Here is a 56,298-nt window from a genome sequence, read left to right as displayed (position 1 = left end):
CCTTGCACGCGCTCAAATCAAAGCGCCCCGCTCGAAAAAGAGAAAAGGGAACCGGCGTTGCCGCACAACGCACTGCTAGCATGAGATCATAATTTTCCCAGCGCGGTGCCGGCACCAAAACCGTCTGTCCTGCACCCACAAATAAGTCCATAGCACAGGACAACGCTGCCGTAAGTCCCGGCAACACGATAGGAAGCGACATCTTTGGAAAAACTGCCGCACAAGAATGCTCTCCCTGCTCTGCTGCACTCTGCATTGCTGCAACGTCCGGTTCATCCGGACACAACACAGGATCACGCGCACACAAACGCCGCGCCCAGCGCTCGCGGAGCGCAGGAATACCTGCAGTCGGCGCGTAGGAAACTATTTCAGAAGAAGAAAGATCAGGAACAAGCGCATGCAACGTATCACGAAGCACCGGCACCCCATGACGCAGAACCATGCCAACCGCCCCATTCATATCAGGCGCACGCATCCGCGCCTCTGCATTCTGTGCAACAATCCCGTGGGGAAAATACGCGCGCAAACCAAGAGGAGATAACAGCGCGTGCACCACCGTTCCTTCAAGAGCAGCGTTTAACGCACGCGCGCCTTCAGAGAGGTCCATGTCTCACAGTGTAGACACGCCCCCTGACCCTGTCAATTTATGCACCCCAGTGAATCGACAGCCCGACTTCAGAGCACACAAGCCCGCGCAGCCACACGGATGAGCTCGCCTGCGGCAAATGGTTACACAAACACCGTCACTTCACCGCAGCATATATCCCTGCACCAATAGCGGCTACACCGCACACAACTGCAACCCCGATAAGAACATTATTCGTGATCTCTAAACGCCTCAACCGCATGTTCAATGCGTTCACACGCTGCCTCAATATCTCCAATTCGCTTCTCAATGTCTCTATCAACTCTTTCGATTCGCTCAATGCGTGCTCCGATTCCTCCAAGGCCTTGGCGGCCTTCTCCAATTTCACGTCGAGCGTCTGTAAGGCCTTTTTGAGCGCGGCCGATTCGGCGTGCCGTTCCCTCAACTGCTGCTTGAGCATGTTTGATTCGAGCCGGATCGATGCCACCTCCCCCATAATTTCCTTTAAAAGCCCACCAGTAGCCGCCTGCGAATCCGCATATGCCACAAAAGAGCGCAACAACACCATACCCCACAATAGTGCGCCCACACCCCGCTTCCACATTCGGTCTCCTCACGACGATGCGTTCACCTTCCATTCATGAATAAATCCAAGCATGTATTGCTGGATATCCTCAAACCACTTCTTTTGGAGTGCGCACGCACGCACCCCTACATAACGGAAATGCCACGGCTCCCATACATACCCCGTCACCTGCTCGTAACCAGGGGGAAAAGACAGCGACCATCCAAAACGATGGGCGTTGCGCTGCGTCCACCTCCCTGCATCACTCCGTGCAAACGCCGGCGTGATAGAACCGAAATCCACTACCGTCCCCAACTGGTGCTGACTTGTTCCTTCTCGCGCGGAAAAACGCATAGCCTCCTGCATGCCATGCTCCTGCGCATACCAGGAGAACAACTTTTTCTGATACGCAAAAGAGCGATAGGCAGAACCAACGGACAGTGCCACCCCGTCACGCGCAGCCGCCTGAATCAGCTGATGTAACGCTTCGTACGCAATCTTAGTTAAAAGGAGCGACCTCCCCTTTGAAAAAAAGAGCCACTGCTCACGCACCGGCACCAGATGCTTCGGCACGAACGTTTCTGGCAGGGGATGTTTCTTGTCAACCAAACGCAACAGATACCCCTCCGTGGTAAGTACCGCGTCGAGCTCTTGCAAAAACTCCCTCCCCTGTGCACACAAACGCGTAGCAAGGCGCGCAGGAAGCGCCGCGCGCTTCGCAGCAGCACGCACACGATGCAGATCCACCCGATCCACGCCCTGCGGCGAGACCGCATTTCCCAGAGCAACTAACACGTACCCTGCATACGCACACGCAGTTCCAACGCGCCACTTAGTCCAACTCATCTAATGATTTAATTACCGTGAACATTTCAGAGAAGCCGGTCAGCTCTATCGCTCTGCGTACGCTCTCAGAAGGATTAAGAATGCACAGACGACGCTGGTACTTCAGTCCCTCATCGTATGCAGAGATAAGCACCCCCAATCCCGAAGAAGACATAGCCGTCACGCCGGAGAGATCCAAAACAACGTGATTCTCTTTGAGCGCCCCATGCACACGCGACTCAAACTCCCCGTAAGTATAGGAGCTGACCGCTCCAGTCACCGTTAATAAAACGCACCCAGGCCGAACGTCTTTGGCGATATTTATATTATCCATACGGCGCTCCCGAACTTTTCCTCATTTCCTACCGAGGCCCAAGGCACTTTATTGCCAGAACAGTTACATCATCCTGCATATCTCGCGCCATAAACTCACACAGCCGAGCATAAATAGTACGGGTAATTTGAGAAACCGGAAGACCATGACTTTCCTGTAGAATCCTATCCACACGCTCGTTACCAAAGCGCTCCCGCTGCAAATTTTGTACTTCTACCATTCCATCAGTGGAAAATACCACCACGTCCCCCTGACCGAGTTGAACTTTCCTCACCCGCAAAAAGGGCATAACATCTTTAACAAAACCCAGCACGCGCCCCTCGCCTTGTATCTCCACCACGTTCTTGTATGAAGCGACGTACATCGACATGAGCGGTATGCCACAGTTCGCATAGTAGAGCGTATGGGTTGCCAGGTCAAGAATACAGAATACACCCGCAAAAAAAGTCCCACACGGCAAATTGTCTTTGATAAACCGGTTTATCTTCTCAATAAAGGTTGTAAATACTGCCGTTTCTTCCAGGCACAGTCCCCGCAGAAAGGTACTCAGTACAGACTTCAAAATCACCATTGACATACTCGCTGCCAGACCTTTCCCCGATACATCCCCGATAACTAGCAGGTATCTTTTCTCGGACAGTTTAATGAAATCAACAAAATCGCCCCCAAGTTGGTGCGCAGAATACGCAATTGAATCCACCTCAACGGAGGCATCCTGAATAAAATCCCTTTTCCGTTGTATTGACTCAATAATCTGATGGGACATTTTAAGTTCTTTGTCCACCGTGATAACCACGTCTTGCTTTGCAATATTCTGTAAGTAATAGGAAACCAATACAAAGTGTGAATACAACTTTTCTAAAACATGCTGATCATGATTGCTATATTCTACGCCGTTGTTTTTCATACCAAAACATAGACATCCAATAAGTTTTTGAGCTTCCCGAATCAAGACAATCATCTGGGCGTGCGTTATATCAAAAAAATGCAGGATATCTGTCCGAATTGCCTGACGTGCATGGTCAATAACTGGATCCGATTTTCTGATCATAAGAACATCTTGATTGAAAAAATACTGTAACGACTGATGTTCCATCTCATGCGTTGCCATCTCTTCAAAATCAGAATACACCGTCTTGAATACGCCTGCCTCGTCAGCAAGTAAAAATGTCAATCCTCTACACGCGATGCGCATACGCAATGTGTCCATAAACGTACGGAGTACCTGCGCAGGTTTTGCCGTGTAATCTAATGCTTGAAGCTCTGCGGCTAACTTCTGTCCAGAATCAGCAATTTCCCCAAAAAACACGCTACATGCATCAAAGGCATAATCACGTAGAGCAAACAGCGCATATACGATAAAAAAACCAAATACAAACTGCATATCAAGCGTAGAAAAACGGTGCACCCAAAATACCGATATGTAACCTGCTGTACATGAAAACCCCACCGTGCATAACACAAAACGCGATAGCGCAAACACCACTTCTTTAAAGGAAACAATTCCAGTAGACGCAAATGCCCACTGAGAAAATAAAACTATAAATACACCTCCTAAGGGAAAAAACACAAACACCCAGGGAAAAACCGCAAACAAGAACAAGATAATAACCCACGTGATAAAACCCAAAGCCACTGCCCCCGCGAGAAACAGGAGTTGTTGCCGATATGCAATACTTTTCATCATGAATGCTTTTTTCACCAAAGTTGCGAACGTAACACAGGGAATGATTAGAAAAAAAAGCGCCGCGTATAACACAATACCCGAAACAGAAGAAAACAAATAATTTTGGTAAAATTTAAAACTCACCAGAACGTTCCATTTAAACGGACCCATGCCAAATATGATTATGAGAATTCCAAACAAATGAATCGTCGTATTACATAAGAAAAATCTCTTATTTTTTTTAAAATAGGGTAGTTGATACGCCATGTCAGAAAACAGATATGAAGCGTGGGTAAAAAATATCAGTGCAATTTTAAATAAAAATGCCTGGATATTCATTTTACCGTACAGGACAGCGGTGAGCGACAAAGACAAGAAAAAAGAGGCTACACCTGATACCAAGGCTATATTTGCCAGCAGTGCATACGCGCGCCTTGTGTAAAACTTTAAACAGAATACGTCGAAAACAAAAACCGCGACAAAGAGGTAAGAAAAAAATAGCAACCCCATTACCTACCTCTTCACCTGCACAGTCACAATGGTCATGTCGTCATGGGTAGTGCGATCCGCACTGAAATTCAATGCTAGAGCTGCAATACTTTGAGCCATCTGCGCAGGGTGTTCACCCACATGGCGCTCTAATATGTGAAGATACTCATCGGCGTCGCGCAGCTCTACTCCTTGGGCATTGACTACTTCAACTACCCCGTCTGATACCATGACCATTACATCCCCAGGACACAACGTACGCTCATGAATCTGTATAGGGGGCAGATCCACAATGCCAATAACTGGACAATTCGAATGAAGATGATACACTTCGTGCGCCTCTCCCGCCTGGGTAAAGACAAGGGGACTTTCCATCGATGCGTTAATGTAGCGAATATTCATACCCGCTGTGTCAATTAATCCCAAGAATAAGGTCGTGTACTTATCGTGGAGATGCATACGCTTTACTGCCCGGTCCACCGCATACAAAATCTCAGGAAGATTCTTTTTGTCTTCCACGATGCGAATCGTACTGAGCACAACACCCATAACTAACGACGCGGCCAAACCTTTGCCAGAAACATCTCCAATTACAAATAAAAACAGGTGTTCATCAATTGAAATAACGTCGTAATAATCCCCAGATACATTAACCAGTGGCTGATAGAATGCCCCGACGCATATTTCCTTGGTATGTGGGAGCGCCTTAGGCAAAAGTGCGCGCTGTACACGCGCCATCATTGCCCATTCCTGGGATACATGGGAGTACAACAACAAAGTGCTCATGTTCCTCTTTCGATTTAAATACTCTTCAAACTCTTTGAACAAGAGCGATATAACTTCGCGCTCAACAGCACGGATAAAACGACATACTATAAAAAGACGCAGCTCTCCACTGGAAAGACATACCCCACGAGCCCGACGTCGGTCAGACATAAGACACAGATCATCATCAAAAAAATATATACCGTCTGACCAGTGCCACGTGTAGTCCATAGAAAACTTATGAAGCACAAGATCATACGTGCGTGTGTCTGAAACAAATCGTGCAGCACTGTTGTAAATAACACGATTACTTATCGTATCCATTAAGAGCACTGCGCAATCGGCGCGATATTCAAGCACCTCCTGGAAGGCAGCAACAAGTTGTTCATTACGGTAGCAAAAGCGCAGCAGTGTAATAAAATGTTCAAAAAGACGCGTTTCAGTTTGTCGATAGACAACAAGACGGATGCGCCCGTGCGCATAGCGTTGGATTTCTGTAAGCGCAAGCGCAAAAATCATGAAAACGAAACCTACCAGCAAGGCTCGATCACGCGAAGAAAGCTCAGGCAAATGCTCATACCGAGAAATCAACAGCGCCATATCGCGCGCAGAAACGAAACGACCGAGAAACGAATACCGCGGACTGAGAAAGCGCAAAAATATTGAAAAAAAAAGCGCCAGGAGTGCGAATGAACCTGCCTTTACAATTGCGAGCCTTCTGCGAATCACCTACCGTTCCCTTTGTATGGCTGCTTCAAAAACACGTTGTCTTTTAAACTGTGGGAAGAAAACTCAGATAGCACACGCACCCATCACGATGAAGCCAACTCATCCTGCGACACACGAGAAAGAAACACCACGCACGCGAGAATAATCCTTTTACCCCACGCGCCCCTTTCTGTAGCCTACTTGAGACTTGAAAGTTCAAGCAACGGCGGATGGGCGTTTTCCCCTTCCTCTTGAGAAATCTCCGCTAAGAGCGCACGCGACCGTGCAGAAAGCGTAGTTGGAATACGCACCAATACCTTTACGTACAAATCCCCCGCCCCGCGCGCCAGTGGGACCCCCATACCCTTAACACGCAAAAGCGCACCTCCCTGCGTGCCGGCCGGAACCCGCACCTGCTGCGCAGATCCATCTAATGCCCGCACCGTCACCTGCGCGCCCAAAATCGCTTGGGTTACCGATATCGAAGTTGCACAGTACAGGTCAGCACCTTCACGTTCGAAATACTCATGCGCACGAACAAACACAAACACGTACAGGTCCCCGTAGGCACCGCCTGCGCGACCGGCGTTTCCCTGACGGGGAATAGTAATGCGCCGCCCTTCTTCTACACCTGCCGGAATACTGACGATAATTTTTTGCTTTTTACGCTCAATGCCACTACCCGCACACCGTGCACAGGGACTTTCGATAATCGTCCCCTCACCACCACAGCGCGCACAACTTTGCGCAATAGAGAAAAAACCTGTACTACGCCGAATCTGCCCCGTACCCTTGCAATCTGGACACATCTTACGCCCACCGCTGGCCGAGCCGGCACCCTTGCAGGTAATACACGTTTCGTCGCGCACATAGTGCAGCTCACTCTTTTTCCCGTACACTGCTTCTTCAAAAGAGATTTGCAAATCATAACGCAAGTTTGCCCCACGCCCGGAGCCACCCGAGCCGTCGTTCCCTGAACCGCCGCGGCGAGACGAAGTCCCAAAAATATTTTCAAAGATATCAGAAAAGCCACCCCCAAAAATATCTTCGAACCCCTGAAAGGCCGAAGAGTTAAAGCCATGCGCACCGTGCATATCCTTCAGGCCATCAAAGCCATACCGATCGTACGCGGCACGCTTCTGTGCATCAATGAGCACCTCATAGGCTTCGGTAGCCTCCTTGAAGCGTTCCTCCGCCTCTTTATTTCCCTGATTACGGTCAGGATGAAACTGAATAGCCAGCCGCCGGTACGCCTTTTTGATTTCTTCTCCACTCGCGGTCTTTGAGATACCGAGAACCTCGTAATAATCCTTCTTTGCCACGATCACCCCGTCTAGAGAATCTTTGTCTACATTTGCGCGCACACACAGAAAAACAGGGTGTGCACGCGAAACCGGCACAAAAGCAGGACGCCTGAAGCACCGCCTACGCAGGCTACATCCAAACACCCACTAGACAGCCGAAAGACCCGGGCGATCAGGCGAACACCCGGATCACAAAAGGCCTGGGGGAAGTCAGATCACACAGCTCCTACACGCAGGCTATTCCCTCCCCGCAACACCAGATGCCTACTTTGAATCTTCGTCCTTCACTACCTCGTAATCAACGTCACCACCTTCTGCCTCATTGCCAGAGGGTGCATCACTCTTCTTACCTGCAGCGGCACCCGCTGCTGCTTGACGTTTATACATTTCCTCCGCAATTTTGTAGGAAGCTTGCTGCAAGATCTCAGTCTTCGCTTTGATCGATGCGACGTCGTCGCCTGAGAGCACCGTCTTCAACTCTGCGATCGCCTCGTCTATGCGCGCGCGGTCCGCAGCGTTCACCCCGTCTCCCGCCTCCTTGAGCGTCTTTTCCGTCTGATAGATTAGGGAGTCAGCCACGTTACGTGCTTCGATTTTCTCCCGCTCACGCTTATCACTTTCTGCATTCGCTTCGGCTTCCTTTACCATGCGGTCGATTTCACTTTCGCTCAGACCACTCGAACTTTCAATGCGGATGTGCTGCTCTTTTCCCGTCCCTAGGTCTTTGGCAGAAACGTGCACGATACCATTCGCATCAATGTCAAACGTCACTTCAATTTGCGGCACTCCCCGCGGAGCAGGGGGAATTCCTACTAGATCAAAATTACCGAGCGTCCGGTTTTGGTTCGCCATGCCACGCTCCCCCTGCAGCACGTGAATGGAAACTGCCGTCTGCCCATCAGCTGCGGTGGAAAACACCTGACTCTTGCGCGTGGGGATGGTGGTATTACGACTGATAAGCGGAGTGAACACCCCGCCCATTGTTTCAATTCCTAGAGAAAGAGGCGTAACGTCTAAGAGAAGTACATCCTTCACGTCCCCCCCGAGGATACCTCCTTGAATTGCAGCGCCAATTGCGACAGCCTCGTCAGGATTGACTCCCTTCGATCCTTCTTTCCCAAAGACATCTTTGATCACGTGCGCTACTTTGGGCATGCGCGTGGAACCACCAACTAAGAGAATCTCATCGATCCTGTCCGCACTAATTCCGGCGTCTTTGAGCGCCTTGCGGCAAGGCTCTTTGGTCCGCTCAAAAAGATCATCAGTCATCTTCTCAAACTCAGATCGAGAGAGAGTCCTCTGGAGATGCTTTGGCCCATTGGCATCTGCAGTAATGAAGGGCAAATTAATCTCGGTACTCGCAGAGGAAGAAAGCGCTATCTTTGCTTTCTCCGCCGCTTCTCTCAGCCGCTGCAACGCCATGCGGTCGTTGCCCAAGTCGATACCCGTGTCACTCTTGAAGCCCTGCTCCAGCCATTGCACGATACGTGCATCAAAGTCATCGCCCCCCAGGTGAGTGTCCCCATTCGTTGACTTGACTTCAAAAACACCGTCACCGAGTTCCAAGATGGATATGTCAAAGGTACCCCCCCCAAGATCATACACAGCAATAATCTTCTCTCTCTTAGAGTCTTTGTTAAAACCAAAGGCAAGCGACGCAGCAGTCGGCTCATTAATAATACGCTTCACATCGAGCCCTGCTATCTTCCCCGCATCCTTGGTTGCCTGACGCTGTGCATCGTTAAAGTAAGCCGGAACGGTAATGACTGCCTCTGTGACTGCCTCGCCCAAATAATCCTCAGCTGTCTTCTTCATTTTTTGCAAAATGAACGCGGAGATCTCCTGCGTAGAGTAAAGCTTACCCTCCACCTCAACGCGCACGTCGTCTCCCTGTGGAACAATTTTGTAGGGCACCTTTTTTGCTTCACCGGTCAGTTCATTGAAACGACTGCCGATAAAGCGCTTTATCGAATAGATAGTATGTTCCGGATTAGTAACCATTTGGTTTTTTGCTGGCTGACCGACGACGCGTCCACCATCAGAGGTGAAACCGATAATGGAGGGCGTAGTCCTTCCCCCTTCGGCATTTTGAATGACAACGGGCTCCCCCCCCTCCATGATCGCAACACATGAATTTGTCGTTCCCAAGTCAATGCCAATAATCTTCCCCATAACCCTCAACTCCTCTGTATAGGATACCCGCCCTGCCTGCAGGGCGCGCAGTATAGCCGTTACCTAGCACCGGTGCTCCAGAACTCCATCCTGACCTCTCAGCATACCCTGCCTGTCACTCCGAAGGGCCATCCCCACGATCGGGCTCTGTCTGCTCTTCAGGAGTGAGCACCATAACCTTGGCATGCCGGAGGATACGGTTCCTAACCCTATATCCTTTTTGTAGCTCTGCCCCTACTATCTTCTCATGCACAGAAGCGGAAGGACTCATACTCAAAGCCTCATGGAGATTTGGATCGAAGCGCTCCCCGAGCACCGGGTAATACTCAAGACCATACTTTGTCTCAAGCACTGAGGAGAGCTGCTTGCGGATCATAAGAACACCCTCTCGGAAGGCAGATGAAGCCTCCACCTCTGTACTCGACGCGTGATCCGCCGCTTCAATAGCACGGTCAAAGTCATCCAAGACAGCGACGATGTCGGCAAGCAGCGCCGCGTACGCGTGTTCCACCGCCTCCTGCCTTTCCCGCAACGCACGCTTCCGGTAGTTTTCGAGGTCGGCAGCCTTGCGCAGGTACTGCTCCTGCAAAACATTCACGCGCTCGCGCAGGGTCTCTTCAGAGGCACCTGTCTCCAACTCCTGACTATGCTCCCCAGGAACAGAACCCTCCCCCGATTCAACCGGTACAGGATCAGACGCGCGAAGGCTATCTGCCCGCTCCAAGGCCTCGTCACAACCTGAGGCAACTCCCTGCCCCTGAACGTCGCCGCCGCACACTTTCTTCTCCTTTTTTGCCATAACACCCTCGCGGTAATGCCGTAAAAGTAACGAGAGACGCCGCCCTCGGTCAAGAAAACACCTATTTACCGTCTGACTACACCGACCACGATGCGACCTGCATCCCAATGGTAACTGCCAAGCACAGAAACGGACAACCACCTAACGTCCTTGGGACGGAACCTCATATCACGAGGATGCGCGATCAAGCTCCAGGCTGCGCATCCAAACGTCTCTTCCTATTCTGGAGAGTCGCGCGCCCAACCTTGGAAACCTTGACCTTCTTACCATCAATCTCGCACTCATACAGGAGCTTTACCCCCGTCTGCCCAGTCACCGGACACACGCCACGGCCACGACCGACCATACCCCGGATCCCCTTTCCACGATGAGCCTTCGACATACCACCCCTCCATTGCCCAACTGCTATTCTTTCTTCTTTCCTATTTTTTGAGACTGACCGTCTGGAACCGTCCCACTGACGCGCGAAGCATCCTTCTTCCCAGCTCCTTTTCTTGCAGGCACACTATCAGTACGCGCGCGTTTTTTGAGGCTTTTTTCAAAGGTATAGTCAACCAATTCCAACACAACCACATGTGCCGCATCCCCCTGCCTGAGGCCCAACTTCAATATGCGCGTATACCCCCCCTCACGTTCCCGCATGCGAGGTCCGATATCCGCAAATAACTTGTGCAACACAGCCTTATCCCAAATAAAACGGGCCACCTGGCGCCGGTTATGCACAGAGTCAGACTTAGAACGCGTAATTAACCTCTCTGCCGCGCGCCGCACCTCGGCAGCTTTCGGCTTCGTCGTGGTGATCCGCTCAAACTTAAAAAGAGAAGTAACCATATTGCGACGGAGCGCACGCCTATGCGCAGCCATACACGAAAGCGGGTTGAAACCGGTCCTATGCCTCATCTATTTCTTCCTTCTGTCGCATCAGTCTACTAACAACCCCCACATGGTTGTAGTCAGCCATACCCAGACGCAAGTTATATTCCTGCAACTTGCCCTGTATCTCACTTAAACTTTTCTTACCCACATTACGCGTATTCGCAAGTGTCTGCTCAGAAATCCTTGTCAACTCCCCCAGCGTCTTGATTCCCATAGTTAAAAGGCAGTTACGCGCGCGCACTGAAAAATCTACATCAGCGATTTTCGTGTTCAACAGCTCCAGAACGGCAGGGTCATCCTCTTCTGGCTCGTCCTCCAGGTCGAGCGCGGTCTCGTCAAAATTAACAAAAACTGTAAAGTGCTCCTTGATAATTTTCGCTGCCTCGGCTATCGCGTCTTCGGGACGCACCGTACCATCTGTCCACACTTCAAGGGATAACTGATCGTAATCCCCCCGCTGACCTACACGGCAAGACTGAATATCATAGCGGACTCTCAACACGGGACTAAAAATTGCGTCAACAGGGATAACCCCAACTAAATCGGCATACCGATCGTGCGATTCAGCAGGTACATACCCACGCCCGAATTCGACGTGTAGCTCTACTTCAACATGCGCACCGTCCATCATTTCCATGATGAGCAGGTCTTGAGACAGAACCTCGAGTTGAAACTTCTTAGCAAAGTCCTTCCCCGTCAAAGACACCGCGCCGCGAAACTCATACGTGAACGTACTAGACTCTGCCCCCTGCGGCAGGAGAAAACGCAGACGCTTAAAATTATTTAGAATCTCGAGGGTATCTTCCCGTACGTGGGGAATCTGTTCAAACTCGCTTGAAATGAAGTGCGCAACCCCGTCCGCATCAAAGGACGTGATGCGAACCCCGGTGACCGCATACCCCTGGATAGAAGAGAGTAAGACGCGCCGCAAACAGTTACCAACAGTGGTGCCAAAACCAGTCTCAAAAGGAGAGGCGGTGAACTTCCCATAACACTCGCTTGAGTTCTCCGAAAGAAACTCCAGCACCTTAGGTCTTTTAAAACCCTTCAAAAGATTTCTACGAGGCATGCTCACTCCTTTTATCAGATGCGGCGAGTTTTACGCGGACGACAGCCGTTATGTGGAATGGGTGTGATGTCGCGAATCGAACGCACCCTCAGTCCCATGGTACCAAGCATTCTAATTGCTGACTCACGCCCAATACCCGGCCCTTTGACAAACACATGTACTTCACGCAGTCCGCACTGCTGCGCTTTCTGTACCGCAGCTTCCGCGACCGTCTGTGCTGCAAAAGGAGTAGATTTCTTTGCCCCATTAAACCCAAGGCCCCCGGACGAAGCCCAGGAGAGCGCATTTCCTTGCAGGTCAGTAACCGTTATGATGGTGTTATTGAAAGTCGCCTGGATATACACGTTCCCCTCGTACACATTCTTTTTTTCTTTACGCTTCTTTGTGACCGCCACAATGCCCTCCTGATCCCTTACTTTTTCTTTCCAGCGACGGTTTTTCTCTTACCCTTGCGTGTGCGCGCATTTGTTCGCGTGCGCTGCCCACGAACAGGCAGCCCCTTTCTATGTCTTAGCCCTCGGTAACACCCAATATCCATCAACCTCTTGATATTTAAGGCAACCTCAGTTCTCAGACGACCTTCCACTTTGTATTCTCTATCGATAATTGCACGGACAACTGCAAGCTCATCTTGACTCAAATCGTTTATCAGACAAGCAGAACTGATGCGGGCCTTCTCACAAATAGTCCTGGCGGATGAACGCGAAATACCATATATGTAAGTTAACGCAACGCTGACATGCTTATTAGGAAGATCAACCCCCGCAATACGCGCCATACCTCGTCTACCCCCTTAGCCCTGACGTTGCTTGTGCTTTGGATTCACACAAATCACCCGGATAATACCGAAACGCTTAATAAGCTTACACTTATCACAAATAACCTTTACGCTCGTCCTTATCTTCATGAACTCACTCCTCGTATACATCCTTTCGCAAGTACCCGCTACAAACTGCGCGGTAGCACTTTGCCACGCCCTCCCAACCCCTCACGCTGCCGCATTTTCAACTGCGCCTCAATCTGACTCATAGTGTCTAGATCCACCCCTACCAGAATCAACAGAGAAGTACCGCCCATCAGTAAGGAAATAGAGGACGGAAACCCAAACGCAGCTTGAATCAAGGTGGGCAGCACTGCGATCATCCCAAGATACAACGAACCGGGAAGTACCAGGCGGTTCAAGATCCCTTGTAGATATTCTTCCGTCTTATCCGCACGAATACCCGGAATCGTACCTCCGTTCTCGCGAATCTGCTTTGCTATCTCAGTCGGGTTAAGGGTGACTTGCGTGTAGAAGTACGCAAAAAACACAATCAAAACTACATAGAACGCGTTGTACCACCAACTGTTCGGTCGTAAGAACTGCGCAAGCTGATGCAGAAAGCGCACGTTCGGTCCAATACTGCTGGCTATCTGCAGGGGAAATGTCAAAAAAGATGAGGCAAAAATAATCGGAATTACGCCCGAAGGGTTTATTTTAAAAGGGATATACGTGCTCTGACCACCGTACATTTTCCGCCCGACCACACGCCGCGCATAATGAATTGGTATTTTTCGTTGCCCCTGCTGCTCATACACCACCAGCACAATAATTCCTACAAACATCACAAACGCAACGATCACAAACACCATATTCAATTCGCCAAGACGCTGCAGCCTCCACATCTCTGCAAGCGCATGAGGCAAACGCGCGACAATACCCGAAAAAATAATCATTGACACACCGTTACCAATGCCTCGCGCTGTGATCTGTTCCCCAAGCCAAAGCGTGATCATACTCCCTGAGGTCACCGTCAGCATGGTGACAAACAGATGCACGGCGTAGCTCTGAATAACAATGGCACCGGGAATCTGATTTGCGTAAACGGTTACCGCAGAAGACTGTATAAGACACACAAAAACCGTTGCAACACGTGTCCAAAACTGAACGCGACGTCTCCCCCCTACATCTTCTACAACCTTCTTAAGACTTGGAAAAACAATCATCGAAAGCTGCATGAGAATCTGCGTCGAAATGTACGGCATCACTCCCAGCATAAACACTGAAAAATTCGAGAACGCCCCGCCTACAAAAAAATCCATGTAGTCTGCAAAAGCATTTCCCCGAACCTGAGATCGGAAATAAGCAGAAAGCGCACGCGGGTCCACACTCGGAACTGTCAGCACCGAGCCAAAGCGAAACACCGTCAACACGCTAAGCGTGAAAAAGATACGCGCACGCAGCTCCCTTATCCGGAACACCGCTGCAAAAACACCCTGTTTCATATACCGCTCATCGTTCCTGCGCTTCAATACACTCCACTGAACCGCCCGCCTGCTGAATCTTCTCCTGTGCACGAGCAGAAACCCGGTCCACCCGCACCACAATAGACTTTGTCAGCTCTCCGTCTGCCAAGATTTTGATGAAGGGGACCCGCCCCTTTACCAAGCCCTTCTCAATGAGAGTCTGTCTGTTGACCGTCTCCCCTGGAGCATAGACAAACTCAAGCGCGCCCACATTAACTACCGCGTATTCCTTTTTGAAAGCACAGTTAGAAAAACCCCGCCGCGGCACACGCCGATATAGCGGCATCTGCCCACCCTCAAAACCTACATAAGCCTTATGCCCCGCACGGGCCTGCTGTCCCTTAGTACCCCGCCCAGACGTGGTACCCCGCCCAGAGGAGGACCCACGACCCACGATACGACGCGCCCTATTAGCCCCCTTCGGAGCAATCAAATGGAAATCCGCCACTAACCTAACTCCTCCACCCGCACCAGGTGCGAAACAGCTCGCACCATCCCCAAGACGGCAGGACTCCCGTCTTTCTCCACCATTGAATGCAACTTCCTCAAACCCAAAGACCGAACCGTCCGACGCACCGGCTCCCTCTGACCGATCGTACTCCTCACCAGCGTTATACGCACCCTCTTTGTCATGCCTACCCCCACATATCCACGAGTGCCTTCCCACGCTCACGTGCCAACTTTCTTGCATCCATCAACTGCGCAACCGCCCCAAACGTTGCACGAACCACGTTGATAGCAGAATTCGAACCCAAAGACTTAGACAGCACATCGGTTGCACCTGCAACCTCCATGATAGCACGCACGGTTCCACCAGCAATAATACCCGTACCTGAACAGGCAGGGCGCAGTAACACCAGAGAGCCCTTAAACTTAGCTTGTACTTCATGCGGGATGGTACCATCCTTGAGCGGAAAGAGCACCATACTCCGCTTCGCCCTTTCAACACTCTTCCTAATTGCCTCGCTCACATCCCCGGCTTTACCAAAACCAAACCCCACGCGGCCCTTTTGATCACCAACTACCGTGAGTGCCGAAAAGGAAAACCGACGTCCGCCCTTTACTACCTTTGCCGTGCGGTTCAGCTTGATTAATTTCTCGGTAAACTCTTTGTCTCGAAGTCTGTCTTTGCCAAAATCCCTGTGACGATCCATACGCTCTCCTAGAACTTAACTCCTGCCTTACGTGCACCATCTGCGACGGCCGCCACTACCCCGTGGTACAAGTACCCATTTCGGTCAAAGATAACCGTGTCAATGTGTTTCTCTAAAAGGCGCCTGCCGATCTCTTCTCCTATCTGCAAACCAGAAGAAACATTTGCCCTAAGCAGAACAAAATCCTTCTCAAGAGTAGAAACTGACGCAAGCGTGCTACGCGCGTCGTCGTCAATGACCTGCACCGAAATGTTCCGATTACTTCGGAACACCGTCATCCGAGGGCGAACCGCCGTGCCATACACCCTCTTCCTAATATGAACCTTACGCTTCATCCTCTTTCGCTGTTTATCACTGCACTTCCTTAGCATGCGTACCTCTACTTTACCCCTGACTTTCCTACCTTACGCACAATGGTCTCGTAATCATAGCGAATACCCTTACCCTTATACGCCTCAGGCAACCGCAGCCTACGAAGTTGCGCTGCGAACTCCCCCACTCTTTCCTTACTTACACCGGAAACAATAACCCTCGTGGAAGACTCAACCCGCACCTCAATACCAGAGGGAATGAGCACTGTAAAGTCATTGGAGTAACCCAATGCCATCACCAGCACCCGCCCTTGAACCTCAGCGCGGTACCCGATACCCGTAATTACCAATGTCTTAGAAAACCCTTCGCTTACCCCAACTACCATATTGCTCAAAAGCTTGCGATACAGCCCATGACATGCACGCGCGCGCTTGGAATCATCACACCGGGCAACAATTACGTATTCCTGCTCAACACGAACCGTAACCACTGGGAGAAACGCACACGAAAGCACCCCCTTTGGACCCTCGACCTCAACCACCCCAGAAGAGACTCGCACGTGCACACCGCCAGGAACAGACACAGGAACTTTACCAATTCTTGACACTACAGCCCCCTACCAAACTTTGCAAATCAGCTCACCACCCACACGCTGCTCCCTTGCATGCCTGCCAGTGGTCACCCCTAGAGAGGTAGAAACAATCAAAGTGCCGTACCCGTTATACACACGACGAAGCGTCTTGTACCCCGAGTACACACGGCGGCCCGGAGTAGAAATCCGCTCGATACCGTGAATAACCGACGTTTCGTTATCGTCATACTTAAGAAACACACGAATACAACCGGAACCATCCTCCTCTACTTTCCTGAAGTTCCTGATATATCCTTCCGTTTTCAGTATTTTCACAACCTCAACTTTCAACTTCGAAGAAGGTACATCCACTTTTTCATGTCCCGCACGCGCCGCGTTACGTATCTTCGTGAGCATGTCTGCAACAGGATCCGAAACACCCATACTCTCCCTCCTTTCCTACCAACTCGACTTCGTTACCCCAGGGATTTGACCCTCGCTCGCCAGCTTTCTAAAACACAGGCGGCACAATTGAAATCTCCTCATGTACCCGCGGGGTCGCCCACACACCCCACAGCGGTTGTACCTGCGCGTAGCGTATTTCGGAGTTGCTTTTGCCTTATTGATCATTGCTACTGTCGCCATGAAATCCTCTCTTATTTTCTAAAAGGCATACCGAGCTTCGTAAGAAGAGTACGAGCCTCCTGATCTGTCTGCGCAGATGTCACTACATTGACGTTCAAACCGCTAATTCGCTCGATTTTGTCAAAGTCAATTTCAGGAAAAATAATCTGTTCCGTAATACCCATCGAGTAATTACCATGTCCATCAAACCCACGAGGACTTACCCCACGAAAATCCTTTACACGAGGCAGAGCAACATTGATGAGCCGGTGGAGAAACTCATACATCCTACTACGGCGCAGAGTCACCATCACCCCAATCTCATTGCCTTCACGCAGCTTAAAATTCGCAATACTCTTGCGCGCCCTAGTCTTTACTGCATGCTGGCCACTAATAACACCCAAATCTGCTACTGACGCGTCCAAAAGCTTCCGATTAGCGAGCGCTTCCCCGAGACCCATACTCAACACTATCTTCAACAGCTTAGGAACCTGCATCACCGTCGAGTAACCAAAATCCCGCATCATATCCGGAACAATCTGCTGCACATACCGGACTTTCAGTTCAGGTATGCAAGAATGATCGGTCATAGCACCTCTCCTGTTTTACGACATACCCTCACTTTCTTACCGTTTTCCATCCGATACCCCACGCGCGTAGGCCCCTTCTTGCCCATAATCATAACGTTGGAAATATGAATAGGAGCTTCAACCTCCATGATACCCCCCTCATCCTGAGCACTCTTTCTACGAATCGTCTTTTTGCGCATGTTCAAACCCTGCACCAAAACGCGATCTACGTCGCGGAGCACACGCAGCACTGCACCCCGCTTACCCCGATCTTTGCCGGCAATCACCAATACCATGTCATCCTTGCGAATCTTTACCGTCTTCCCCATCACTTTCCCCTTCACAAAACCTCAGGAGCTAAAGACACGATTTTCGTAAAATCCATATCCCGCAGCTCCCGCGCAACAGGACCAAAAATACGCTTCCCCTTAGGATTTCCATTAGCATCGATAACAACACAGGCATTGTCGTCAAATCGAATATAAGTACCGTCTACGCGACGATATTCCTTAGAAACTCGTACAATGACGGCCTTCTCTACTGATCCTTTCTTAATCACAGAAGTGGGAAGTGCATCCTTCACTGCCACCACGATGATATCCCCAACACTCGCGTACCGGCGACGGGATCCACCCACCACCTTAATACACTGCACCAACCTGGCTCCAGAATTATCCGCGACGTTCAACCGCGACTGCACCTGAATCATGACACAAATCCCTTACTTCGCTCGTTCAACAATCTCTACCAACCGCCAGCGCTTACGCCTACTCAAAGGACGACTCTCGGCAATACGCACCACATCCCCTGCCCGCGCGGTATTTTCCTCATCATGAGCCTGATACTTTTTGCTCCGCGACACGTACTTCTTATACAACGCGTGCAACTTCTTTGTCGTAATCCGAACCGTAACGGTTTTGTGCATCTTGTCACTGGTCACCAGCCCGACAAGGGTGCGCCGCTCAGGCCTTTTCACCGTACACTGCTCCATCACTCCCGAACCCCTCTCTTTTCTAGTTCAGTCAACTCTTTATGTCGCAAAAAAGTATTAACCGCCGCAATTTGACGACGGAGAATCCTTTTCATAAGCTTGTTGTCAACATGCTCAACAACAAGCTGAAAGCGCAGATCCAAGTATTTTCTCTCAAGCTCACGACGCCTCGAAAGAAGCTCAGAATATGATAATTGCGCACACCCACCCCGACCCATCTTACAGCTCCCCTCTAAATTTCCTGTACGCGTTCGGCAAACCGCGTCTTGATTGGAAGTTTACTTCCTGCCAGAAGCATCGCCTGCTCTGCCAACGCTCGTTCTACACCCATTAGTTCAAACAGAACAGTACCTGGCTTTACTACCGCAACCCAATACTCAGGCGACCCCTTTCCTTTTCCCATACGCGTCTCTGCAGGCTTCTTGCTGTATGGCTTATCGGGAAAAACACGAATCCACAACTTACCCCCGCGCTTAATCCTTCGGTTTAACGCTACACGAGCCGCTTCGATTTGTCGGCTCGTCAACCAAAACGGCTCAAGACACACCAGCGCGTACGCACCAAAATCAACCGCATTGCACCGAGTGGCATCCCCCTTCACCCTCCCCCGCTGTACCTTTCGGTACTTTACCCGCTTGGGACTAAGCGCCATACCTCAACCTCTCTCCGCATGCGTACGCTCGTCGCGCACCAACTCGTCAGACTTTTGGCCACTCTCCCTGCGCGATCGCCGCAACAGAGAGCCTACATCTTTGCGACACTCATTCCCGTACATCATCCCTGAGTATAGCCACACCTTTACCCCGATACTCCCATAAGTCGTATGTGCCTCGGCAAAACCATAATCAATATCTGCGCGCAGCGTGTGCAGAGGCGTACGCCCCTCTTTTATCTCCTCAGTGCGAGACATCTCAGCACCACCCAAACGCCCCGAAACTCGAATTTTTACCCCTTGAGCACCAGACTTCATCGTCCCCGCACAGGCCTGCCGCAAACACTTACGAAAAGAAACACGCGCCGTGAGTTGGCGAGCAACATTCTGCGCAACCAAGTAAGCATTTAACTCCATGCGCTTGATCTCTTTTACCTTGATTTGAACCTTCTTATTCAAACGCTTTTGAACCTCAGCGCCAATCTTTTCTATATTTACACCCTTTGCTCCAATAACTACTCCAGGGCGCGCGGTGTGCATCACTACCGTCACTCGCTGGGGATGACGGACAATCTCCACCTCGGCAATATCCGCATTTTTGCACTCAGGAAAGGAGCGAATCATGCTACGAATCCTTAAATCCTCATGCAGCAACGCCGCGTACTCCCGAGGACCTGCATACCACCTAGAAGACCATACTTTATTGATCCCCAGTCTCAGACCGATTGGACTAACCTTTTGACCCATCTTTCGTCCTCACACTTTCCTCTACCACAACAGTGATGTGACACATCCGCTTCAACTGAACATCTCCCCGCCCCCGTCCCCGGCACCACAGACGCTTCAAACGAGGCCCCTCATCTATCTGAATGTCACGCACGAACAAGCGCTCTTCATCAAGACGCTTGTCCCGATCAATTGCATTCGAAGCCGCTGACTTCATGACCTTGGAGATTAAACGTGCACCCTTGTGCGGTAAGTGTCCCAAAAGCGCCATCGCGCGCACATACGGCTTGCACTTCACCACATTCGCAACCGGACGCACCTTTGTCGGAGACGCAACCAAAAATTTTGTCTTCGCTCGATACGTGACACGCTCAGTCATCAGTTCACCTACCTTCCCACTTTCTTGTCAGAACCGCTATGCCCACGGAACACACGAGTCGGAGAAAATTCACCCAGCTTATGCCCCACAAACTCCTCCGTAATGTACACTGGGATCCACGACTTGCCATTGTGCACCGAGATAGTGAAGCCCACCATTTCAGGGATAATGGTGGAACAACGCGAATACGACTTGATCACCTTTTTATTTCTCTGATTAGCCGCTTTGTTCATCTCGACAACTCGCTTATACAGCTTTTTATCAACGAAGGGACCTTTCTTCACCGACCTAGACATACCCCCCCCTTACTTTCTCTTTGACACGATAAAGCGATCGGATACCCTGCGCTTCTTGCGCGTCTTGTATCCTCGACACGGCTGCCCCCAGGGAGTTACTGGGTTACGTCCCTTACCACGCCCTTCACCACCACCTAACGGGTGATCCACAGGATTCATAGCCATACCACGAACTGTCGGCCGCACCCCACGCCAACGCGCACGACCTGCCTTCCCCAAAGCCGTGTTCATATGATCCTCATTACCTAATTCACCAATAGTGGCATAGCACCTGCGATGCACCAGACGCGCCTCCCCAGAGGGCAAACGAAGCATCACATAGCCACCGTCCTTTGCCGCAATCACCGCCCTGGTGCCTGCAGAACGCGCGATCTGACCACCCTTACCGATCGTAAGCTCAACGTTATGCACCGTAAAACCAACTGGAATTACCCCGAGTGGCAGCGCGTTCGCGGGCTCTAAAGGGACCTTCTCTCCGCTAACGACCTGCTGTCCCACCTTCAAACCCTTGGGTGCGAGTATATAGCGCTTCTGACCATTCGCGTAAAACACAAGCGCGATGTTCACACTTCGATTCGGGTCATACTCGATAGTCTTTACCGTGCCAGGTATGTCGTGCAAATCACGTTTAAAATCGATATCACGGTACCTCCGCTTATGCCCACCCCCACGATGACGCACCGAAATCCTACCCCCAGCACCCCTGCCCGCCTTGGCAGGCTTACCGCGTGTAAGACTCTTTTCGGGCGTGCGCGCGGTAAGCTCCGCACGACACAGATCAACACGCCCCCGCAAGCCCGCCGTCATAGGCCTATACATCTTCAACGCCATCCCCGTCTCCTTCGGTCACCGCTCTGGCACCTTACGCAGCTACCGCAGCTTACCGCTATGCACGCTCAAGAACACCAATTGACTGTCCTGCTGCAACGTGCACGATCGCCTTCTTCCACCCAGACGTCCTACCGGTCCGATGACGAACACGCCTCTTCTTCCCAAAGACATTCATTACCGTACACCGCCTAACCGTTACTCCAAAAAGCTGCGTCACCGCCTGCTTAATCTGAATCTTTGTCGCACGAGCTGCAACACGGAACACGTACTTACCCTGTTGCCGCAGCGCATTCGACTTCTCCGTAAGCACCGGAGCAATCACTACATCAGTATGTTCCATCTTGTGCAGCATCCTTTGACCGATAGAAATCCGCGATCTTATGTACCGCAGTCTCCAAAACCAATACCTTGCGCCCGTAGAAAAGGTCGTGCGCGCGCAAACGGTTGTACGACAAAAAACTGAGCGTTGGAATATTTCTCCCCGCACGCTTCAACAACGCATCATCATTTTGCAAGATGAAAACGGTACGCTCCCTTTGTGCAAAATGACGCAACACCTGTATCAGATCCCTAGTTTTTCCACTTTCGACCGTAAAGTCCTCAATCACTGTCAGCGCATCCCCCTGCGCCTTTAAACTTAGGAGAGACTTCATGGCCAAACGCTTCACCTTCTTCGGGAGAGCATAGTGAAAATCACGCGGCTTAGGACCAAATATAGTACCACCCCCCACCAGAAGTGGAGACTTCTTATCTCCGCGGCGAGCACGACCCGTACCCTTCTGCTTATAGGGCTTGGTATTCGAACCATGCACTTCGGAACGTCCCTTAGTACACGCAGTCCCCAAGCGCTTGTTACTCAACTCACTATTTATCGCGTAATAAATCACACCCCGGTTCACCGAAAGCCCAAAGACACTCTCATCAAGCTCAACTGACCGCAGCGCAACACCTTCAACCGAATACACTGTCTTTTCCACTGCGTATACACCCCTATCTTTCACGCTTGACCGCGGTCCGCAGAAACACCGTGGCCTTGTTTCTACCTGGCACCGCACCGCGCACCATCACGACACCCAAACCCACATCAATCCGTTCAATACGCAGATTCTGCACCGTCACCCGCTCAGCCCCCATACGTCCCGGCATTTTTACGTTTTTAAACGTACGGCCAGGACTCGTACACTGCCCGGTGGAACCCGCTTCACGATGAAACTTCGATCCGTGAGAAGAGCGACCTCCGCTGAAACCCCACCGCTTCACTACTCCCTGAAATCCTTTTCCTTTTGAGAGAGCACACACATCAAGATAACGCACGGACTCCAATACACGCACATCGAGCACTTGCCCAACCGAAACGTCCAACGTAAAGCCCCGAAACTCCCTCATGACCCTCACCGGCGGTATCCGCTCAGCGAACTGTCCAGCATATGGCTTTGAGATACGACTTTTCTTCATGCACCCTGTGCCAAGTATCACTGCAGAGTAACCGAAGCGCTCCACATCCTTCAGTCCTACCACCACGTTGTGCTCCACCCGAATCACCGTCACCGGCGTAACACAACCCCGTGCGTCAAAAATCTGGGTCATACCAACTTTCTGGCCGATTAAACCAACCATCACCTACCTCTTCCGTATCGCAACGCACAGACAAAACACACACGCCTCACTGCTTTATCCGCACATCCACTCCTGCAGAAAGCTCTAAACCCATAAGCGCATTCATCACTTCCTGAGAAGGTTCGATGATATCAATCAGCCGCTTGTGCGTACGCATCTCAAACTGTTCCCTCGACTTCTTGTTCACATGAGGAGAGCGCAAGACCGTAAACTTGTGCATCCTAGTCGGAAGCGGAATAGGTCCGAGCACCTCAGCGCCCGCCTTCTGCACCGCGTGCACGATCGCGCGCGAACTTTGATCCACTAGCTCCACGTCAAATCCGCACAGTTTTACCCGAATTCTCTCCCTGGCCATAACCCCTCCATCAGCCTAAAACCGCACCCACCTTGCAAAATAACTCCAAACACACTCCGCGCCGCAAACGCCTACAACAAAATCTCTGTCACCTGACCAGAAGCAATAGTGCGCCCCCCTTCACGAATCGCAAGCTTCAGACCCTTGTCCATAGCTATCGGGTGGATGAGCTCACCTATAATCTTGGTGTTATCCCCCGGCTTCACCATGTCTACCCCTTCAGGAAGAGAAATCGTACCGGTAATGTCAGTAGTTCTAAAATAAAACTGCGGACGATAACCTTGAAAAAAAGGACTGTGACGGCCACCCTCTTCCTTAGAGAGCACGTAGATCTGCGCCTCAAACTTGGTGTGTGGCTTAATAGAACCGGGCTTAGAAAGCACCTGACCGCGCTCAACCTCTTTTTTATCCACCCCGCGCAAAAGCAGCCCCACGTTATCACCTGCAATTCCCTGATCAAGCAACTTATTAAACATCTCAATGCCAGTAACCACTGTTTTCTTAGTGGGCTTAATCCCGACGATCTCGACCTCTTCATTCAGACTAATTACCCCACATTCGATGCGCCCCGTGACAACGGTACCACGCCCAGAAATAGTGTACACATCCTCGATAGAGAGCAAGAAAGGTCTTGCGTCGTCACGCACTGGGTCTTCAAAGTAGGAATCCATGGCCGCAAGCAGTTCCTCAATACAAGCTGCATCCTCCGGGGAAGCGCCATCCTGCAGAGCTTTAAACGCAGACCCCTTGACGATAGGCGTCTCACGCGAAAACCCATATCCAGCAAGCGCATCACGCACCTCTTCTTCCACCAGCTCTAGCAACTCAGGATCATCAACCAAATCAACCTTGTTCAAAAAAACAATGATGGAGGGAACACCAACCTGACGGGCGAGCAGAAGATGCTCCTTCGTCTGTGGCATAACGCCGTCAGGCGCAGACACGACGAGAATACCACCGTCCATCTGCGCAGCACCCGTGATCATATTCTTCACATAGTCCGCGTGCCCAGGACAATCAATATGCGCGTAATGACGACGATCGGACTGATACTCAAGATGACGCGTGTTAATGGTGATCCCGCGCGCTTTCTCTTCGGGCGCATTGTCAATCTCGTCGTATTTTAGTTGCTTATCACCGAACTTCTTTGCACAGTACGAGGTGATCGCCGCAGAGAGCGTTGTCTTCCCGTGATCGACGTGCCCAATAGTACCCACGTTCATGTGAACTTTAGTGCGCGCGAACTTTTCCTTGGCCATGAAAATCCTCCTCAAAAGATCTGTGGCACAGATACGGCGGACCCCGCACGCCCGCACGCAACAAGGAGGCACAAAAAAGCGAAACGAAGGATCGACAGCGCTACAACCAAACGGGCCTCTCAGGCACCGCGCACAACCAGCGCGGGATCCAAGCGCATTGCGCACGCTTGAAAGGGGACCCACCTGAACACCATCAAACCAACATTTGATGACTGGTTTGGCATCCTCTTGCGTCCCACCGCGGGCGCGCAAGTCCGGTATTTTGCGGCCGATGGTAATAAGACAAACGCAGGCTGTCAAGCTCTTCCAAAGGAAATATACCCGAATTCAAATAGTACACGGCGTACCCATTCTCACGACCACTCACGTGCGCGCAAGTTCTGCAAACGCCTCTCGCAAAAAACTGTCCAGAAATACCCGTGCCTGCGCACTCAAACGCAATGACGTCGCCGTCCGCTGCATTCGGCCATGACACTGCCACCGCGCGATTGTTTTGCCAATGTACGCTTCAATTCCCTTCCCGAACCGCGCACGAAATGTAACCACATCCAGTCCCTGTTCAAGACGTAATCCCATTAACAATGCTTCTTGCACACACATATGTTCTGTAAGGAATTCGTGCTCATACACATTTTCCCGACACACTTCTGCTAAGTATTGGCCAAGATGTTTCCGCACCGTGCTGCGGATCGCCCACGCCCCCTCCTTTGATAAAGAAAGGTTGACAAAACGCGTGCCAACTGCGCCAGGCCCCACCCCTGCGTGCGGTGCCATCCGCCAATATGCTCTGTTGTGCGCGCTCTCGTCCGCCGCAGTACGTGCAAAATTCGAAAGCTCATACCGGTTAAATCCTGCACGCACCAGATACGCGCTGCCGTGTGCCCAAAGCGCTGCAATTCGCTCCTCTTGCGTTTCAGTCGGATGCGGTACACACAACCCATATAGCGACACGTGTCTCAGCCCAAAAGACAAAAGCTCATCTATATCCTCACGCACCATTCGCGCCGTTTGCCCGCGCAATCCAGCGATGAGATCTGCTGAAATACGCACCCCGCCAGAGAAAAAGCGCGCATTTGCCGTCATCACGCGGAGCGCGGTACGAGCACATTCAGCAGAGGCTGCACGACGCTCCGCACGCAACACCTCATCACGCAGACTTTGTACCCCAAGGGATAAACGGTTTACTCCGCCTTCTGCACACGCACACAAAAACTCTTCGGTCACATCCTCAGGATTCACCTCAAGAGTGAACTCCTGAATCGGATACCGCTGCGCGGCGCGTAACGCTACGCAAAAATGACGAATGTCCTGCGGTGCCAATAGCGAAGGGGTACCTCCACCCATATACACTGTCTGCCACCCCTGGACCCCAAAGCACTCCCGCTGCAATGCCACATCCTGTAGCAGCCGATCGATAAAATGCGGACAAGGCTGATGAGGCCTAAAATAGGTTGAACGCACCAGGGAGTAAAAATCGCAGTAAGCACAGCGTTGCGCACAGAAGGGGATGTGCACGTACAAAGACGCACCGACCTCAGAAGACATGATAAAAGGAACAGCACGATGCGCAGCACGCACCACAAATGCGGCGCCTACACACTACAAGACACCAAATGCTCCGAAAGGGAAATAACGCATGAATGCCTTTGCTTTTATCTGCGTACTACCGTCGATGGCACCCCACAGACGAGAATCACTGGAGACAATTCGATTATCGCACAGCACGAAGTAGGAGTGCTCGTCCAACTGCATCTCTTCCATGAAACCAGAAAAGGGAAGCCGTTCAGACCAATGCTCAGGAAGCACCCCCTTACGCACGTCGTAGCTAACTGCACTCACTTCAAATTCCGTGAGGAAGTGTTGCTGACCGTGGGGCTTAACGTACAGCACAAAATCGCGCATATAGACAGTGTCCCCTGGAAGGCCCACCACCCTGCGCATTTGCGGCCGCGAAAACATGCGATCTGCCGCGCCAAACGGCCGGTACAATTGAAGGCTTGCGAAGCCTAACACAGCATTCATCGCCCTTTTAAACAGGCCTATATCCTCTTTCTCAAGGGGAGTTGCAAGCACCAAATCCCCCCGCTTGATGCGGGCAAAGCGAAACAGGGACGAGGCAAGAACGCAATCCCCTGCGCTCAGGGTCGGCTGCATCGAGTCCGCCTGAATGCGATACGCTGCAACCACATGCGTAGTGATAAAAAGATAGAACAGAAAGAAGCCCACCCCAGCACTACAAACTGCGGTCGCATTCCGCCGTGCTTCGCGCCGCGCCAAATATGAGTACCTTCTCCACCGCGCAAACATAAAACGGCGTCCCTCCCAGACACGGCAGCCTAACACGGCGATAATCGAATTGACAAGGGAAGTGCCTATCCGGTAGCATCCGGCGCCATGAGGGGCACAGGAACCCATCTCATTGCAAAGAACCGCAAGGCTTTTTTCAATTACCATGTGGAAGACCGTCTAGAGTGTGGCATCGCGCTTGAAGGCACGGAGGTGAAGTCTGTGCGCGCGGGGCATCTTTCTTTTCCTGACGCATTTGCAGAGATGCGCGGAGGCGAGCTGTGGCTAAAGAATGTGCATATTGCGGAGTACGTGCATGCTTGCTCCTTTGCCCCCAATCCGGATCGGATGCGGAAGTTACTGGCACATCGGGACCAGATTGCGCGCTTGAAGCGCAAGGTTGAAGAGAAAGGCTATACTCTGGTCCCCCTGGAGTTTTACCTAAAAGCAGGGCGGGTGAAGGTAGCGCTGGGAATCTGCAAGGGCAAGAAGCTTTTTGACAAGCGCGCGCAGATCAAAGCTCGCGACAACGCACGGGAGCTGTCCCGCAGCCTCTGTGAGCGACACCACTAGTCTCATGAAAAAAGGTGTCCGTTCTTCTCGGCTGCTTATCCTGTTCGTGCTGTTCGCGCATGCTGTTCACGCAGCTCCTCGTGTTGGCGTCTACAGGCTAGAAGTGTCTGGTGTGCCTGCGCACACAGAAACTACCATCAACGACGCGCTCTTTTCTTTCATTCGGGAGTTGCGTGGGTATCACGTTGTAGATTGCAGAGAGCAAGCGGTGCCGCACCGTTTTCCCGAAAAAGGGAATCTTGACTACATATTTTGCGGCGCGATGGACCTCACCCCTGAGGGGATTAGACTGGCTGTTGCACTCAAGGGTAAAGATCACAACGCCACGCGGCTGCTCTCCAAAACATATGAGACGGCAGCGCGCATTCTGCTTGACTCGCGCCACCTGGTCCGAGATGTGTTTGACCGTTCTGTCCCGCTGACAGGAAATCAGACAGAGACGTCTAGCATGCGGCACACGCGCGCAGGTGAAGAATCCGTTTCGTCCCTAGATGCCCTCGCCGGTTCCTGGCACAGCACAGAGGAAGGGGAAAGAATCGTCATCGTGAGCGAAGGCCGCGGCATCGCGGTGTTGCGCTCCGGACTTTCCGTTCCCCTCAAGCTGAAAATTTCAGACGGAGTGCTCGTGGTGTCACAGAAGGGGGCAGTCAATGCGCGACAGTTTTCTCATTTTCCCCCTGAGATCGCTCAGAAGCTCGCGCAGGAGGCGCGTCCGCTCCAGTGGAGGTTCCCAAAGATCTCAGGAAACAACCGGCTTTCAGGCGTCAGAACCGCCCCTGTCGTGCGGGGCGCAGGGCACACCGCTTCTGTTGAGTATGAAGAGGTGCCTGAGGAGTGGGTCCGCAACTGACCTCATTCTTTACATACTTCCCCCACATGAGGGAGGGAAGGAGAGTCACGCCTTTCCAGTCCTGCAAGAGGCAACGGCGCCGCACCAGCGCGGAGCACACGCGGCACGGGGTGCGTGAGGTCTATCACCGCGCTTGGGGAGCCGGTCAGTGGTCCTGCGTCTACGGTCAGCGCAAGATGCTTTCCAAAGATGTGGTCGATGTCCTGTGCATCTTGCAGCGGCGGCTCGCCGTGCCGATTTGCACTCGTGGAAAAGATCGCTCCCCCAACTGCCCGTATCACTGAGCGCAGCCACAGGTCAGCAGGACAGCGGAACGCCTGCGTCGCGCCGTCTTGCATGCGCAGCACAAACGTATACGGGCCAGGCCACAGCGCACGAAACTCCGCAGGAAGCCGCGTCCCGGTATAGACAACCACGTCCTGTGGATCTGCAAGCAGTGCAATGAACGGATAGCCCTCTCTCCGGTTCCCTTCCGTCTCTGTGCACCCACGCGCCTTCAGACATATGAGATCCGGAACAGCGTGTGGCACAAGGCCAGAGAAACCGTACACCGTATCTGTCGGCAACGCTACGAGCGCACCGGCCTTGAGCGCACGCGCAGCAGCGTGCGCAGACTGCGCCTCATGTTTTAAAATACGCACGCGCGCTACCCCACAGCAGCTGTAACAGGACGACAAAGAAGCCGACGCACAGCGCGTACACCTTGCAACGCGTGTCGCTAAAACATGCAGGTGCAACAAGCGGACGTGCATCCCCAGAATCAAGGGTATGCATGTGCGCAACGGTAAAGTTTACCGGCCTCACTAACACATCCCCCGCGCGGACATATCCTAGCTGACGCGCATACGCACCGATAGTCTCTTCGTCAAAGGATAGAGCGTCCACCACCGCAGCCAAGTCGCGCCCACGCTCTGCGAGCGTCTGGATGTGATGGACGAGCTCCTTTTTCTCACGTTCCAGTAGCCGCATGGCACACACCCCCCGCTCTCCCCAGAAAAAGGCGAGTACACCGTAGCTGTTCAGCGCAAGAGACAGGGGAAGTACTACCCTCAAGTAAATGCGCATAGAGTCCTCACCGCTTCCTCTGACTGCGTGTCTGCACTGTCTTCCACATCTTCACCCCTGTTTTTGTCCGTACCCCCCCCCGCCAGGAGGTAATGACACAGGCACTGCAGGTGCCTTCCGCACCCGCGCGTTGCCGTCATTTACGGCGTAAGAACGGGGTGCTTTTACGAATTGTTGAAAAAACGGACCGCACACGCTATGCTCATGCTTTGCGGCACGGCTGCCGACACAGGATGTGTGAGGGAGTTCACGGCACAGAGGAAGATGCTATGGGATCAGAGTCAGCAGAAATGGACAGTCCACACGCAACTGCACGCCCTCAGGAGCAGGGGGAAGACCGTGCCTGGGATGCGTGTGGCGTGTGGGTAAAGGTACCGCCGGAAGCGCAGGAGCCACCCGTCAGCTCAGGTGGCCCAGAGGATCCAGAGGCGCCTGCCCAACACGCTCCCCCGGGTGCGCGCGTGGATGCGGTGCGGCACCATGTGTACCGTGCGCTTCCTGTGCAGTCCTCTGCAGAGGATTCTCGTGGCTTTGTTGACCTCTCCGTGGAGGACGAGGTGCTCGCTCGCGGGTGCAGCCACGCTCCGGGTGGCGAGTCCTCCTCCGACCAGGCGGCAGATGCGCCAGCCGGAGATGCCGCTTACTCGGAGGTGCCGTCGTTCGACGATTTGGTCACACGCACCGCGCAGTCTCAGGACGACAGAGTTGATCTATCGGCAGCGATGAGCTCCGTTGTGACCGAAGAGCCGCCAGAGCCGCGCGGGTGCAGCATGCCCTGCCCCAGCGGGTCGTGCGACACCACAGAGTTCGACGACTTGCTCTCGAGTTTGAGCCACGACGCACCGGAATACCCGGTCGATTCCGACCCTATCACTTACTCTGCTTCGGAGCCTTCTTCGGAAGGACCGGTACGCGGCGCCCCATTCAGTGACGTGGACGCAGTTGCGCAGTCCCTCATGGGTGATGCCCAGGTGGCCGCGCAGGGGGCGCAGGCCAGTACCTCAGGCGATGCTTCCACCGATTTGCTTCTGAAAATTGCACAGGAAATCAGCAGTATCCGCGCTGATCTAGACCAGCTGAAGGGAACCTTCTCCCGGCAAGCTGGCGCCGAGCCTGCTCAGGCTCCCGCCACCGCTCCGGCTCCGGAAGGAACAGAGGCTGCCTACTCCGGGTTTTTCTGTGACGATGATCCAGACGAGACGATTGCGCTTACCAACGATGAGCTGAACAATATCCTCATCACCTCTGAGTTTACCGAGGAAGATGGGAAAGACTCTGCGGCCGACGCATTTGGTGGTGAACTCAGTGGTTTTGAGTCCTCTCACATCGGGTCCGCTGCAGGCGATTTCAGCTACCTAGAGGAGGACGACCACGCTGCAGCGCGCGTCGCGCAGGAGCAGTGGGTACAACAGGGGCGTGCTACTCTTGGAAACGAAGTTTTCGATGTGAAAGAGCAGGGGGCTCACGCGGATCGTGACGCTGCGGCCGATCCGTCTCCTGTTGCCAAAGATGACGCATCGCCTGAGGCTCAACGGGCGCACGTTTCCTCCACCGGCCTCGATGCAGCCGGTGCCGAGCAGCCCCTCAATACTGAAAATGTCTTCGACGACGAAGACACCCAGCGCGAAGATACATCGTTCCCACTGCCAGAAGAGCAGGAGTTGGACGTCTCCGTTCCCTCGCTAGAGTTTTCTGCTCCCCACGCGATTGAAACCGCCGCCTCTGAGTCTTCGGAGGTTGCCACGCCGGTGGCAATCGAGTCCCCGCCCCAATCGGAAGCGGCCCGTCCTGCGCAGGGGGATTCTGCCAACCTTGCACCTCCCCTCTCAAAGAGCCTTGCCGACGAGGTGCGCTCTGTGCTCGGGTATATGGACCGGCTGCTCGAAAGTCTGCCCGAGGAGAAGATCGAGGAGTTTGCGCGATCGGAGTATTTCCACACGTACAAACACCTCTTTGACGAGCTAGGGATTTCCTAATGGGTCTTATCGCGCGCGCTTCCCGCATCCGGCGTAGCTCGGGTGTCTCCTGCGAGTACTACCGCCTGGAGCTGCAGTTCGTACAGCTGGTTGAATCTCTCGGAATTCCCCGCGCGGGTTTTCTCTTTCTCACTGAAGAGCGCATGTTTGACCTGCGTTTCCCCTTCGGGATTGACACCACCACGTTTTACCGTATGCGTGTTCCCACCTCCCTCCTTTCGCCCGGCCTGCCTGCGGAGCAGTGGACGACCCTGTTCAGGCAGGAACTTACCGAATTGCAGGGTTACTTCTCTTCCCATCTATTCAGCACGCTGCGTGCGCTCCACTTGTATCCGTTTTCCGCTGGAAGCGTGCGCGTATACCTAGTGCTCTTTGATACCCGAACCGACGTCGAGGAAGGTGCCCTCGCTGCAGACCTTCACGGTGATGCATCAGGCGAGGAGCGCGTGCGTTCCTTTATCCTTGCCGTACAGGCGCGCTTCTCGTTTATCGAGGCGAGTAGGCCCGTGTATCCGCGACAGCCGGAGTTGGCACCGAGCTGCTCCCAGCTCGAGTTCGCCCTGAACAATCAGCGGATGGCAAACCTGTTCACTATCAGCATCAACCAGAGTGCGTTGCCCCCCGCCGTTCTTCAGGAAGAGCTGAGTATGGTACGCCGCTGCTGTGCGCTGAGCAACCAGCTATTAACGCTCGTAGGGAACGACAACCTTGCCTCATGCGTCGCTTCCCGGGAGCTGCGCGTTGTGGTCTTTTCTTCCTTTCCCGTCGATCCTGAGCTGTACCTAAACCAACTTACCCGTGGCGTCAGCGCGTACTTTGTTAACCACGCGGAGAATTCACTTCTCATCACAAGCAGTGGAACTACTCGCGCGCAGACGGACGTCCTCCGTTTCTTGCAGTACGAAACCGGGGAGACGTGTCGCTGAACCTCCACTCAAAATATAACCCAAGAAGGGAGGCGGAGCGTTTTGTCGCTGCGATCCTAGAAGGTCGCCGCATTGTGGTAATAACAGAGCCGGGTGAGTCGTACACCGCGGAGTTTTTGCGGGCACGCTTTCCACATGCAAAGCTTATCGCAGTTCGATACACAAACGATGCGTTCACTTCATCCGATATCCAGTGGGACGCAGTCTGGAGACCAGACTGCGGCAGTTTGCATTCTTTCTTAATTAATCATATCCCTGACGAATTGCTCGGGCAAACCGCGTTTGTTCCCTGGGAGCCAGCAAACCGAATATGGCGCGCACAAGCTCAGTCCACATGGCAAGAAATCACCTATACCATCAAAGTAATTCAGAGTGAAATCGCCACGCGCATATACTTCGGAAAACGTTGGTTACTGAATACACTGAGAAATGTATTTTTTCTTGAGCGCCCGGTACGGGTGTGCCTGACCGCACCGGAAGTGTTGTGTGTGGCTGCAGGTTTCGGACTCGAGCAAATCACCCGAGTCGGACTTCCCATAGTTGCGGTCTCCTCAGCACTGCAGGCACTTCTCTACCGCAATATTTCTCCTGATATCTGCATGAGCACGGACGGCAGTTTTTGGGCCGCAGAGCATTTTCCGCCAGCGCCTACCCTTCCGGTGTTGTTTCCCTTAGAAGCGTGCATTCCTCCACGTGTGTTTAAATACTCTCCAATTTCTTTGCTCAACTACCATTCGCATACAGAACACTTCTTTCTGCAACACCTGCACATCCCTTCGGTTTCTGCACAAAGACATGGGAGTGTCATGGGGACTGCACTCGAATATCTTTTACAGTGTGGGGTACATTCTATTTATTTGGCCGGACTCGATTTGCACCCGGGAAAGGGATTCCAACACGCACGTCCACATGCTTCCTTCAAACGTTTTAATCCCAAGAGAACTGAGCCACTTGCGACCTGCATTGCAGGAAATTTTGACAATCGCTCACTAGAAACATACGCACACTGGTTTTACAGTCTCCCACAAGAGAAAATCCAGAAACTTACACGGCTAAATACAGAACACGCACCACCTTCCAATGTACGTACCATCACGTATGAAGATTTCTCCCAACACGCCTTCGCCAAAAAGGATACATTCACCTTTTCAGAAGGGCCGCCGATTTCGCGCATCCACAAAAAGGCAGTGCTCCGCCACTACTTTGAACGCATCACACGCAGTGCACACCATGCACGTATCGCATCCAGTATAGCCAGCTCCGGCATAGAAAAAGAGGCTTTTGAGTTTCTTGCATACGCTGAGCTACTTCACCTGAGAAAAAACCCTTCTCAGGGAACACAAACTCTCATTCACAAGGTGCGCCATGAAATCGTTCAACTTAGGAACAAGCTCAGCATATGACTAATGTGTTTAAAAAAAATATCCGAGCGCTCAGAATGCGCTATCAGGATATCGCCTTGACACTGGAGCGCACCCATTCTAACGGAATATACGCCGGCACATTGACTGCACACACAGGAGAAAACATTCCCTTCTTTAGGAACAATCGGACACTCCACTCAAGATACAACCCATGGATAGAAGCAGAAAGAACTCTGCCTGCGCAGCCATGCTTCATTCTTTTTTGTGGCATCGGGGCAGGTATCCACATCAGTGTTTTCTTAGAAAAATTTCGTCACGCATGCTGCGCGGTATGTGAATTTGATTACGCGAGTTTCCGTGCACTCCTGGAGCAGGTGGACCTCACGCATATTATCGTCCAAGAACGCGTCCACTTTCTTCATCCGCTCACCCACGGTAGTGCATCACAAGAAATTGCACAGTGTTATATGCCCATCATCCACGGCAATTTTTTTGTTCACTATCTACAACCCTGGAAGGCATTTTTTCCCACAAGCGAACAAAAGATCGCTGAGCTTACCAGCCAAGCAATGAAAATCATTCGTGCCGACTTTTCAGTCCAAGTGCACTTTGGAAAGCTTTGGATGAGAAACGCATTACTCAATCTAAGATATGCACAGATATTCACACCAAAGCTACCGAACATCAATACACAAACTGAGGCGATCATATTAGGTGCAGGGCCAAGTCTTGAAAAAGGTATTGAAAAAATACGTTCACATAGGGATGTGTACACTATTTTTGCATGCGATACTGCTTTTCCCGTGTGTTGCACAGGCGGTCTTATGCCAGATTTTTTTATCAGCATTGATCCGCAATACATCTCGTATGCACACACTATGTGTTCATTCCCTTCACAGGTAACTGCAATATTCGACATATGCGCGTGTCCATGCGCAGTACGCAGTTTTTATTTGAATGGTAATTCACTTATTTTCACCGGAGGAGGTCACCCTTTTAGTGTATACGCAAGTCGTTTTTCTTCCCTACCTTTTTTAGAAACTAGTTCGGGAACGGTGGCTGGCGCCGCCTATTCGGTGGCTTCCTTTCTAGGGTTTACCCGTATCACTTCTGTTGGAACAGACTTTTCCTACACCAACGGAAAGCCATATGCACGAGGGACATATCTTTCTAAACAGTTCGAACAGAAAATACTGCGCATATCGCCGCTTGAAACACAGTTCTGTAATCTGATGTTTCGCACCCCGACAAGACAGGACAACACACAAGGAGGAATTACCTACTCAAACGAAATACTCGACCAATATAAAAGAAATTTCGATCAAATTACGCCAGGTGCACGCCCATGGCATGCAGCAGATTTTCGCGCATTTCCCTACAAACAATTTATTAATTTTTTCCACGCACAACTGAGAAGCAAACACGCCGCGGCACTCCTCGCCATGCTACCCTTTATAACGTGGTACAAAACAAAGCGTACACCGCAGGCACCTATCTTTCGAATCCTAGAACTTGTACTGGAGGATGTACTTCGCTATACTAGGTACAATGAGTAGGACGTGCGTGCGCGCCTATGCCGTTTTTGCTATCGCGATCATGGTCTTAACGGTGGCTTGGTTCGCCTTCTCTATTTCACAAGCGATTCAAAGAAATACCGTCGGGGCGCAGCAGCGCTTTGCACAAGTGATCAGGCGGATTGCACCGCGCGTGACATCCAAAAGGCAGTTGACAGATGCAGAGGCGGATTTTATCCAGAATTTGTGTAAAAATGATGACCTTATCATGGCGCTGAATATTTTTTCTAACCGGGTGCAGTTGTTCTCCTGGACGTACGACGACCTCATGTTCGTTGCTGGTGGGGGAAGTGAGTTAGTACCGAGAAGTAGCTCTCTTTTCATAAAAATCTTTTCGGGAAGAGTGCCTTATCAAGCCAAAGACGAATGCTTGTTGTTTACCGCAGCGTTGAGGGTACTCACTCCCGCGAATATCTTTTTTAGGGGTTGCGTGGTCTTTCTGGTTATGCTCACCCTCACCATATCAAGCATGGTCTTTTTGGTTATTGAGTATCTGAGCGTGCGCCGATTCCAGTGCGCACAGGGGGACGCGCGCCCTCGTCCTGCTGGACCTCAAGGTACTGCGCGCTCTCGGACAGACGAGGCCCAGGTGTCGCCTGGTACACCGCCTGAGTGTCAGTGTCCGTCTTTTGAAACTCATGGGCAGGACCTTGCTTCTAAGGAGAGCGTGAGCGACCTCGAAGGTTTACATTTGTACAACCATTCTGACGAGGAGCTTTTTTCCATACATGACTCGGTGTTCCAGGAACATACAGGGGGGGAGGGCCGGATGTCTTCCTCTTCCGGTGAGGAAGGGTGCGGGCAGACGCTGCTTCCCGTTCATGAAAAAAAGAGCACCTATGGTCTTTTCAATCCCTTAACCGGGGTCGGTTGGCGGGCCTATCTGGAGGAAAGGCTTGAGGCAGAATTAGGACGCGCCACCGCTTCCGAACAAGACCTAACGCTAATGATAGTACAGGTGGAGCACCCCGCGCACCAGACAGCCGTTGCGGACGCAGCGAAAAAGCTCGTGGAGTTCTTCAAATTTCGGGATATGCTCTTTGAATTCGAGGGTAGTTGCTGCTTCGCGGGTATCGTACAAGACGCAAGCCTCGAAGAGGCGATGGTACTCGCGAGGGATATACACAAGGAGCTGTGCGGCGCCATTGAGAGCGCACGCGTCCTTATCGGCATCGCGACGCGTACGTCCAGACTAACTACCGCGGCCCACTTAATTGAGGAGGCGCACGCGTCGGTGAAGAGGGCGCGAGAAGACCCCGCACACCCCATCATCGCTTTCGAGGCCCCCCACCAGTGTGGGCGCCCGTATCGGTCTTCAGCTTATAGGGATGTCCCGGACCGGTCTACCTGCTAATAATGGCTTCCTTCTCGCCGCGCCGCGCACTCTGCAGAAGCGCAGCACCCAACCTCCTGAAACTCTGGGAAGAAACAGTTGCACCGGTGACCACATCCACCATCTCGGGATTACCCTTTTCAAGCAAAGCATCGGCGAGCTCTCTGAAGGCCTTTTCAGGACCTATGCCCGAGGATGCATACATGACCCGATGGTAGTCAGCGTCCTGGGACTTAAACCGCCCTTCTTTATGCTGATAATCGTAAACCACCTGCACCATCTTGCCACCATCAAAAGTAACCTCGAGAAAGTCCTTCCAACCATTCTCATCAAAATCCTGATACGTCGCCCGGTACGTGCCATTCGGGATAGAACTAAATGAACACGCCCCAAGCAACACCGCAAGACACAGCGCGAACGCGCCACCTCTTTTCACCATAAAACCTCCGAGTGCCGCAGTATAACAACTGGGTATACACCTACACAAGCCCCCCACAGCATCGCCCGACTGCTCAGCCCACTGTCTTACTCCCGACCATTACACCACGACCATCGGGAAAAGAGAAGCCACTACCGATGTGCGTAAAGCGCTGAGACGCTCAAGAACACGCAACGTCAAAAGGGCAGAACGCCGCGCCGCACGCGTCGAAAACTCTTTATAACTCATAGAGACATCCTGCTCAGCACCCGCACCGTCGGATATACAGCGTATAATAACAAAGGGGACGCCATTAACTGACGCTACATGCGCAAAGGCTGCCCCCTCCATTTCCACACCATGCGCACCAAATTCGCGTATAATGCGTGCACGTGTTTGCGCATCTGACACGAAAAGATCCCCTGAGGCGACGCGCCCTTCGACTAAACGAGAAACGCGAGAAGGCGGATCCCCCGAGCCAGAGAGCGCACAAGCACCCTCGGTCCACTCCGGATCCCGTGTGCAGAGATCAAAGGCTTCCCGCACCAAATACCGCAATGCCGTGTTCGCAGTCCACTCTACAGAATCCATGCGCGGAATACGCCCTTTCTGGTAACCAAAAGCGGTAACGTCTACATCATGCTGCACTGCATCGACAGAAACTAGCACATCAAAAACACACAAGCGCTCATCGAGAGCACCTGCAATTCCTGTATTGATAAGCACACGCGCACCAAACTCCGAAATGAGTAGTTGAGTGCAAAGCGCTGCATTCACTTTCCCAACACCGCCGCACACATACACCACCTGAAGCGCACCCACCGACACAACATAGAACGTGAGCCCTGCCCGCTCTGTACCTACTCCCCCGAGACACTCACGTACGCGCGCAACCTCCTCTCCCAGTGCAGCAAAAACGCCGACCGTCACGCACCCTCCCCGTGAAAAACACGAAAACGCGCACTCGCAACCCAGGCACGGAAAAAAGCTGTCCCTTGAAGGTCAGGAAAAAGCCCCGACCACAAGGCACACCGATAAATGAACGGAATATAGCAGGGAGAGGACTCGAACCTCCGGCCTCCGGGTTATGAGCCCGACGAGCTGCCAACTGCTCCACCCTGCGGTGACGCACAGAGCGTACCACGACTAGAGCCCGAAGTCAAGCCACAAAGCAGGACGCTCCGCCCCAGCTTGAAGCGGAGCCTTACAATCATACATACGACCAGAGGATACGACACGCAGGTTTAGTTAGTTACTCTTACCCTGATCAGCCACAGCCTGCGCCCTCGCTGCAACATCCGCCTCATTACCTAAAAAACGCTTCCCACACAGGGTAAAATCCGCCTCGAACTCATAGACAAGCGGTACACCGGTAGGCAAATTTACTTCCATTATCTGAGTCTCATCCAAAGACTCTATGTGCTTCATCAGTGCGCGCAACGAGTTACCATGCGCCACAATAAGCACACGCTGTCCGGAAATCATCTGCGGTTTGATTTCCTCTTCAAAATACGGCACCACACGCGCAACGGTATCTTTCAAACTTTCCGTAAACGGAAGTACTGGCGTCCGACCAGACGCGCATACCCCCCGGTAGGAGGCTTGAGTATGCGGACAACGTGCGTCCCCTACAGTAAGCGGAGGAGGAGCCACATCAAAGGAGCGACGCCACACCCTAACCTGCTGCTCACCATACTTCTGCGCCGTCTCTGTCTTATTTAAACCTTGTAGATCCCCATAATGCCGCTCGTTCAATTTCCAGCTTTTGTGAACCGGCAACCACTCACGGTCCAGTGCCTGGAGTACAAAATTGAGCGTACGAATGGCACGTTTCAAGAAAGAAGTGTAGCATAGGTCAAAATCAAACCCCGCTTCTTGCAGTACGCGGCCTCCTTCCTGGGCTTCCGACTCCCCACGTGGGGTAAGCGGAACATCTGTCCAACCAGTGAACAGGTTCAGCCTGTTCCATTCACTTTCTCCATGACGGATCAACACAAGCTTCATGGCCCTCTCCTCTCAACAATACGTTTTGCACATCCCCTTTTATCTGACAAAAGGCGCATCCTCACCCCATACAAAAAGATCATACACCTGGCACATCGTCCTCAACATACAAATCCAAAAGCGTATCCTTTCTTGGGATCGGCTGCCCGTGAGGATCCCGCGTAGGATACTGCAAATAGCGATCAATAACGTCGATGAGCTCGTCAGAACACGCATGCTCAAGCATTTCCGCTTCTTTGTGCACCACCCCTGCTTCTAAACACAATACCTGGGAAAGAAAACTCTCCAACAAGCGATGCTTCCTTAACACTGCAGATCCAAAAACTGCCCCCTTTCTGGTTAACGTACAGCCAAGACGATGCGTGCGTTGCACATAGCCACCCTTTTCCAAGCGCTTCACCATTGTGCTGATAGTCCCCGGCGTCACGTGTAAAAGGCGAGACAACTCCCCGGTACCCACGCGCTCCCGACGAGACCGCGCCAACGCCTTTACCACTGTCTTCAAATAATTCTCTGCTGCAATATCTGACACTAACGACATCGACTCAGCCTACACGGATACATCCAATCGCGCCTGCGCGAGCGACACACCCTGCGCAGTGAGTAGCAGCAAGGCACCGTGACGCTCTACCATCCCTCGCCTGAGCGCGGTACGCACCACGCGGGCCGCCCTGCGCGCAGACCAACTCACATGTTCTGTCAGGTGCACTTCAGCGCACTCCACGCTGCGCTCCACCGTGTAACGGTGTGTTGCAAGATGCACGGCAAGTGTCACCACATCTAGATCAAGTTTCAAAGCACGCATTACCAGACACCTGCGCACAACCCCGTGTTTTGGAGAGAAAAGGTACACCAACGCGAACAGAACGCCCGCCATGGTAGCCATTGCTCCTGCAATGCTGCCGTCTATCTTCACCGCAAGAAAAAGCCCACTAATGGACGCACAAGAGGCGAGCAATGAAGCAAGGACCAACATCAACAACAAGTTATCTGTCAACAAAAGCGCTGCTGCAGGCGGTGTAATCATCAATGCAATGACCAACACTGCACCCACCGAATCGAAGGCTCCCACACAGGTAATACTCACCGCGAGCATAAGCCCATAATTAATAAGCGTAGGAGAAAAACCCAAACTCGTGGCAAGCACCGGATCAAACGTAGAAATCTTGAGTTCCTTGAAAAAGAGCGCAAGCAACAGCAGTAATCCACACAAGACGGACCCCATCTGTACCAGACTCCTAGGCAAGGACCAAGCAAAAAACGAAACCCTATCCAAGGGCGCAAGTCCAATTTCCCCAAGCAGTACCGCATCTGTATCAAGATGTACATTCCCTGCATACAACGACACAAGGATCACCCCCAACCCAAACATTGCAGGGAACACAAGCCCGACTGCTGCATCGCTCTTTACCATCCCTGTCTTCTGCAAAAGTTCTGCACAGATTACCGAACATATCCCCGCAATCACTGCCCCCACAAAAGGCACGAAAGAAGAAAGCGTACGACTCAGAAAATAACCGAGTACTATCCCCAGGATAACCGAATGACTGATCGCGTCACTCATCAGCGATATTCTACGCAACACTAAGAAAACCCCACACAGCGCGCACGCAACCGACACGACCACTGCAATAAGCACAACCTCCATGGTCATATTCTACCCCTCCTCTTGAAGAAGCGAAACCCGTCTTCTCCGCCACAGTTGATACAAAACACCCCGCTGAGGACCAAGCATAATAGAGACAAGCGCAATACCCGTCAGCACCAACACTATCACGGGGCCAGTAGAAAGCCTGGGAACCTGGGCAGAGACAACCGAACCTGAAACACCTGAGACACCCCCAAATAAAGCAGCAAGCGCGCATAAAACCCTTAAACTGTTTGTCCACTGCCGCGCTGCCACTGCAGGCGCAGTCAGCAGTGCGCTCATCAAGATAACCCCCACTGCCTGAACCCCTACGACAACTGCAACTACGATGAGTGCCGTGAGCATGAACTCCATAAGCTGTGGAGAAAAACCTTGCACCGCAGAGAAGTCTCGATCGAAGGTAGAAAGCTTCAGTTCTTTCCAAAACAGCAGTACAAGCAAACCGATCACCACCTCCATCGCAATGATGAGCAGGACATCTCGCTGCAAAATCGTGGCCGCTTGCCCTAGAATGAATTTGTTCAGACCAGCCTTTGCCGCCTGGGGCGACTTCTGCACGTGGGTGAGTAATAGAAACCCAAACCCAAGAAAAACACCCAACACAATGCCCTGCGCACCATCGGTATCAATTTTTGTAGTACGCATCACCATTAGCATCACCACAGTTCCTACTAAACCACTGAGGGCAGCACCCAGCAAAAGTATCTCAGTAGACTTCGTGCCGGTTAAAAGAAACGCGATAACAATCCCCGGAAGGGTTGCATGAGAAACTGCGTCACCGAAAAGGCTTTGTCGACGCAGCACCGCAAAACTGCCGACCAGCCCAGAACCCAAACCCAAAAAAAGCGTGCCTAACACCACATTTTGCAGCGTATAGTCAGAGAACAGACGCATGAGCGCGTGCATCGTGCACATCCTCCTTATTTCCTCTCGGAAAAAGGGTGGAACTAATCCGTCCGCCATAGGCTCTTTGAACGTATTCTTCGGTGAAGGCAGACACGACGGCCCCTTCAGCGATGACGCGAACATTTAAAAGCAGCACGCGGTCAAAATACTCTGCCACCGTCTGCAAATCATGATGCACAACAAGCAACGTTTTCCCACGCCCTTTCAGCGTTTTTAAAAGAGTAACGATTGCTTGTTCAGTAGCTGCATCCACACCTTGAAATGGCTCATCCATGAAGTAAAGATCCGCGTCCTGCACCAAGGCCCGCGCGAGAAACACGCGCTGCTGCTGACCGCCTGAAAGCTCACTGATTTGTCGGTCTAAAAAGGCGCCCATTCCTACTTCCTCGATCGCTTCCCGGGCACGCGCCTTTTCTCTTTTTCCCGGACGAAGAATCCAACCGAGCGAACCGTACGAACCCATGAGCACCACATCAAAAACGGTAGTAGGGAAATCCCAATCCACTGCACTGCGCTGCGGGACATACGCAACACGTCGCCGCTCTTTTGAAAAAGGACGCCCAAAGACACGCACCTCTCCGGAAGCGAGAGGCAGAAGACCCATGATCGCCTTCAATAGGGTCGACTTGCCCGCCCCATTAGGACCGATAATGGCCTCGATAACCCCCTCTGGAATACGCACATCCACGTCCCAAAGCACCGGCTTCTGCCGATACGCAAGCGTCAGGTCGTCAACCTGGACAGCATAAGCTGTTGCTGATATCTCTGCCATATACTGCTCCCTTCTTTTCGCTCAATCGGGTAAGAGCCGTCAGCGGTGAGCGCGCCACCTCCTTCACTAATCACCACGTCGTGAACAGGCGCTGCCGTACAGCCGACCACCAACGGCTCTTCTACCCACTCAACTCTACATTCCACGCTAGCGAGCCAACGCAGCAACGATCGTATCGATATTGTGTGTTACCATCCCTACGTAGGTACCCTCGCTCGTACCCGCATCCCCCATCGCATCAGAAAACAACTCGCCTCCAATCTGCACTACGTGCCCTCTTGCCTGCACCGCATCCCTTAACGCTTCAACGTTTTTGTGCGGAATAGAACTCTCAATAAAGATAGCAGGGAGTTTACGCTGCGCAATAAACGCTGCCAGTTCCTGCATATCATGCGCACTGGCTTCCGAAGCGGTGCTCACCCCTTGCAACCCCTTCACCTCAAAACCATACGCACGGCTAAAATAGCCGAACGCATCATGAGCGGTCACCAACACACGCCTTTCAGCAGGCAGCGACTGCGCCTTGCGCCGAACGTACGCGTCAAGCTTATCCAACTGCTGCTGGTACGCCTGATAACGTTGAGTAAATTCGCGAGTTTTTCCCGGCAACAGCTTGCACAAGCTTTCGTACACTGCCTTCACCGAATAAGACCACAGCTTTACATCAAACCACACATGCGGATCGAACTCTGCTTCCTCAAGAGAAAGACGCTGAGACACCGGAATAGTCTCAGAAACTGCAACTACCAAGCGGCTCCCGCGCAGTTTGGAAAACACCTCGCCCATCTTGGTTTCCAGGTGCAACCCGTTGTACAGGATGAGATCCGCATTCCCGAGCCATTCCACATCCCCCGCAGTAGCCGTGTACAGGTGCGGGTCAACACCAGGACCCATCAACCCCTTTAGATGCACATCACCTTGAGCGATGTTTTTGACAGCATCCGCTATCATGCCAATGGTGGTGACAACCAGGGGTTTCCCGTCCGCTGCGGCATCCTTGCTACCGAATGCGTGCGTAAAACCGGTCAGCATGCCAAGCGCGAGCACGCAGGCACATATTCTTTCACGTATCAAGTGACACTCCTTGGGTGAATTTTGATGCATCAAAGTAGCGGATCACGCAGGAAACGTCAATTTTTCAGTACCCTTTCAGGAAAAGAAAACGGCACTCTGGCGCGGAGCCTCTCGAGCTACATGATAAAGAAGCATTTGATCTTCCTCGCATAAGCAGCTACAGTTGCGCCCTCTTATGGATCACACCGCGTCACTGAGTCCTGTGCGCCCTGAAGCACAACCTACAGACGATCGCGAGCGTGCGCTCAGACCGCGCCTCCTGAAAGACTTTCTAGGTCAGGAGAAAACAAAACGCAACTTACGTCTTTTCATTCAGGCAGCGCGCGATCGCAACGAAAGCTTAGATCACCTGTTCCTCATCGGCCCCCCGGGGCTCGGCAAAACGACGCTCGCGCATATCACTGCATGCGAGCTGGGCGTTGAGTGCAAGGTTACAGGCGCACCGGCGCTTGATAAACCAAAAGATTTAGCGGGTATCCTCACTGCGCTGAGTGAGCGAAGCGTCTTCTTCGTGGATGAAATCCACCGCCTCAAACCAGCCATAGAAGAGATGCTGTACATTGCCATGGAGGACTACGAACTGGATTGGGTTATCGGTCAGGGACCGTCCGCGCGCACGGTGCGCATCCCACTCCCCCCGTTTACCCTCATTGGTGCAACCACTCGCGCGGGTATGGTTTCAAGCCCGCTGATTAGCCGCTTTGGAATCGTAGAGCGCTTCGAGTTCTATACCCCTGAGGAGCTTGCTGCCATTGTGCAACGCTCAGCGCGGCTTCTAGATATCACGCTCGACGCACGCGCAGCGTTAGCCCTTGCGCGGTGTTCGCGAGGAACACCCCGGGTGGCCAACCGGCTTTTGCGCCGTATACGCGATTTTGCCCAAGTTGCGGGGTCTGCACACATCAGCGAGACGATAGTACGCGCAGGGCTTGCCCACCTAAAGATCGACGAATTAGGGCTAGAACTGCACGACATACAGCTGCTGCGCGTCATGATTGAGCACTTCGGCGGAGGGCCAGTGGGCGCAGAAACGCTGGCGATCTCCCTCGGGGAATCACCGGAAACACTTGAGGATTACTACGAGCCCTACCTTATCCAAATTGGGCTCATGCAGCGCACCCCCCGCGGGCGCATGGCCACCGCGCGTGCCTATGCGCACCTAGGTCTCCCTGTCCCCGAGGCACGCACGCTCACCCCGCACTCCCCAGAACAAGGAACGCTTCTTTAGCAAAGATGCGGACACCTTGTCAGAGCTGTCGGCAGCTCCGCTCAGACCGGGTAAGACACAAGAGTCTGAAAAAGGCATATACTACGCGCGGGAGGGGTGCGTTTCGTGAAGATGTCTGCGTTTTTTGCACCAACCCTGCGGTCTGCACCTGCTGATGCAACCATCGCAAGCCACCAGCTGCTCATGCGCGCAGGGTACGTCAGAAAAATCGCCAACGGCCTGTTTGCGTACCTTCCCCTGGGCCTGCGCGTTCGACACAAAATTGAAGCGATTATTCGGGAAGAACTCGAGGCTATCGGGTGTTTGGAGTGCACCGCGCCTGTCGTGACTCCTGCAGAGTTGTGGAAGGAATCTGGCCGCTGGTACCGCATGGGCGCAGAGCTTTTGCGCGCCAAAAATCGGCTCGATCACGAGCTCCTTTTCAGTCCGACTGCAGAAGAATCCTTCACCGCTTTGGTGCGCGGCGACTGTACTTCCTACAAACATTTTCCCCTCAGTCTCTACCAAATCAACGCAAAATATCGCGATGAAATCCGTCCGCGTTACGGACTGATGCGCGCGCGCGAGTTCACCATGGCCGACGCCTATTCTTTCCACACAGACTGCGCATGCCTTGCGCGCACGTACGAAAAGTTTGCGCACGCGTATCGCGCCATTTTCCGTCGCATCGGCCTATCAGTCATTGCAGTACATGCACACCTCGGTGCGATGGGGGGGCAGGAATCCGAGGAATTCATGGTAGAGTCCGCGGTGGGCGACAACACGCTCCTGTTGTGTCCCCACTGCACCTACGCTGCAAATTGCGAAAAGGCCGTCGGACAGCGCCCCCTCCCAGACACGCATGACACTCATCTAAAAGACGAACACGAAGGGTCAGATCTCAAGACGCCTGCAGCAATGCGCGAGGTGCACACCCCGCACGTGAAAACTATTGAGGAACTTGAACACTTCTTGCACGTACCTGCACATCGCTGCATCAAGACGCTTATTTACCGCATTGACACGGTGCCCCAGGCGGCTGGGCATTTTGTGGCAGTGTGCATCCGCGGCGACCTAGAACTCAACGAGTCAAAGCTCGAAGCGCTCCTGCGCGTGCCATCTGTAGTACTGGCAACTGAACAAGAGGTGTATGCACTCAGCGGCACCCCCGTAGGATTCATTGGTCCGGTAGGACTTGCACAGCGTGCTGCAGCTGCGTATGCCGCTCGCACCCCTGCGTTCTTCCCCTCCGCTGCTGAGCCTGCATCCGTCACTTCTGACATTCCATTTTTTTCCCTCGTTGCAGATCAGTCCGTGATGGCTATGCACAACGCTATCACCGGTGCGTTGAAAGTTGACACGCATCTTGTGCAGGTAGAACCGGGTCGAGACTTTGTTCCTGACGCAGTTGCAGATCTCATGCTCGTGCGCGCCGGCGACCGGTGCATACACTGTGGAGCGCCCCTATACGAAAAAAAGGGTAACGAACTAGGTCACCTCTTTAAATTAGGGGACAAATACACGCGCAGCATGCACCTTACCTTTACTGATGAGCAGGGTGTACGACAGTTCCCCCTGATGGGCTGCTATGGCATTGGCCTTGATCGCACGCTTGCCTCTGTGGTGGAAAACCACCATGACACGCGGGGTATCAGCTGGCCGCTTGCGATCAGCCCCTATGCAGTTGTGCTCATACCCATCCCTCACACGCAGGCCCCCTATGCAGCAGCAGAGGCACTGTACGTGCAGCTGCGGACACGGGGAGTTGAGGTACTGTTTGATGATCGTGCAGAGCGACCCGGAGTAAAGTTCGCAGACGCTGATTTAATCGGTATTCCCCTTCGTGTGGTACTGAGTGCGAAAACGCTACCGCGCGTTGAATGCACAACACGGTGTGGTGCGCACACGTATTTTTTTACGCAAGAAGAGGCGTCCGAGCACATTGCACGCCTGCTCGAACAACTCGCTTCCCCGGAAAGTTCGTAAGAACGGGAATGCCGGAGCGGGATCCAGCGCATGCAGTGCTGAGACCTGCGCATAATAGCACAGTGTACGGCACCCGTGGTTTAGAAAAAAATGACGAAGGAGAAAAGGAAAAACGGTGTACATAAAGGTAGCGCTCGTGTGTCTTTTCAGCATGGGAGCGCGGTGTCTTTTGGCCACAGAACCGGCGCCAGTCTCTGGAGATTACGTATTGTATCGCGACTATTCGTGGAAATCGCCCACATGGGTTGGCTTTTTGTGCTACGACGCACACACGTACGGTGCGCTGCTGTGTACTCCGGCAGAAAGCCGCAGGATCACAATTCTCTTCACGGGTACTGAAAAGCACGGCCGCTTTGAGCTGACCGGACAACGCATCACCTCACCGGTGCGCACAGAGGATCTGACTGGCATAAATTATCTCATGGATCTTTTTCCTCAACTACAGCGCTGGAAGCATTTTCCCCGGGATACACACACCCTTGTTGCGCGGCATACCGATCGGAGTAAAAAGAGCACACAATTCTCAGGGGCAGTCGAACTGCAGTTCGCTTCTTTTGTCCCCCTCTTCCACCTAGAAATACTCCGTGATAAGCAGCAGCGCGTCATGCTCCAGCTAAGCGAGATAGGGAAGATCGACCACACCAGTGACGCAGCCTTCTTTCAATTCACCCCCATGCCCCCGTCCACGCCCACTGATGCACCGCCAGCAACGCTTAATCAGACCCTGACACGCACGGAGTATGTCATCGATGACGTGTGCATTGCACTTGATCCGCAGTGGAAAAGAATTGCAGAAAATTCCTTTCTTTCAGACTTTGCCTTTCTCACCGTACACCAGGTGCCTGCACCGCGCGCGCACGACTATTCTGCGCTCCGTGCATTGCTGCAACTCTTTCTGTATTCAGGCCCTCAGGGAAAAAACATTCTTGAACAACTCCATATCAATGACACTCACGCGCGTCTTACGCTTTCCTATGCAGTGTTTGACCTTCCGTCAAAAACAGTTAAAAAGACATGGAAGATATTCATCCGCCACTCTGATACGCACTACTCTATACTTAGTCTCACGGCGGACCAGCGCACAGCGCAGCGTTACGCGCGCTACTTTGACACGCTCATTGAAACTATCCGTACAAAAAACTAAAAAATGCTGAATTGGAGCATACCCGTGATTAGACACATATTATTTGACATAGACAACACGCTGTACTCCTGTACAAATCCCATTGAAATGGCTATCACGCAGCGCATACACACATTTGTTGCACATTTTCTCCACGTATCTTGTGAGGAGGCGCGCGCGTTACGCCAGCGCACAAAGCACCTCTATGCTACCACCTTTGAGTGGTTAAAGGCAGAGCACAATCTCATTCACGATGAACACTACTTTCGTGCCGTATATCCTCCCACCGAAATACAGGAGTTGCAGTACGATCCGATGCTCCGCCCTTTTTTACAGTCACTGCACATGCCACTGACGGCATTAACTAACGCACCGCGCGTGCACGCACAACGCGTATTGGATTTTTTTCATCTGTCAGACCTTTTTTTAGATGTCTTTGACATCACGTATCATGCAGGCAAGGGAAAACCACACCACAGCTGCTTTGTACGTACGCTTGAAGCGGTACACAAAACTGTGCAGGAAACGCTTTTTGTCGATGACTGTCTCATGCACGTGCGTGCCTTTATTGCGCTTGGCGGACATGCCGTGCTGGTTGACGAACGTGACTGTCATGCAGAACTGCCTCCTTCTGCACGCATGACACGCGTAAAAACAATTTATGAATTGCCCGCACACCTTGCACGCCTCGCCCAAGGAGACAATCAGTGAGTATACATTCGTTGCAGCAGACTTTTAGCGACATCGTCCCGCTCCTGGAGCAGTATACGCGCGCAGACCGCTTCATGCGGGAGGATAATTTGTTACACGAGAGAAACGAACCTATCCGGCGTATCGTTGAGTCCCTCGTCGCCCGCATATTACTCCCCGGCTCCACAATGCGCGGAAATGAGCAAATCGCATCCTTTTTACATAAAACCAATGAAGGGAAACGGGGACTCATTCTTGCGGAACACTACAGCAATTTTGACTTACCCTGTCTGCTCTACCTTATGGAACAAGGAAGTAGTGCCGGGCGCATGCTTTCAGAAAAAATCGTATCTATTGCCGGTATTAAACTTCGTGAAGAAAATCGCATCCTGGCAATGCTCACCGAAGGATATGATCACCTGGTGATATATCCCAGTAGGAGTTTGGCCACCATCACTGATGCGCACTGTCTTGCAAGAGAGACAAAGCGCAGCCGAGCACTGAATCGTGCAGCTATGAAGTATTTAGAGGAACTGCGCAACGCGGGAAAGGTGATTCTCGTGTTTCCTGCAGGGACACGCTACCGACCCGGGAGACCGGAAACAAAGCGAGGGGTGCGCGAAGTATACTCCTACATAAAACACGCCGAGGTACTGCTCCTTATTTCAATCAATGGGAATTGTTTGCGCGTTGCAGAACGTTCAACTGATATGACGGAAGACGCGGTGCATCCGGATGTCGTGCTTCTTGAAGCGCGCACTGTAGACGACTGCGCCCTTTTTCGAGAAAAAGCGCTGGACTGGCACCGCACACACAACGTGGCGGCACCGTCAGAGGATAAAAAACAAATCGTAGTCGACTATGTCATGCACCTTTTGGAAGAAATGCACGAGCACAATGAACGAGAAAGGCTATCGTGAATTTTTCGCTGGAATTCCCCGTAAGATCCTATGAGCTAGACGGATACGGACACGTGAACAATGCGGTATATCTCCAATATTTTGAATATGCGCGCGCCGCTTTTTTGCTCCACATAGGGTTCGACCTCAAACAGTTGCACGAAGCAGGTTACGCTTTCTACGTAACCCAGGCGCACATTCACTACCGCACTGCAGTGCATCTATTCGATACGTTGCGCGCCCGGGTAAAACCATTAAAGCTCGGAAAAGCTTCCGGCGTCTTTTCACAGACGCTGGAGAACCAGCATCACGTGCTATGCGCGGATGCGGAAATTACCTGGGTGTGCGTTTCGCGCACAAGCGGCAAACCAACTAAGATTCCCCCCGAGTATCTGGTACCTGCGCTGTATCCGAACTACTAGTCCTCCCTTCTTTCCCCTTTACTCTCCCAAGGACATCACACTACGGAAGGGTACGCATACGCAGTAGGGAGGTAGGGTTTATCGCGGAGCCATTCTTATAGATTGTAAAATGCAGGTGTGGTCCCGTGCTGCGTCCTGTTTTTCCCAATAATCCGATTTTTGTCGCGCTGGTGACGCGCGTACCTGCTGAAACCAACACCGTCTGCAGATGCCCATACAGGGTCTGATACCCCGCGTGGTGCCCCACAATCAGGTAATTACCATACACTGCACTGTATCCAACCGTGCGTACAATCCCTCCGAGCGCCGAATATACTGGGGTACCCCGCCGACTCACCATATCCAAACCATTGTGAAAACTTCTGGCACCGGTAAACGGATCACTACGCCATCCATACCGCGAAGAAACATAGTACCGACTGCGAAGAGGAGCACGAAACAAGTCACCATTAATTTCCTGCAACGCGCGTGCGCTTAAATGTGCACCGGGCAAAAACAGTACGCGTGCAGGCTGCAATGGCTGCACTGCGTCAAACGACGTATTTTCCCTCCACTGTTTCGCAGAAGAAAACGGAAAAGGCACGCAGGACTCCCGTGCAGCTGAATTATAGAACGGAGAAACCAGCGTACGCACTGAAGGAGGTGACTCCTTTGAAGAAGACGGCGTGTTAAGCAGCACCAATCGTTCTAAGGAGATCTGATGCGCCGCCGCTATAGACGAAAACGTATCGCCGTTTTTTACGGTATATAAAATGCCGTCCACTGAGGGGATTTTTAGTAGCTGTCCAACTTGGAGCGCCCGTGTGCTGCGCAATTTATTCAAACTAATGATTGCATCCTGACTGATGTCATAGCGCTGCGCAATCCTTCCTACCACATCACCTTCACGCACTTCGTACACTGTGTAGTACAGTGCAGGCTCCGCATCTTCCTGCACGATACGTGCACGGAGCAAGGAAGACACGTACCCCGACGCCTGACGTGGTTCCTGCTCAGTGAGCGTGAGGGCAGGTGTCAATGGTTCCACCTGAGCACCAAAGTACGCAAGGGCAAGAGCAAGGAGCAACAGTGTTACGAACAGTAACAGTGCCCCTACGGGGACAGGTCTACACGGTTCTCGCACAGTCTGTTTGGAACTTCGACAGTACACGCTCACACCGGCTATCCTTCAGGTGTACACACTGCCGTATCCTGCGGGCAGGTTGCGTCTGTACCTAACGCACCGTCTAGAGCGTCCACGCACGCACGCGCGCGCGCGAGGGAGTCCGGCGGAAAAGAAGTTAACACCCGCATGAATGCAGGGCTCGGTGTTGTCCACACCTGTGCAGGCAGCGCCTGAAGACGCGATGAAGGAAAACGCACACACCAAGCAAGCAAAAAAAAGCGCGTGTAACGCGCATTCCCGTGCTGACTCGCGCCACCGTACGTGCGATCTCCTACCAGGGGGAATCCCTGTGCAGCGCAATAACGGCGAATCTGATGCTTTTTCCCCGTAACCGGCACAATCACGCGGAGCACCAGCGCGCTATCACAGCTATGTAACACTGTTTGCACATGCGTTACCTCTCCTGGACGCACCAGCGTGCGCGCCGCAGCAGCGGTGCGCGCAGGGGCGGCGGTGATCGCAAGATAAAACTTGCGCAATGTATGCTGCTGCAACGCGGCAGAAAACCACTGGGCACCGCGTAACGAGCGCGAAAAAGCAATCAGTCCCTCTGTCCCTCGGTCCAAGCGGTGCAACGGTCCAGGGCGGAATGACAAAGCAGGGGGAACGTGCGCACGCCCTTGTCCCCTCACCCAGGCATCCAGGCTGCGCGGACCGTGCACACACAACCCTGCGGGTTTATGAAAAAAAAGCAAATCTTGTGTTTTAAATACCACCGAAGGCAACACGCGCAGCTTCGGTGTTCCAGGCATCTTCGAAAGACGACTGGATGCTGCACGCGCCCTACACAGGGATTCAGGTAAAGAAAGCACATCCCCCACCTGCACCCGCTTTGCAGGCTGCACCGGACGACCATTGAGCCGGATAGCGGTGCGGCGCAGCGCGGCATACACCCCAACACGCGGACAGGCAGGCAACAATATTCGCAAAACACGATCTACTCGTCTACCTGCATCGTTTTTGGTGCAGCGAAAACACTCAACAGCCGCTCCACCATGGGGTCTCACGGTGGAAACAGGAGGGACGACATCCATATGCACAGTGTGGGGAACGTTAGACGAGACCCACCTTTTCACGCGACGAACACCTACTTTCATACACGGTGCGTCCCCGTGCCGGATACCAGTTGCTCCTCCCAAACGTCCTCCCCGTCTTTCCCAGTACGACACCACAGCCCATGGCGGGTACAGCCGCCCCAGTATAGCGCACACAACGCTCCCTTGACAAAGGTTTAGAGAGTATAGGAGACTGCCCCGCGATGGACGGTGGCTATTTTCTTGGCCAGCTGCATGCGGTGTTCAGTGGTGAAGTCTTCCTCTCTGCCACCTGTAGTTGGCTTGCAAGTCAGGTGATTAAAGTGGCTATCGCATGCCGAAGGTCGGCTATACGGTCGGTGCACGGCTTTTTTGATTTTGCTGTTTGGCGCACCGGCGGCATGCCTTCGAGTCACTCTGCTCTTGTGTCGGCGCTCACGCTCTCTTTTGCGCTCAAGTGCGGGTTGCATTCGGATCTGTTCATCTTTTCCTTTTTCTCTGCCATCATTGTCGTGCGCGACGCGCTCGGTGTGCGCCGTTCAAGCGGCCTGCAGGCCGAGGCGCTCAATAGCCTCGGTGCGCGTGTTTCGGAGAAACTTGATTTTTCTTTCAGACCAGTGCGAGAGATTCATGGACATAAACCGCTGGAAGTTGTCGTTGGCGTGGCAGTGGGCATCGTCACGAGCGCTTTGTTCTACAGCTCCATGAGCCCTTGAGTCTCCGGTGGACGTGCATGCAATGCGGCGGACCCCTCCACACAGAGGAAGAGGCGGTGCTGTGCGCGTTCTCTCGTGTGTCCCTGCCGCGTCGGGAGGCGCAGACCTTTTCTGTACCGTACAGAGGGCACACCAATGATAGAGCGCCTACGGAGCAGTCGCGGGAAACTCACCCTCACCCACCAGATTTTCCCCCTCAGCTTTGGGGGGAATGCTTTTTTGCCTGCGCGCGCGCTCGTTCCGTTCTCCGTTGATGCTGGAGAGCCAGCCGCCGTCGCTGTGGTAAAGGTTGGGGATACGGTCCGAGAAGGTCAGCTGATCGCACGCGCCGCGCACGCCGGTGCTGCTCACGCACATGCCTCCGTCCCCGGTGTCGTCACCCGCTTGGTAAGTGCTAATTTTCTCGCCGGTAGTGCCCTGCGCGCTGTCGAGATTCGTACACGCGGTTCCTTCGAACATCTTGGCAAGGTCCAACCAAATCGCCCGTGGCAGCACAGCACCGCTTCAGAATTGCTGCGCCTAGTTACAGATGCAGGAGTAGTGGCCACACGCCTACATCCGCACGCCCAGATCACGAGCACCGCAACGGGCACGCACGCGGGTGCACAGCACACGTACGCGAAAGACTACGGACAGAAGAGAAGGGCTGAAGCGCACACGCTGCGTCTCATGCGCGCGGCGTGGGAAAGCGGCAATGCGCTCGCCACGCACCTCCACCTGCACGTGCGTAAGGGTGTACGGAAACTTACGCTCTACCTTTGTGACGACGACGCTACCTGCCCTTTGAGTTCGTTCCTTGCGCAGGAGTTTCCAGAACCTGTTGCTACCGGTACCGCCATTATTGCACGGATACTGGACGCTACGTATACCGCGTGTCTCCACACGCTGCCAAAACGCTCCCCCGGTCTTGCAAGGATGCGCGCTGTCTTTCCATTCAACGAGATGCACGACGCGTATAGACGACATTATCCTTTTAGCAATCTATGTGCCCCACGCTATCGTGCAGGTTGCACAATCGATGCACTCACTGCAGTGCACGTGTATGAGGCAGTGGTACTCAGTCAGCCGCAAATCAGTTCCTACATTGCTCTGACAGGCGCTGGATTAAAATCACCGCAGGTACTCCGCGCGCGTATCGGCACCCCCCTTGGCGCGCTCATCGAGGAGTGTGGAGGGTTTCGCACACGCCCCGGGCATCTCATCATCAATGGACTGCTCAAGGGTAGTGTTTTAGAGTCGTTGGACCTGCCTTTCTCAAAGGGGATCAAATCGCTCCACGTCACCGGTAAAGCGCTTTCAAGCTCTGCGTCCTGTACCTCCTGTCAAAACTGTGGTGATTGCGCGCGCATTTGCCCAGTATATCTTGACCCAATAAAAATTGCGCGTGCCGCACACCGTAATCAGTTTACTGAAGAAGTGCTCCAATCCCTGCGGATTTGCCACCAATGCGGTCTGTGTTCTGCCGCCTGTACTGCGCGTATTCCTCTTGCAAAACTTTTGCACGATGCACAAGAACGCGCACTGCATCTTTCCCGTGCTCCAGTCACCAAAATAGAACCCCACTCCACACAAAGCGTCGGGAAAACTATCCGCGAGGCACCTGCCAATGCGCACCGCTGAGTACAAACACGCACCCTTCCTTTACACCGGCTTAAGTGCTGGACAGAACAACAGTGTACTGTTGGCGCTGCTTGTTGCGCACGTGTTCGTCGTTGCAGCCATGCGCGACACGGTCGCGCTTTTTTCCATCGTCAGTACCGAACTCGGCGCACTGAGCGCCGCGCTCGTTCAAACACTACGCACACCACATGTGCCCCTGAGCGACTCTCTCGTACTGGGCCTGCTCATCGGTGCAGTACTCCCCGCACACAACTCTTTTTTGAACACATTTTGTGTCGCGTTCTGTGCCGTATTTTTTACGCGCGTTTTGTTCGGTGGCAAAATCGGGAATTGGCTCAACCCCATAGCGCTTGCCCCTGTCCTCCTCCGTCTGTGCACGGAGGGAACTTCCCTCCCAACGTCTGGGCGTGTCTCTGTTGTACAGGGAGCGATGTCTTATCCTCTTTTCTATTCTGCGCTTGTCGAGTGGGACGCCGCCGTGCGTACGTGGTGCAATACGCAGGTGTTCCAACCACTTGGTCTTACCCTCCCTGAGGGAGCGTTGAGCGCCTGTGTGTTCACTCAGGCTGCAGCGCCTGGGTTTCGCTATCCAGTACTTACCCTTCTTGCTGCACTGTGTGTATACGCAGTGCGGGCGCGACGCTACATCTGTTCGTGCGCGTTCCTTGTGGTGTACAGCACACTGTTTTTTTTACCCGCACACGCACACCCTGCAACCCTTGTTTCCCTCATAAAAAGCGGCGCGCTGTTTACTGCATTCTTTGTACTCCCTGAGCCAGATACGTCAATGCGCACAAATGGCGGGGCTTGGATCTCAGGGGGACTCTGTGCTATGTGCGCGTTTTTTCTTGCAAAAAAGAATAGTTCTGCCCCAGATATGTGGGGTGCACACGACATGCACTTGTGGAGTGCGATACTACTCACCAACATCGTACAGCCACTCATTCTACGCGCAGAATCCTGGTACTACTATGTGCGGAGGCGTCGCTATGACGTACAACACTAACACGAGTCTTTCATCCTACGCAGGATTGAGCGCATTTGCGTTGTCAGTCTTTTGCATTCTATGGGGCACCGCGCGCACTGGTTCTTTTTTAAAAGAAAAGGCGCTCATCACCTGCGCCGCAGATATCCTTGCAAGGCAAGCCCCAGAACTTGGGGTCACGTCACGCACCCTGCGCATGGTACCGAGCTCCCCCATACCGCAGGCTGAGGTGCTTCGGGGAAAAAAGAATACGGGAGAGGAAATATTCCTATACTTTTTCCCACTCAGGGGAATGTACGGTTCGTTTCCTACCCTTTTTTTGTACGATAAAAAAGATGGTGCACGCTTTTGCCATCTCATAGGTAATCACCCTACACCGCGTGATGCACGCTTTTATGGCATATCGAGTGCGCGCATCGCGCTTCAGTGTAGAAAAATAGAACACCTCCATCAAACAGTCGCATATGAGTAAGTACACGGTTAAGCGCGCGAGTGTATTGTGCATTTTTGGCATAGGACTATTTGTTCCTGCAACCGGAACCTTTGCCTGCGGTCTACTACTCGTACTTGGCTTTTGGGTTCTATTTTTTTCCTCGCTGCTGGCGAGATTTCTCTCACAGTTTTTTATGCGCACGCGCAGCGCTCCTTTGTTCGAGGTCTGTCTTACCCTCTCAGCCACCATTATGTATGACAACTTGATCCAAGGCTTTTTCCCGCTTGTGCGTATGATGCTGTGTCCTTACCTTTTCATTACCGCGCTTTCGCGCACACTCGATCTCTGTCTTACCGCATACGATGCAGATGCCGAATCGCTCGAATGCGTAGGTGTCTTCGGCATCATGATTGCGGGAATTTCTCTTGTACGTGAATTAGTTGCCTTCGGGTGCGTTTCGCTACCGGCC

General features: G+C 52.7%; 70 protein-coding genes and 1 tRNA gene (2 of these 71 cut by a window edge). 18 read left to right on the top strand and 53 right to left on the bottom strand.

Translation table 11 applies throughout. The features are described 5' to 3' along the window. From TPANIC_RS01110 to lepB, 40 genes are all read right to left on the bottom strand, one after another. Window positions 1-607, bottom strand: the 5' end (the start) of a protein-coding gene (locus tag TPANIC_RS01110; protein ID WP_014342329.1) for an aminotransferase class I/II-fold pyridoxal phosphate-dependent enzyme. 833 nt of this gene lie to the left of the window's left edge; 607 of the gene's 1,440 nt are visible here — the first part of the coding sequence; the start codon lies at window positions 605-607; its stop codon lies off the left edge, out of view. 136 nt (window positions 608-743) lie between these two features. Then, window positions 744-1,175: a hypothetical protein gene (locus tag TPANIC_RS01105; RefSeq protein ID WP_237249927.1), complete on the bottom strand. Its 432-nt coding sequence runs from the start codon at window positions 1,173-1,175 to the stop codon at window positions 744-746. A 24-nt stretch (window positions 1,176-1,199) separates the two neighbouring features. Next, complete coding sequence (locus tag TPANIC_RS01100) at window positions 1,200-1,997, bottom strand: M15 family metallopeptidase (RefSeq protein WP_014342782.1); 798 nt, start codon at window positions 1,995-1,997, stop codon at window positions 1,200-1,202. Next, window positions 1,984-2,310, bottom strand: a complete 327-nt coding sequence (locus TPANIC_RS01095; RefSeq protein WP_010881668.1) for an STAS domain-containing protein — start codon at window positions 2,308-2,310, stop codon at window positions 1,984-1,986. The genes TPANIC_RS01100 and TPANIC_RS01095 overlap by 14 nt, the downstream gene beginning before the upstream one ends. Before the next feature lie 28 nt (window positions 2,311-2,338). After that, window positions 2,339-4,486 (bottom strand): PP2C family protein-serine/threonine phosphatase, encoded by a 2,148-nt coding sequence (locus TPANIC_RS01090; protein ID WP_010881667.1) that lies wholly within the window; start codon window positions 4,484-4,486, stop codon window positions 2,339-2,341. A 3-nt stretch (window positions 4,487-4,489) separates the two neighbouring features. Continuing rightward, entirely contained in the window at window positions 4,490-5,959 is a 1,470-nt protein-coding gene (locus tag TPANIC_RS01085) for a PP2C family protein-serine/threonine phosphatase (protein ID WP_010881666.1), read from the bottom strand. A 176-nt stretch (window positions 5,960-6,135) separates the two neighbouring features. Continuing rightward, window positions 6,136-7,260 carry a molecular chaperone DnaJ gene (dnaJ, locus tag TPANIC_RS01080; RefSeq protein ID WP_014342326.1) on the bottom strand — a complete coding sequence of 375 codons (1,125 nt, stop codon included), beginning with the start codon at window positions 7,258-7,260 and terminating at the stop codon, window positions 6,136-6,138. Between the two features lie 246 nt (window positions 7,261-7,506). Continuing rightward, entirely contained in the window at window positions 7,507-9,414 is a 1,908-nt protein-coding gene (gene dnaK / locus TPANIC_RS01075) for a molecular chaperone DnaK (protein ID WP_010881664.1), read from the bottom strand. A 115-nt stretch (window positions 9,415-9,529) separates the two neighbouring features. Further along, window positions 9,530-10,192, bottom strand: coding sequence for a nucleotide exchange factor GrpE (locus TPANIC_RS01070; RefSeq protein ID WP_010881663.1), 663 nt, complete (start codon window positions 10,190-10,192; stop codon window positions 9,530-9,532). A gap of 205 nt (window positions 10,193-10,397) precedes the next feature. Next, on the bottom strand, window positions 10,398-10,595 hold the full coding sequence (locus TPANIC_RS01065; RefSeq protein WP_010881662.1) for a hypothetical protein: 198 nt from the start codon (window positions 10,593-10,595) through the stop codon (window positions 10,398-10,400). Between the two features lie 23 nt (window positions 10,596-10,618). Then, a complete protein-coding gene (gene rplQ, locus TPANIC_RS01060; protein ID WP_010881661.1) occupies window positions 10,619-11,113 on the bottom strand; it encodes a 50S ribosomal protein L17 in 495 nt (164 codons plus the stop codon). Then, a complete protein-coding gene (rpoA, locus tag TPANIC_RS01055) occupies window positions 11,103-12,158 on the bottom strand; it encodes a DNA-directed RNA polymerase subunit alpha (RefSeq protein WP_010881660.1) in 1,056 nt (351 codons plus the stop codon). The genes rplQ and rpoA overlap by 11 nt, the downstream gene beginning before the upstream one ends. 14 nt (window positions 12,159-12,172) lie before the next feature. Then, window positions 12,173-12,553, bottom strand: coding sequence for a 30S ribosomal protein S11 (gene rpsK / locus TPANIC_RS01050; protein WP_010881659.1), 381 nt, complete (start codon window positions 12,551-12,553; stop codon window positions 12,173-12,175). 17 nt (window positions 12,554-12,570) lie between these two features. After that, a complete protein-coding gene (rpsM, locus tag TPANIC_RS01045; protein ID WP_010881658.1) occupies window positions 12,571-12,936 on the bottom strand; it encodes a 30S ribosomal protein S13 in 366 nt (121 codons plus the stop codon). 15 nt (window positions 12,937-12,951) lie between these two features. Continuing rightward, window positions 12,952-13,065, bottom strand: a complete 114-nt coding sequence (gene rpmJ, locus TPANIC_RS01040) for a 50S ribosomal protein L36 (RefSeq protein WP_010881657.1) — start codon at window positions 13,063-13,065, stop codon at window positions 12,952-12,954. A gap of 38 nt (window positions 13,066-13,103) precedes the next feature. Further along, window positions 13,104-14,423 (bottom strand): preprotein translocase subunit SecY, encoded by a 1,320-nt coding sequence (gene secY, locus TPANIC_RS01035; protein ID WP_014342781.1) that lies wholly within the window; start codon window positions 14,421-14,423, stop codon window positions 13,104-13,106. A gap of 7 nt (window positions 14,424-14,430) precedes the next feature. After that, complete coding sequence (rplO, locus tag TPANIC_RS01030) at window positions 14,431-14,892, bottom strand: 50S ribosomal protein L15 (RefSeq protein WP_010881655.1); 462 nt, start codon at window positions 14,890-14,892, stop codon at window positions 14,431-14,433. After that, window positions 14,892-15,077, bottom strand: coding sequence for a 50S ribosomal protein L30 (gene rpmD, locus TPANIC_RS01025; protein WP_010881654.1), 186 nt, complete (start codon window positions 15,075-15,077; stop codon window positions 14,892-14,894). Before rpmD ends, rplO begins: the two co-directional genes overlap by 1 nt. A gap of 2 nt (window positions 15,078-15,079) precedes the next feature. Next, window positions 15,080-15,598: a 30S ribosomal protein S5 gene (gene rpsE / locus TPANIC_RS01020; protein WP_010881653.1), complete on the bottom strand. Its 519-nt coding sequence runs from the start codon at window positions 15,596-15,598 to the stop codon at window positions 15,080-15,082. Between the two features lie 8 nt (window positions 15,599-15,606). Beyond that, a complete protein-coding gene (gene rplR / locus TPANIC_RS01015) occupies window positions 15,607-15,969 on the bottom strand; it encodes a 50S ribosomal protein L18 (protein ID WP_010881652.1) in 363 nt (120 codons plus the stop codon). An 8-nt stretch (window positions 15,970-15,977) separates the two neighbouring features. After that, a complete protein-coding gene (rplF, locus tag TPANIC_RS01010; RefSeq protein WP_010881651.1) occupies window positions 15,978-16,517 on the bottom strand; it encodes a 50S ribosomal protein L6 in 540 nt (179 codons plus the stop codon). Window positions 16,518-16,526: 9 nt separating this feature from the next. Continuing rightward, window positions 16,527-16,925, bottom strand: coding sequence for a 30S ribosomal protein S8 (rpsH, locus tag TPANIC_RS01005; RefSeq protein ID WP_010881650.1), 399 nt, complete (start codon window positions 16,923-16,925; stop codon window positions 16,527-16,529). 15 nt (window positions 16,926-16,940) lie between these two features. Beyond that, window positions 16,941-17,126, bottom strand: coding sequence for a type Z 30S ribosomal protein S14 (locus TPANIC_RS05225; protein ID WP_010881649.1), 186 nt, complete (start codon window positions 17,124-17,126; stop codon window positions 16,941-16,943). An 11-nt stretch (window positions 17,127-17,137) separates the two neighbouring features. Beyond that, complete coding sequence (gene rplE, locus TPANIC_RS01000) at window positions 17,138-17,695, bottom strand: 50S ribosomal protein L5 (RefSeq protein ID WP_014342323.1); 558 nt, start codon at window positions 17,693-17,695, stop codon at window positions 17,138-17,140. After that, the gene (rplX, locus tag TPANIC_RS00995) at window positions 17,692-18,003 is read right to left on the bottom strand and encodes a 50S ribosomal protein L24 (RefSeq protein WP_010881647.1); all 312 of its coding nucleotides are present in this window, start codon (window positions 18,001-18,003) and stop codon (window positions 17,692-17,694) included. Before rplX ends, rplE begins: the two co-directional genes overlap by 4 nt. A gap of 11 nt (window positions 18,004-18,014) precedes the next feature. Beyond that, complete coding sequence (rplN, locus tag TPANIC_RS00990; RefSeq protein WP_010881646.1) at window positions 18,015-18,383, bottom strand: 50S ribosomal protein L14; 369 nt, start codon at window positions 18,381-18,383, stop codon at window positions 18,015-18,017. A gap of 12 nt (window positions 18,384-18,395) precedes the next feature. After that, window positions 18,396-18,650: a 30S ribosomal protein S17 gene (gene rpsQ, locus TPANIC_RS00985; RefSeq protein ID WP_010881645.1), complete on the bottom strand. Its 255-nt coding sequence runs from the start codon at window positions 18,648-18,650 to the stop codon at window positions 18,396-18,398. 14 nt (window positions 18,651-18,664) lie between these two features. Continuing rightward, window positions 18,665-18,883, bottom strand: a complete 219-nt coding sequence (rpmC, locus tag TPANIC_RS00980) for a 50S ribosomal protein L29 (protein ID WP_010881644.1) — start codon at window positions 18,881-18,883, stop codon at window positions 18,665-18,667. Window positions 18,884-18,897: 14 nt separating this feature from the next. Further along, entirely contained in the window at window positions 18,898-19,317 is a 420-nt protein-coding gene (gene rplP / locus TPANIC_RS00975; RefSeq protein WP_010881643.1) for a 50S ribosomal protein L16, read from the bottom strand. A 3-nt stretch (window positions 19,318-19,320) separates the two neighbouring features. Continuing rightward, window positions 19,321-20,064, bottom strand: a complete 744-nt coding sequence (gene rpsC / locus TPANIC_RS00970) for a 30S ribosomal protein S3 (RefSeq protein WP_010881642.1) — start codon at window positions 20,062-20,064, stop codon at window positions 19,321-19,323. After that, entirely contained in the window at window positions 20,048-20,422 is a 375-nt protein-coding gene (gene rplV, locus TPANIC_RS00965; protein ID WP_010881641.1) for a 50S ribosomal protein L22, read from the bottom strand. The genes rpsC and rplV overlap by 17 nt, the downstream gene beginning before the upstream one ends. 8 nt (window positions 20,423-20,430) lie before the next feature. Beyond that, window positions 20,431-20,718, bottom strand: coding sequence for a 30S ribosomal protein S19 (gene rpsS, locus TPANIC_RS00960; RefSeq protein WP_010881640.1), 288 nt, complete (start codon window positions 20,716-20,718; stop codon window positions 20,431-20,433). Window positions 20,719-20,727: 9 nt separating this feature from the next. Beyond that, window positions 20,728-21,549 (bottom strand): 50S ribosomal protein L2, encoded by an 822-nt coding sequence (rplB, locus tag TPANIC_RS00955; RefSeq protein ID WP_010881639.1) that lies wholly within the window; start codon window positions 21,547-21,549, stop codon window positions 20,728-20,730. Between the two features lie 55 nt (window positions 21,550-21,604). Continuing rightward, window positions 21,605-21,889, bottom strand: a complete 285-nt coding sequence (locus TPANIC_RS00950) for a 50S ribosomal protein L23 (protein ID WP_010881638.1) — start codon at window positions 21,887-21,889, stop codon at window positions 21,605-21,607. After that, a complete protein-coding gene (gene rplD, locus TPANIC_RS00945; RefSeq protein ID WP_010881637.1) occupies window positions 21,876-22,526 on the bottom strand; it encodes a 50S ribosomal protein L4 in 651 nt (216 codons plus the stop codon). Before rplD ends, TPANIC_RS00950 begins: the two co-directional genes overlap by 14 nt. A gap of 13 nt (window positions 22,527-22,539) precedes the next feature. Next, complete coding sequence (gene rplC / locus TPANIC_RS00940; protein ID WP_010881636.1) at window positions 22,540-23,166, bottom strand: 50S ribosomal protein L3; 627 nt, start codon at window positions 23,164-23,166, stop codon at window positions 22,540-22,542. Window positions 23,167-23,212: 46 nt separating this feature from the next. Continuing rightward, window positions 23,213-23,521: a 30S ribosomal protein S10 gene (gene rpsJ / locus TPANIC_RS00935; RefSeq protein ID WP_010881635.1), complete on the bottom strand. Its 309-nt coding sequence runs from the start codon at window positions 23,519-23,521 to the stop codon at window positions 23,213-23,215. Between the two features lie 71 nt (window positions 23,522-23,592). Next, a complete protein-coding gene (gene tuf, locus TPANIC_RS00930) occupies window positions 23,593-24,780 on the bottom strand; it encodes an elongation factor Tu (protein ID WP_010881634.1) in 1,188 nt (395 codons plus the stop codon). A gap of 363 nt (window positions 24,781-25,143) precedes the next feature. Next, a complete protein-coding gene (locus tag TPANIC_RS00925; protein WP_014342317.1) occupies window positions 25,144-26,361 on the bottom strand; it encodes a coproporphyrinogen-III oxidase family protein in 1,218 nt (405 codons plus the stop codon). Window positions 26,362-26,379: 18 nt separating this feature from the next. Then, window positions 26,380-27,006 carry a signal peptidase I gene (lepB, locus tag TPANIC_RS00920; protein WP_237249926.1) on the bottom strand — a complete coding sequence of 209 codons (627 nt, stop codon included), beginning with the start codon at window positions 27,004-27,006 and terminating at the stop codon, window positions 26,380-26,382. A gap of 168 nt (window positions 27,007-27,174) precedes the next feature. Here lepB and smpB point away from each other — a divergent pair, with 168 nt between their 5' ends. Beyond that, window positions 27,175-27,639: an SsrA-binding protein gene (smpB, locus tag TPANIC_RS00915; RefSeq protein WP_010881631.1), complete on the top strand. Its 465-nt coding sequence runs from the start codon at window positions 27,175-27,177 to the stop codon at window positions 27,637-27,639. 4 nt (window positions 27,640-27,643) lie between these two features. Further along, entirely contained in the window at window positions 27,644-28,489 is an 846-nt protein-coding gene (locus TPANIC_RS00910; RefSeq protein ID WP_010881630.1) for a TP0183 family DNA metabolism protein, read from the top strand. A 2-nt stretch (window positions 28,490-28,491) separates the two neighbouring features. Here the strand turns inward: TPANIC_RS00910 and TPANIC_RS00905 are convergent, their stop codons facing one another. Both TPANIC_RS00905 and TPANIC_RS00900 read right to left on the bottom strand, forming a co-directional pair. Beyond that, window positions 28,492-29,130: an L-threonylcarbamoyladenylate synthase gene (locus tag TPANIC_RS00905; RefSeq protein ID WP_014342316.1), complete on the bottom strand. Its 639-nt coding sequence runs from the start codon at window positions 29,128-29,130 to the stop codon at window positions 28,492-28,494. Then, window positions 29,111-29,554: a septum formation initiator family protein gene (locus tag TPANIC_RS00900; RefSeq protein WP_010881628.1), complete on the bottom strand. Its 444-nt coding sequence runs from the start codon at window positions 29,552-29,554 to the stop codon at window positions 29,111-29,113. Before TPANIC_RS00900 ends, TPANIC_RS00905 begins: the two co-directional genes overlap by 20 nt. 92 nt (window positions 29,555-29,646) lie before the next feature. Between TPANIC_RS00900 and TPANIC_RS00895 the strand changes: the two genes are divergently transcribed. From TPANIC_RS00895 to TPANIC_RS00875, 5 genes are read left to right on the top strand one after another with little or no spacing between them, the layout of a single operon-like run. After that, window positions 29,647-31,530 (top strand): hypothetical protein, encoded by a 1,884-nt coding sequence (locus TPANIC_RS00895; protein ID WP_010881626.1) that lies wholly within the window; start codon window positions 29,647-29,649, stop codon window positions 31,528-31,530. Then, entirely contained in the window at window positions 31,530-32,456 is a 927-nt protein-coding gene (locus tag TPANIC_RS00890; RefSeq protein ID WP_010881625.1) for a YkoF family thiamine-binding protein, read from the top strand. The genes TPANIC_RS00895 and TPANIC_RS00890 overlap by 1 nt, the downstream gene beginning before the upstream one ends. Beyond that, complete coding sequence (locus tag TPANIC_RS00885; RefSeq protein ID WP_014342314.1) at window positions 32,447-33,859, top strand: 6-hydroxymethylpterin diphosphokinase MptE-like protein; 1,413 nt, start codon at window positions 32,447-32,449, stop codon at window positions 33,857-33,859. The genes TPANIC_RS00890 and TPANIC_RS00885 overlap by 10 nt, the downstream gene beginning before the upstream one ends. After that, entirely contained in the window at window positions 33,856-35,376 is a 1,521-nt protein-coding gene (locus tag TPANIC_RS00880; protein ID WP_014342313.1) for a motility associated factor glycosyltransferase family protein, read from the top strand. Before TPANIC_RS00885 ends, TPANIC_RS00880 begins: the two co-directional genes overlap by 4 nt. Next, on the top strand, window positions 35,369-36,748 hold the full coding sequence (locus TPANIC_RS00875) for a GGDEF domain-containing protein (protein ID WP_014342312.1): 1,380 nt from the start codon (window positions 35,369-35,371) through the stop codon (window positions 36,746-36,748). Before TPANIC_RS00880 ends, TPANIC_RS00875 begins: the two co-directional genes overlap by 8 nt. Here TPANIC_RS00875 and TPANIC_RS00870 read toward each other — a convergent pair. From TPANIC_RS00870 to troA, 9 genes are all read right to left on the bottom strand, one after another. Next, entirely contained in the window at window positions 36,738-37,166 is a 429-nt protein-coding gene (locus TPANIC_RS00870; protein WP_010881618.1) for an FMN-binding protein, read from the bottom strand. The genes TPANIC_RS00875 and TPANIC_RS00870 overlap by 11 nt on opposite strands. Before the next feature lie 99 nt (window positions 37,167-37,265). Further along, entirely contained in the window at window positions 37,266-38,075 is an 810-nt protein-coding gene (locus tag TPANIC_RS00865; protein WP_010881617.1) for a 5'-methylthioadenosine/adenosylhomocysteine nucleosidase, read from the bottom strand. A gap of 120 nt (window positions 38,076-38,195) precedes the next feature. Further along, window positions 38,196-38,268 (bottom strand) — tRNA-Met (locus TPANIC_RS00860). A 125-nt stretch (window positions 38,269-38,393) separates the two neighbouring features. Then, window positions 38,394-39,149, bottom strand: a complete 756-nt coding sequence (gpmA, locus tag TPANIC_RS00855) for a 2,3-diphosphoglycerate-dependent phosphoglycerate mutase (protein WP_010881615.1) — start codon at window positions 39,147-39,149, stop codon at window positions 38,394-38,396. A 79-nt stretch (window positions 39,150-39,228) separates the two neighbouring features. After that, the gene (gene troR / locus TPANIC_RS00850) at window positions 39,229-39,690 is read right to left on the bottom strand and encodes a manganese/iron-sensitive transcriptional repressor TroR (protein ID WP_010881614.1); all 462 of its coding nucleotides are present in this window, start codon (window positions 39,688-39,690) and stop codon (window positions 39,229-39,231) included. Between the two features lie 9 nt (window positions 39,691-39,699). Further along, window positions 39,700-40,803: a transition metal ABC transporter permease subunit TroD gene (troD, locus tag TPANIC_RS00845; RefSeq protein ID WP_014342310.1), complete on the bottom strand. Its 1,104-nt coding sequence runs from the start codon at window positions 40,801-40,803 to the stop codon at window positions 39,700-39,702. Between the two features lie 3 nt (window positions 40,804-40,806). Beyond that, on the bottom strand, window positions 40,807-41,703 hold the full coding sequence (troC, locus tag TPANIC_RS00840; RefSeq protein WP_010881612.1) for a transition metal ABC transporter permease subunit TroC: 897 nt from the start codon (window positions 41,701-41,703) through the stop codon (window positions 40,807-40,809). Continuing rightward, window positions 41,675-42,475, bottom strand: a complete 801-nt coding sequence (gene troB, locus TPANIC_RS00835; RefSeq protein ID WP_010881611.1) for a transition metal ABC transporter ATP-binding protein TroB — start codon at window positions 42,473-42,475, stop codon at window positions 41,675-41,677. Before troB ends, troC begins: the two co-directional genes overlap by 29 nt. Before the next feature lie 147 nt (window positions 42,476-42,622). After that, a complete protein-coding gene (gene troA / locus TPANIC_RS00830; protein ID WP_010881610.1) occupies window positions 42,623-43,549 on the bottom strand; it encodes a transition metal ABC transporter substrate-binding protein TroA in 927 nt (308 codons plus the stop codon). Between the two features lie 175 nt (window positions 43,550-43,724). Between troA and ruvB the strand changes: the two genes are divergently transcribed. From ruvB to TPANIC_RS00800, 6 genes are all read left to right on the top strand, one after another. Continuing rightward, a complete protein-coding gene (gene ruvB / locus TPANIC_RS00825) occupies window positions 43,725-44,777 on the top strand; it encodes a Holliday junction branch migration DNA helicase RuvB (RefSeq protein WP_010881609.1) in 1,053 nt (350 codons plus the stop codon). A 111-nt stretch (window positions 44,778-44,888) separates the two neighbouring features. Next, the gene (locus TPANIC_RS00820) at window positions 44,889-46,742 is read left to right on the top strand and encodes a proline--tRNA ligase (protein ID WP_010881607.1); all 1,854 of its coding nucleotides are present in this window, start codon (window positions 44,889-44,891) and stop codon (window positions 46,740-46,742) included. 115 nt (window positions 46,743-46,857) lie between these two features. Continuing rightward, window positions 46,858-47,886 carry a DUF7954 domain-containing protein gene (locus TPANIC_RS00815; protein WP_010881606.1) on the top strand — a complete coding sequence of 343 codons (1,029 nt, stop codon included), beginning with the start codon at window positions 46,858-46,860 and terminating at the stop codon, window positions 47,884-47,886. A gap of 3 nt (window positions 47,887-47,889) precedes the next feature. Then, a complete protein-coding gene (locus TPANIC_RS00810; protein WP_010881605.1) occupies window positions 47,890-48,576 on the top strand; it encodes a pyrimidine 5'-nucleotidase in 687 nt (228 codons plus the stop codon). Further along, window positions 48,573-49,475 (top strand): 1-acyl-sn-glycerol-3-phosphate acyltransferase, encoded by a 903-nt coding sequence (locus TPANIC_RS00805; RefSeq protein WP_010881604.1) that lies wholly within the window; start codon window positions 48,573-48,575, stop codon window positions 49,473-49,475. The genes TPANIC_RS00810 and TPANIC_RS00805 overlap by 4 nt, the downstream gene beginning before the upstream one ends. Next, window positions 49,472-49,876 carry an acyl-CoA thioesterase gene (locus TPANIC_RS00800; RefSeq protein ID WP_010881603.1) on the top strand — a complete coding sequence of 135 codons (405 nt, stop codon included), beginning with the start codon at window positions 49,472-49,474 and terminating at the stop codon, window positions 49,874-49,876. The genes TPANIC_RS00805 and TPANIC_RS00800 overlap by 4 nt, the downstream gene beginning before the upstream one ends. A gap of 40 nt (window positions 49,877-49,916) precedes the next feature. Here TPANIC_RS00800 and TPANIC_RS00795 read toward each other — a convergent pair whose 3' ends face one another. Continuing rightward, a complete protein-coding gene (locus TPANIC_RS00795; RefSeq protein WP_010881602.1) occupies window positions 49,917-51,032 on the bottom strand; it encodes a M23 family metallopeptidase in 1,116 nt (371 codons plus the stop codon). 5 nt (window positions 51,033-51,037) lie between these two features. Beyond that, the gene (locus TPANIC_RS00790; RefSeq protein WP_014342305.1) at window positions 51,038-52,252 is read right to left on the bottom strand and encodes an RluA family pseudouridine synthase; all 1,215 of its coding nucleotides are present in this window, start codon (window positions 52,250-52,252) and stop codon (window positions 51,038-51,040) included. A 47-nt stretch (window positions 52,253-52,299) separates the two neighbouring features. On the opposite strand from TPANIC_RS00790, the gene TPANIC_RS00785 reads away from it, so the two are divergent. From TPANIC_RS00785 to TPANIC_RS00765, 5 genes are all read left to right on the top strand, one after another. Next, the gene (locus tag TPANIC_RS00785; RefSeq protein ID WP_010881600.1) at window positions 52,300-52,791 is read left to right on the top strand and encodes a divergent PAP2 family protein; all 492 of its coding nucleotides are present in this window, start codon (window positions 52,300-52,302) and stop codon (window positions 52,789-52,791) included. A gap of 135 nt (window positions 52,792-52,926) precedes the next feature. Next, the gene (locus tag TPANIC_RS00780; protein WP_014342780.1) at window positions 52,927-54,411 is read left to right on the top strand and encodes an SLBB domain-containing protein; all 1,485 of its coding nucleotides are present in this window, start codon (window positions 52,927-52,929) and stop codon (window positions 54,409-54,411) included. Continuing rightward, complete coding sequence (locus TPANIC_RS00775; RefSeq protein ID WP_010881598.1) at window positions 54,398-55,417, top strand: RnfABCDGE type electron transport complex subunit D; 1,020 nt, start codon at window positions 54,398-54,400, stop codon at window positions 55,415-55,417. Before TPANIC_RS00780 ends, TPANIC_RS00775 begins: the two co-directional genes overlap by 14 nt. Continuing rightward, on the top strand, window positions 55,401-55,868 hold the full coding sequence (locus TPANIC_RS00770; protein ID WP_010881597.1) for a hypothetical protein: 468 nt from the start codon (window positions 55,401-55,403) through the stop codon (window positions 55,866-55,868). The genes TPANIC_RS00775 and TPANIC_RS00770 overlap by 17 nt, the downstream gene beginning before the upstream one ends. Then, window positions 55,861-56,298, top strand: the 5' portion of a protein-coding gene (locus TPANIC_RS00765; RefSeq protein ID WP_010881596.1) for a hypothetical protein. It continues 156 nt past the right edge of the window; 438 of the gene's 594 nt are visible here — the first part of the coding sequence; it begins with the start codon at window positions 55,861-55,863; the stop codon falls past the right edge of the window. Before TPANIC_RS00770 ends, TPANIC_RS00765 begins: the two co-directional genes overlap by 8 nt.

The sequence above is a fragment of the Treponema pallidum subsp. pallidum str. Nichols genome, assembly GCF_000410535.2.
Lineage (GTDB): Bacteria > Spirochaetota > Spirochaetia > Treponematales > Treponemataceae > Treponema > Treponema pallidum.
Note: the sequence above shows the minus strand (reverse complement) of the source record. Positions and strands in the feature narration are given on the sequence as shown.

Coding starts and splice junctions, on each gene's coding strand:
- TPANIC_RS01100 (WP_014342782.1), bottom strand. CDS start 1,997: ATGAGTTGGACTAAGTGGCGCGTTGGAACTGCGTGTGCGTATGCAGGG.
- TPANIC_RS01095 (WP_010881668.1), bottom strand. CDS start 2,310: ATGGATAATATAAATATCGCCAAAGACGTTCGGCCTGGGTGCGTTTTA.
- TPANIC_RS01090 (WP_010881667.1), bottom strand. CDS start 4,486: ATGGGGTTGCTATTTTTTTCTTACCTCTTTGTCGCGGTTTTTGTTTTC.
- dnaK (WP_010881664.1), bottom strand. CDS start 9,414: ATGGGGAAGATTATTGGCATTGACTTGGGAACGACAAATTCATGTGTT.
- TPANIC_RS01065 (WP_010881662.1), bottom strand. CDS start 10,595: ATGTCGAAGGCTCATCGTGGAAAGGGGATCCGGGGTATGGTCGGTCGT.
- rplQ (WP_010881661.1), bottom strand. CDS start 11,113: ATGAGGCATAGGACCGGTTTCAACCCGCTTTCGTGTATGGCTGCGCAT.
- rpoA (WP_010881660.1), bottom strand. CDS start 12,158: ATGCCTCGTAGAAATCTTTTGAAGGGTTTTAAAAGACCTAAGGTGCTG.
- rpsM (WP_010881658.1), bottom strand. CDS start 12,936: ATGGCGCGTATTGCGGGGGTTGATCTTCCTAATAAGCATGTCAGCGTT.
- rpmJ (WP_010881657.1), bottom strand. CDS start 13,065: ATGAAGATAAGGACGAGCGTAAAGGTTATTTGTGATAAGTGTAAGCTT.
- secY (WP_014342781.1), bottom strand. CDS start 14,423: ATGAAACAGGGTGTTTTTGCAGCGGTGTTCCGGATAAGGGAGCTGCGT.
- rpmD (WP_010881654.1), bottom strand. CDS start 15,077: ATGACAAAGAGGGTGCGTATAACGCTGGTGAGGAGTACGATCGGTCAG.
- rpsE (WP_010881653.1), bottom strand. CDS start 15,598: ATGGATCGTCACAGGGATTTTGGCAAAGACAGACTTCGAGACAAAGAG.
- rplR (WP_010881652.1), bottom strand. CDS start 15,969: ATGCTAAGGAAGTGCAGTGATAAACAGCGAAAGAGGATGAAGCGTAAG.
- rpsH (WP_010881650.1), bottom strand. CDS start 16,925: ATGGGTGTTTCGGATCCTGTTGCAGACATGCTCACGAAGATACGTAAC.
- TPANIC_RS05225 (WP_010881649.1), bottom strand. CDS start 17,126: ATGGCGACAGTAGCAATGATCAATAAGGCAAAAGCAACTCCGAAATAC.
- rplE (WP_014342323.1), bottom strand. CDS start 17,695: ATGACCGATCATTCTTGCATACCTGAACTGAAAGTCCGGTATGTGCAG.
- rplX (WP_010881647.1), bottom strand. CDS start 18,003: ATGGGGAAGACGGTAAAGATTCGCAAGGATGACATGGTATTGGTGATT.
- rplN (WP_010881646.1), bottom strand. CDS start 18,383: ATGATTCAGGTGCAGTCGCGGTTGAACGTCGCGGATAATTCTGGAGCC.
- rpmC (WP_010881644.1), bottom strand. CDS start 18,883: ATGGGTCGGGGTGGGTGTGCGCAATTATCATATTCTGAGCTTCTTTCG.
- rplP (WP_010881643.1), bottom strand. CDS start 19,317: ATGGCGCTTAGTCCCAAGCGGGTAAAGTACCGAAAGGTACAGCGGGGG.
- rpsC (WP_010881642.1), bottom strand. CDS start 20,064: ATGGGTCAAAAGGTTAGTCCAATCGGTCTGAGACTGGGGATCAATAAA.
- rplV (WP_010881641.1), bottom strand. CDS start 20,422: ATGACTGAGCGTGTCACGTATCGAGCGAAGACAAAATTTTTGGTTGCG.
- rpsS (WP_010881640.1), bottom strand. CDS start 20,718: ATGTCTAGGTCGGTGAAGAAAGGTCCCTTCGTTGATAAAAAGCTGTAT.
- rplB (WP_010881639.1), bottom strand. CDS start 21,549: ATGGCGTTGAAGATGTATAGGCCTATGACGGCGGGCTTGCGGGGGCGT.
- TPANIC_RS00950 (WP_010881638.1), bottom strand. CDS start 21,889: ATGGAACATACTGATGTAGTGATTGCTCCGGTGCTTACGGAGAAGTCG.
- rplC (WP_010881636.1), bottom strand. CDS start 23,166: ATGGTTGGTTTAATCGGCCAGAAAGTTGGTATGACCCAGATTTTTGAC.
- rpsJ (WP_010881635.1), bottom strand. CDS start 23,521: ATGGCCAGGGAGAGAATTCGGGTAAAACTGTGCGGATTTGACGTGGAG.
- tuf (WP_010881634.1), bottom strand. CDS start 24,780: ATGGCCAAGGAAAAGTTCGCGCGCACTAAAGTTCACATGAACGTGGGT.
- smpB (WP_010881631.1), top strand. CDS start 27,175: ATGAGGGGCACAGGAACCCATCTCATTGCAAAGAACCGCAAGGCTTTT.
- TPANIC_RS00910 (WP_010881630.1), top strand. CDS start 27,644: ATGAAAAAAGGTGTCCGTTCTTCTCGGCTGCTTATCCTGTTCGTGCTG.
- TPANIC_RS00900 (WP_010881628.1), bottom strand. CDS start 29,554: ATGCGCATTTACTTGAGGGTAGTACTTCCCCTGTCTCTTGCGCTGAAC.
- TPANIC_RS00895 (WP_010881626.1), top strand. CDS start 29,647: ATGACACAGGCACTGCAGGTGCCTTCCGCACCCGCGCGTTGCCGTCAT.
- TPANIC_RS00890 (WP_010881625.1), top strand. CDS start 31,530: ATGGGTCTTATCGCGCGCGCTTCCCGCATCCGGCGTAGCTCGGGTGTC.
- TPANIC_RS00880 (WP_014342313.1), top strand. CDS start 33,856: ATGACTAATGTGTTTAAAAAAAATATCCGAGCGCTCAGAATGCGCTAT.
- TPANIC_RS00875 (WP_014342312.1), top strand. CDS start 35,369: ATGAGTAGGACGTGCGTGCGCGCCTATGCCGTTTTTGCTATCGCGATC.
- TPANIC_RS00870 (WP_010881618.1), bottom strand. CDS start 37,166: ATGGTGAAAAGAGGTGGCGCGTTCGCGCTGTGTCTTGCGGTGTTGCTT.
- gpmA (WP_010881615.1), bottom strand. CDS start 39,149: ATGAAGCTTGTGTTGATCCGTCATGGAGAAAGTGAATGGAACAGGCTG.
- troR (WP_010881614.1), bottom strand. CDS start 39,690: ATGTCGTTAGTGTCAGATATTGCAGCAGAGAATTATTTGAAGACAGTG.
- troD (WP_014342310.1), bottom strand. CDS start 40,803: ATGACCATGGAGGTTGTGCTTATTGCAGTGGTCGTGTCGGTTGCGTGC.
- troC (WP_010881612.1), bottom strand. CDS start 41,703: ATGCACGCGCTCATGCGTCTGTTCTCTGACTATACGCTGCAAAATGTG.
- troB (WP_010881611.1), bottom strand. CDS start 42,475: ATGGCAGAGATATCAGCAACAGCTTATGCTGTCCAGGTTGACGACCTG.
- ruvB (WP_010881609.1), top strand. CDS start 43,725: ATGGATCACACCGCGTCACTGAGTCCTGTGCGCCCTGAAGCACAACCT.
- TPANIC_RS00820 (WP_010881607.1), top strand. CDS start 44,889: ATGTCTGCGTTTTTTGCACCAACCCTGCGGTCTGCACCTGCTGATGCA.
- TPANIC_RS00810 (WP_010881605.1), top strand. CDS start 47,890: ATGCTGAATTGGAGCATACCCGTGATTAGACACATATTATTTGACATA.
- TPANIC_RS00785 (WP_010881600.1), top strand. CDS start 52,300: ATGGACGGTGGCTATTTTCTTGGCCAGCTGCATGCGGTGTTCAGTGGT.
- TPANIC_RS00780 (WP_014342780.1), top strand. CDS start 52,927: ATGATAGAGCGCCTACGGAGCAGTCGCGGGAAACTCACCCTCACCCAC.
- TPANIC_RS00775 (WP_010881598.1), top strand. CDS start 54,398: ATGCGCACCGCTGAGTACAAACACGCACCCTTCCTTTACACCGGCTTA.
- TPANIC_RS00770 (WP_010881597.1), top strand. CDS start 55,401: ATGACGTACAACACTAACACGAGTCTTTCATCCTACGCAGGATTGAGC.